The 57,241-nt window shown below is 58.1% G+C and carries 51 protein-coding genes and 1 tRNA gene (1 of these 52 running past the window's edge); 29 read left to right on the top strand and 23 right to left on the bottom strand.

Annotated features, from left to right (window positions below; translation table 11 throughout):
- Nucleotides 1–206: 206 nt before the first annotated feature.
- Complete coding sequence (locus CTR2_RS16595) at nt 207–470, bottom strand: hypothetical protein (protein ID WP_233506415.1); 264 nt, start codon at nt 468–470, stop codon at nt 207–209.
- A 165-nt stretch (nt 471–635) separates the two neighbouring features.
- On the opposite strand from CTR2_RS16595, the gene icd reads away from it, so the two are divergent.
- Together icd and CTR2_RS16585 are read left to right on the top strand one after the other, a co-directional pair.
- Complete coding sequence (gene icd / locus CTR2_RS16590) at nt 636–1,898, top strand: NADP-dependent isocitrate dehydrogenase (RefSeq protein ID WP_059440329.1); 1,263 nt, start codon at nt 636–638, stop codon at nt 1,896–1,898.
- Nucleotides 1,899–2,103: 205 nt separating this feature from the next.
- The gene (locus tag CTR2_RS16585) at nt 2,104–4,491 is read left to right on the top strand and encodes a membrane-bound PQQ-dependent dehydrogenase, glucose/quinate/shikimate family (RefSeq protein WP_087082555.1); all 2,388 of its coding nucleotides are present in this window, start codon (nt 2,104–2,106) and stop codon (nt 4,489–4,491) included.
- A 155-nt stretch (nt 4,492–4,646) separates the two neighbouring features.
- On the opposite strand, the gene CTR2_RS16580 is transcribed toward CTR2_RS16585, so the two are convergent.
- Complete coding sequence (locus CTR2_RS16580; protein ID WP_087082557.1) at nt 4,647–5,417, bottom strand: DsbA family protein; 771 nt, start codon at nt 5,415–5,417, stop codon at nt 4,647–4,649.
- Nucleotides 5,418–5,562: 145 nt separating this feature from the next.
- On the opposite strand from CTR2_RS16580, the gene CTR2_RS16575 reads away from it, so the two are divergent.
- The 3 genes from CTR2_RS16575 to mnmH all read left to right on the top strand — a co-directional run bounded on the left by CTR2_RS16575 (nt 5,563) and on the right by mnmH (nt 9,154).
- The gene (locus tag CTR2_RS16575; protein WP_087082559.1) at nt 5,563–6,105 is read left to right on the top strand and encodes a retropepsin-like aspartic protease family protein; all 543 of its coding nucleotides are present in this window, start codon (nt 5,563–5,565) and stop codon (nt 6,103–6,105) included.
- A gap of 253 nt (nt 6,106–6,358) precedes the next feature.
- Entirely contained in the window at nt 6,359–7,714 is a 1,356-nt protein-coding gene (locus CTR2_RS16570) for an alanine/glycine:cation symporter family protein (RefSeq protein WP_087082561.1), read from the top strand.
- A 384-nt stretch (nt 7,715–8,098) separates the two neighbouring features.
- Complete coding sequence (mnmH, locus tag CTR2_RS16565; RefSeq protein ID WP_087082563.1) at nt 8,099–9,154, top strand: tRNA 2-selenouridine(34) synthase MnmH; 1,056 nt, start codon at nt 8,099–8,101, stop codon at nt 9,152–9,154.
- A 52-nt stretch (nt 9,155–9,206) separates the two neighbouring features.
- Here mnmH and CTR2_RS16560 read toward each other — a convergent pair whose 3' ends face one another.
- Nucleotides 9,207–9,716, bottom strand: a complete 510-nt coding sequence (locus tag CTR2_RS16560; protein ID WP_087082565.1) for a GNAT family N-acetyltransferase — start codon at nt 9,714–9,716, stop codon at nt 9,207–9,209.
- Between the two features lie 9 nt (nt 9,717–9,725).
- Nucleotides 9,726–10,343, bottom strand: a complete 618-nt coding sequence (locus CTR2_RS16555; protein WP_087082567.1) for a LysE family translocator — start codon at nt 10,341–10,343, stop codon at nt 9,726–9,728.
- A 133-nt stretch (nt 10,344–10,476) separates the two neighbouring features.
- Here CTR2_RS16555 and CTR2_RS16550 point away from each other — a divergent pair, with 133 nt between their 5' ends.
- Together CTR2_RS16550 and CTR2_RS16545 are read left to right on the top strand one after the other, a co-directional pair.
- Nucleotides 10,477–11,964: an aminotransferase-like domain-containing protein gene (locus CTR2_RS16550; RefSeq protein WP_087082569.1), complete on the top strand. Its 1,488-nt coding sequence runs from the start codon at nt 10,477–10,479 to the stop codon at nt 11,962–11,964.
- 99 nt (nt 11,965–12,063) lie between these two features.
- A complete protein-coding gene (locus CTR2_RS16545; protein ID WP_087082571.1) occupies nt 12,064–12,855 on the top strand; it encodes a hypothetical protein in 792 nt (263 codons plus the stop codon).
- Between the two features lie 7 nt (nt 12,856–12,862).
- On the opposite strand, the gene CTR2_RS16540 is transcribed toward CTR2_RS16545, so the two are convergent.
- Together CTR2_RS16540 and CTR2_RS16535 are read right to left on the bottom strand one after the other, a co-directional pair.
- Entirely contained in the window at nt 12,863–13,198 is a 336-nt protein-coding gene (locus CTR2_RS16540) for a cupin domain-containing protein (protein WP_254913283.1), read from the bottom strand.
- A gap of 169 nt (nt 13,199–13,367) precedes the next feature.
- On the bottom strand, nt 13,368–13,961 hold the full coding sequence (locus CTR2_RS16535; RefSeq protein ID WP_254913284.1) for a hypothetical protein: 594 nt from the start codon (nt 13,959–13,961) through the stop codon (nt 13,368–13,370).
- A 262-nt stretch (nt 13,962–14,223) separates the two neighbouring features.
- Between CTR2_RS16535 and CTR2_RS16530 the strand changes: the two genes are divergently transcribed.
- The 5 genes from CTR2_RS16530 to CTR2_RS16510 all read left to right on the top strand — a co-directional run bounded on the left by CTR2_RS16530 (nt 14,224) and on the right by CTR2_RS16510 (nt 19,958).
- Entirely contained in the window at nt 14,224–15,210 is a 987-nt protein-coding gene (locus tag CTR2_RS16530) for a Bug family tripartite tricarboxylate transporter substrate binding protein (RefSeq protein WP_087082577.1), read from the top strand.
- Nucleotides 15,211–15,220: 10 nt separating this feature from the next.
- Complete coding sequence (locus tag CTR2_RS16525) at nt 15,221–16,522, top strand: CaiB/BaiF CoA transferase family protein (protein WP_409021397.1); 1,302 nt, start codon at nt 15,221–15,223, stop codon at nt 16,520–16,522.
- Nucleotides 16,507–16,899 carry a cupin domain-containing protein gene (locus CTR2_RS16520; RefSeq protein WP_087082582.1) on the top strand — a complete coding sequence of 131 codons (393 nt, stop codon included), beginning with the start codon at nt 16,507–16,509 and terminating at the stop codon, nt 16,897–16,899. The genes CTR2_RS16525 and CTR2_RS16520 overlap by 16 nt, the downstream gene beginning before the upstream one ends.
- 83 nt (nt 16,900–16,982) lie before the next feature.
- Entirely contained in the window at nt 16,983–18,146 is a 1,164-nt protein-coding gene (locus CTR2_RS16515; protein WP_087082584.1) for an acyl-CoA dehydrogenase family protein, read from the top strand.
- A gap of 894 nt (nt 18,147–19,040) precedes the next feature.
- Nucleotides 19,041–19,958 (top strand): LysR family transcriptional regulator, encoded by a 918-nt coding sequence (locus CTR2_RS16510; RefSeq protein ID WP_254913285.1) that lies wholly within the window; start codon nt 19,041–19,043, stop codon nt 19,956–19,958.
- A 56-nt stretch (nt 19,959–20,014) separates the two neighbouring features.
- On the opposite strand, the gene amaB is transcribed toward CTR2_RS16510, so the two are convergent.
- The 15 genes from amaB to CTR2_RS16435 all read right to left on the bottom strand — a co-directional run bounded on the left by amaB (nt 20,015) and on the right by CTR2_RS16435 (nt 34,007).
- Nucleotides 20,015–21,535 carry an L-piperidine-6-carboxylate dehydrogenase gene (gene amaB, locus CTR2_RS16505; protein ID WP_087082589.1) on the bottom strand — a complete coding sequence of 507 codons (1,521 nt, stop codon included), beginning with the start codon at nt 21,533–21,535 and terminating at the stop codon, nt 20,015–20,017.
- Nucleotides 21,536–21,569: 34 nt separating this feature from the next.
- Entirely contained in the window at nt 21,570–22,658 is a 1,089-nt protein-coding gene (locus tag CTR2_RS16500; RefSeq protein WP_087082590.1) for a saccharopine dehydrogenase family protein, read from the bottom strand.
- Between the two features lie 272 nt (nt 22,659–22,930).
- Entirely contained in the window at nt 22,931–23,263 is a 333-nt protein-coding gene (locus CTR2_RS16495) for a cupin domain-containing protein (RefSeq protein ID WP_087082592.1), read from the bottom strand.
- A 4-nt stretch (nt 23,264–23,267) separates the two neighbouring features.
- Nucleotides 23,268–24,164: a 3-hydroxyisobutyrate dehydrogenase gene (gene mmsB / locus CTR2_RS16490; RefSeq protein WP_003067480.1), complete on the bottom strand. Its 897-nt coding sequence runs from the start codon at nt 24,162–24,164 to the stop codon at nt 23,268–23,270.
- A gap of 72 nt (nt 24,165–24,236) precedes the next feature.
- Nucleotides 24,237–24,656 carry a DUF488 domain-containing protein gene (locus tag CTR2_RS16485; protein WP_012838776.1) on the bottom strand — a complete coding sequence of 140 codons (420 nt, stop codon included), beginning with the start codon at nt 24,654–24,656 and terminating at the stop codon, nt 24,237–24,239.
- An 18-nt stretch (nt 24,657–24,674) separates the two neighbouring features.
- Entirely contained in the window at nt 24,675–25,190 is a 516-nt protein-coding gene (locus CTR2_RS16480) for a TfoX/Sxy family protein (protein WP_087082594.1), read from the bottom strand.
- A gap of 31 nt (nt 25,191–25,221) precedes the next feature.
- On the bottom strand, nt 25,222–26,388 hold the full coding sequence (locus tag CTR2_RS16475; protein WP_046460209.1) for an acyl-CoA dehydrogenase family protein: 1,167 nt from the start codon (nt 26,386–26,388) through the stop codon (nt 25,222–25,224).
- A gap of 54 nt (nt 26,389–26,442) precedes the next feature.
- A complete protein-coding gene (locus tag CTR2_RS16470) occupies nt 26,443–26,910 on the bottom strand; it encodes a lysozyme inhibitor LprI family protein (RefSeq protein WP_409021396.1) in 468 nt (155 codons plus the stop codon).
- A 20-nt stretch (nt 26,911–26,930) separates the two neighbouring features.
- The gene (locus tag CTR2_RS16465; RefSeq protein ID WP_254913287.1) at nt 26,931–27,404 is read right to left on the bottom strand and encodes a lysozyme inhibitor LprI family protein; all 474 of its coding nucleotides are present in this window, start codon (nt 27,402–27,404) and stop codon (nt 26,931–26,933) included.
- A gap of 82 nt (nt 27,405–27,486) precedes the next feature.
- Entirely contained in the window at nt 27,487–29,010 is a 1,524-nt protein-coding gene (locus tag CTR2_RS16460; protein WP_012838771.1) for a CoA-acylating methylmalonate-semialdehyde dehydrogenase, read from the bottom strand.
- A 212-nt stretch (nt 29,011–29,222) separates the two neighbouring features.
- A complete protein-coding gene (locus CTR2_RS16455) occupies nt 29,223–29,891 on the bottom strand; it encodes a hypothetical protein (RefSeq protein ID WP_087082600.1) in 669 nt (222 codons plus the stop codon).
- 382 nt (nt 29,892–30,273) lie between these two features.
- Nucleotides 30,274–31,239 (bottom strand): Bug family tripartite tricarboxylate transporter substrate binding protein, encoded by a 966-nt coding sequence (locus tag CTR2_RS16450; protein ID WP_409021395.1) that lies wholly within the window; start codon nt 31,237–31,239, stop codon nt 30,274–30,276.
- A gap of 144 nt (nt 31,240–31,383) precedes the next feature.
- Complete coding sequence (gene maiA / locus CTR2_RS16445) at nt 31,384–32,028, bottom strand: maleylacetoacetate isomerase (RefSeq protein ID WP_087082602.1); 645 nt, start codon at nt 32,026–32,028, stop codon at nt 31,384–31,386.
- A 12-nt stretch (nt 32,029–32,040) separates the two neighbouring features.
- A complete protein-coding gene (locus CTR2_RS16440; protein WP_087084541.1) occupies nt 32,041–32,748 on the bottom strand; it encodes a fumarylacetoacetate hydrolase family protein in 708 nt (235 codons plus the stop codon).
- Nucleotides 32,749–32,879: 131 nt separating this feature from the next.
- On the bottom strand, nt 32,880–34,007 hold the full coding sequence (locus CTR2_RS16435) for a cupin domain-containing protein (RefSeq protein WP_087082604.1): 1,128 nt from the start codon (nt 34,005–34,007) through the stop codon (nt 32,880–32,882).
- Nucleotides 34,008–34,279: 272 nt separating this feature from the next.
- On the opposite strand from CTR2_RS16435, the gene CTR2_RS16430 reads away from it, so the two are divergent.
- From CTR2_RS16430 to CTR2_RS16410, 5 genes are all read left to right on the top strand, one after another.
- Nucleotides 34,280–34,828, top strand: coding sequence for a MarR family winged helix-turn-helix transcriptional regulator (locus CTR2_RS16430; RefSeq protein ID WP_087082607.1), 549 nt, complete (start codon nt 34,280–34,282; stop codon nt 34,826–34,828).
- A gap of 23 nt (nt 34,829–34,851) precedes the next feature.
- On the top strand, nt 34,852–35,754 hold the full coding sequence (locus CTR2_RS16425) for a LysR family transcriptional regulator (protein ID WP_087082609.1): 903 nt from the start codon (nt 34,852–34,854) through the stop codon (nt 35,752–35,754).
- Nucleotides 35,755–36,062: 308 nt separating this feature from the next.
- Nucleotides 36,063–36,383 carry a heavy metal-binding domain-containing protein gene (locus CTR2_RS16420; protein ID WP_003067510.1) on the top strand — a complete coding sequence of 107 codons (321 nt, stop codon included), beginning with the start codon at nt 36,063–36,065 and terminating at the stop codon, nt 36,381–36,383.
- 123 nt (nt 36,384–36,506) lie between these two features.
- Nucleotides 36,507–36,583, top strand: a tRNA-Gln gene (locus tag CTR2_RS16415).
- 769 nt (nt 36,584–37,352) lie between these two features.
- Entirely contained in the window at nt 37,353–37,820 is a 468-nt protein-coding gene (locus tag CTR2_RS16410) for an Lrp/AsnC family transcriptional regulator (RefSeq protein WP_003067511.1), read from the top strand.
- Between the two features lie 115 nt (nt 37,821–37,935).
- On the opposite strand, the gene selD is transcribed toward CTR2_RS16410, so the two are convergent.
- Complete coding sequence (gene selD, locus CTR2_RS16405; RefSeq protein ID WP_087084542.1) at nt 37,936–39,006, bottom strand: selenide, water dikinase SelD; 1,071 nt, start codon at nt 39,004–39,006, stop codon at nt 37,936–37,938.
- Between the two features lie 523 nt (nt 39,007–39,529).
- Here selD and CTR2_RS16400 point away from each other — a divergent pair.
- The 5 genes from CTR2_RS16400 to CTR2_RS16380 are packed head-to-tail and all read left to right on the top strand — an operon-like array spanning nt 39,530 to nt 46,170.
- The gene (locus tag CTR2_RS16400) at nt 39,530–40,369 is read left to right on the top strand and encodes an ABC transporter permease (RefSeq protein WP_238707842.1); all 840 of its coding nucleotides are present in this window, start codon (nt 39,530–39,532) and stop codon (nt 40,367–40,369) included.
- Nucleotides 40,366–41,037: an ABC transporter ATP-binding protein gene (locus tag CTR2_RS16395; RefSeq protein WP_087082611.1), complete on the top strand. Its 672-nt coding sequence runs from the start codon at nt 40,366–40,368 to the stop codon at nt 41,035–41,037. The genes CTR2_RS16400 and CTR2_RS16395 overlap by 4 nt, the downstream gene beginning before the upstream one ends.
- On the top strand, nt 41,034–42,164 hold the full coding sequence (locus CTR2_RS16390) for a KpsE/RkpR family capsule polysaccharide export protein (protein WP_087082613.1): 1,131 nt from the start codon (nt 41,034–41,036) through the stop codon (nt 42,162–42,164). The genes CTR2_RS16395 and CTR2_RS16390 overlap by 4 nt, the downstream gene beginning before the upstream one ends.
- A gap of 26 nt (nt 42,165–42,190) precedes the next feature.
- On the top strand, nt 42,191–43,966 hold the full coding sequence (locus CTR2_RS16385) for a polysaccharide biosynthesis/export family protein (protein ID WP_087082616.1): 1,776 nt from the start codon (nt 42,191–42,193) through the stop codon (nt 43,964–43,966).
- Nucleotides 43,967–43,989: 23 nt separating this feature from the next.
- Nucleotides 43,990–46,170: a coiled-coil domain-containing protein gene (locus tag CTR2_RS16380; protein WP_176391623.1), complete on the top strand. Its 2,181-nt coding sequence runs from the start codon at nt 43,990–43,992 to the stop codon at nt 46,168–46,170.
- Between the two features lie 66 nt (nt 46,171–46,236).
- Here the strand turns inward: CTR2_RS16380 and CTR2_RS16375 are convergent, their stop codons facing one another.
- A complete protein-coding gene (locus CTR2_RS16375; RefSeq protein WP_176391624.1) occupies nt 46,237–47,004 on the bottom strand; it encodes a hypothetical protein in 768 nt (255 codons plus the stop codon).
- Nucleotides 47,005–47,436: 432 nt separating this feature from the next.
- Between CTR2_RS16375 and CTR2_RS16370 the strand changes: the two genes are divergently transcribed.
- The 7 genes from CTR2_RS16370 to CTR2_RS16340 form a co-directional block, all read left to right on the top strand.
- Entirely contained in the window at nt 47,437–48,477 is a 1,041-nt protein-coding gene (locus CTR2_RS16370) for a coiled-coil domain-containing protein (protein ID WP_176391625.1), read from the top strand.
- Between the two features lie 32 nt (nt 48,478–48,509).
- Nucleotides 48,510–50,069 carry a glycosyltransferase family 4 protein gene (locus tag CTR2_RS16365; protein ID WP_087082620.1) on the top strand — a complete coding sequence of 520 codons (1,560 nt, stop codon included), beginning with the start codon at nt 48,510–48,512 and terminating at the stop codon, nt 50,067–50,069.
- Nucleotide 50,070: 1 nt separating this feature from the next.
- Complete coding sequence (gene wecB, locus CTR2_RS16360; RefSeq protein ID WP_087082622.1) at nt 50,071–51,189, top strand: non-hydrolyzing UDP-N-acetylglucosamine 2-epimerase; 1,119 nt, start codon at nt 50,071–50,073, stop codon at nt 51,187–51,189.
- A gap of 42 nt (nt 51,190–51,231) precedes the next feature.
- Nucleotides 51,232–52,494, top strand: a complete 1,263-nt coding sequence (gene wecC / locus CTR2_RS16355) for a UDP-N-acetyl-D-mannosamine dehydrogenase (RefSeq protein ID WP_087082624.1) — start codon at nt 51,232–51,234, stop codon at nt 52,492–52,494.
- A 178-nt stretch (nt 52,495–52,672) separates the two neighbouring features.
- The gene (locus CTR2_RS16350; RefSeq protein WP_087082626.1) at nt 52,673–54,616 is read left to right on the top strand and encodes a CgeB family protein; all 1,944 of its coding nucleotides are present in this window, start codon (nt 52,673–52,675) and stop codon (nt 54,614–54,616) included.
- Nucleotides 54,613–56,778, top strand: a complete 2,166-nt coding sequence (locus CTR2_RS16345) for a glycosyltransferase family protein (RefSeq protein WP_140401009.1) — start codon at nt 54,613–54,615, stop codon at nt 56,776–56,778. Before CTR2_RS16350 ends, CTR2_RS16345 begins: the two co-directional genes overlap by 4 nt.
- Nucleotides 56,779–56,788: 10 nt before the next feature.
- A protein-coding gene (locus CTR2_RS16340) for a heparinase II/III domain-containing protein (protein WP_087082632.1) crosses the window boundary here: on the top strand, nt 56,789–57,241 show its start. Its footprint extends 1,152 nt past the window's final position; only the first 453 of its 1,605 coding nucleotides appear in the window; its start codon is at nt 56,789–56,791; its stop codon lies off the right edge, out of view.

Genomic DNA, 57,241 nt, shown 5'->3' with positions numbered 1-57,241 from the left:
CATGCCAAACAGGAAGTCGGAAGTCACAAGCCTATAGCAATCCGCGTGGGTTGCGGTGCAAATCGCTGTCGCAAATAGGCGGCCGGAGCCGGTCTGCAAAATGCAAAGCCTGCAGAACTCTCCGTTCGGCAGGCTTTGGCGTGAGTCAGGTCCGGCGTACAGAGGCATGGAGTGCCGGTGTCGCCAGACTGGCTTTCAGCGCGCGATCAGGCTGGCTTGTGCATCTTTTTGCTGCTGTGCTGCATATGATGCTTTTTGGCAGGTTTTGCCTTCATATGCTTGACGGTGGGGGCCGCTGCTGCTGCGGCAGGGGTGGCAGGGGTGGCAGGCTGCGCCGGCGCGGCGGCTTGAGCAAAAGCGCCAGCAGCGAACGAACCAGCAATCAGGACAGCGAGTAGTTTTTTCATATATGCCAATTTCCTAAAGATGCGGCAATGCCAAGTTTCAGATTGAAGTGAGGAGCAGCCCATCTGTCCCCCACACCCTCTCAACGGCAGCTCTGTGCCGTCGTTGACAGGTTTTTATGCTGTATTTCTTAAAATTTGCTTAGAGCAAGGTGCCAAAATCGGGGGCAACAAAATAGCACCAAAAAGGTGCGCTGCCGCGCAATATTCAAGACTAGGAGATTTCACAACATGAGTACGTCCCAGCACATCCAGGTTCCGCCGCAGGGGGAGAAGATCAGCGTCAACGCGGACAAGACACTGAATGTTCCGAGCCAACCCATCATTCCCTTCATCGAGGGCGATGGTGTCGGTGTTGATGTGACGCCGGTGATGCGCAAGGTGGCAGACGCTGCCGTTGCCAAGGTCTATGGCGGGCAGCGCAAGATTGCCTGGATGGAGGTGTATGCGGGTGAGAAGGCCACGCGCGTCTACGGCCCCGATGTCTGGCTGCCCGAGGAGACCGTGGCCGCCGTGCGCGACTATGCCGTGTCCATCAAGGGTCCGCTGACCACGCCCGTGGGCGGCGGCATCCGCTCGCTGAACGTGGCACTGCGCCAGGAGCTGGACCTGTATGTCTGCCTGCGCCCCGTGCAGTACTTCAAGGGCGTGCCTTCGCCGCTCAAGGAGCCCGAGAAGACGAATATGGTGATCTTCCGCGAGAACTCGGAGGACATCTACGCGGGCATCGAATACGCGGCCGGCAGCGAGAAGGCGAAAAAGCTCATCGACTTCCTGGCCAAGGAAATGGGCGCCAACAAGATCCGCTTTCCCGAAACCTCGGGCATCGGCATCAAGCCCGTCTCGCGCGAGGGCACTGAGCGACTGGTGCGCAAGGCCATCCAGTACGCCATCGACAACAACAAGCCCAGCGTGACCCTGGTTCACAAGGGCAACATCATGAAGTACACGGAAGGCGCTTTCCGTGACTGGGGCTATGCGCTGGCGCAGCGCGAGTTCGGTGCCGAACTGATCGACGGTGGCCCCTGGTGCCGCATCAAGCACCCCAAGACGGGCAAGGACATCATCATCAAGGACTCGATCACCGACGCCTTCCTGCAGCAGATTCTGATGCGTCCGGCCGAATATTCGGTGGTGGCCACGCTCAACCTCAACGGCGACTACATCTCGGATGCGTTGGCCGCGCAGGTGGGCGGCATCGGCATTGCGCCCGGTGCCAACCTGTCGGAGAGCATTGCCTGCTTCGAAGCCACCCACGGCACGGCGCCGCGCTATGCGGGCAAGGATTATGTGAACCCCGGCTCCATGATTCTGTGCGCCGAGATGATGCTGCGCCACATGGGCTGGCGCGAGGCTGCGGATCTGATCGTCGAGTCGCTGGAGAAAGCCATCCAGAGCAAGCATGTGACCTATGACTTCGCCCGCCTGATGGACGGTGCGACCCAGGTGTCCTGCTCGGGCTTCGGGGATGTGGTGATCTCGATGATGGACTGAGCTGCGCTGCCTGCCCGGTGGCCTCACAGGCCTGCCGGCACTGCGATCTCAGCGGCCGCACCGTCTCCACGGTGCGGCTTTTTTCTGCGCCTGAGACTTGGCGCTTGTAGTCCTGAGGCTGGCGTGCAAACCCTCGAAAGTATGTCGATGTGTATCGGCGTTAAAGCGTGCAATACACAAATGGCAATTAATTTCAGGTGAGGCTATGGCTCCTTCATCCAATGACGGGCGCTGGTACTGGCTTGCAGTGGGGTTGCTGATGCTGCTGATGGGGCTGTACCTGACCATAGGCGGCGGCATTCTGCTGGGCAAGGGAGGCAGCTGGTACTTTGTGCTGATGGGGTTGGCGCTGCTGGTCTCGGCGGCACTGCTGCTGGCGCGGCGCAGGGCCGGCGCCCATCTCTATGCGCTGGCCTTTGTGCTGACCCTGGTCTGGGCCTGGTGGGATGCGGGCTGGGAGTTCTGGCCGCTGGTTTCGCGCCTGATGGTGTTTGCCGTGCTGGGCCTGCTGGTGGCCCTGGGCTATGGGCAGCTTGAGGCGGGCAAGCTGGTCATGAACGACTACGGACGCCTTGGAGCCGGGGTGTCGGTGGTGGTGCTGGGCCTGGGCATCGTCGCGACGGCCGTCAGTGCTTTCTCGCCCAAGGGCGTGATCGCCCCCGAGGTCACCGAAGTGCCTTCGGTAGGCTCCATGGAGATCAGGGCCTCGGACTGGACGGACTGGGGGCAGGGCCTCGCAGGACAGCGCTTTGCGGCTGTCGAGCAGATCAGTCGCAACAATGTCGACAAGCTGGCCGTGGCCTGGACGGCCCGCACCGGCGATGTGCCGCAGAGCACGGGCTCGGGTGCCGAAGACCAGAACACGCCGCAGCAGATCGGGGACCGCCTGTATGTCTGCACGGCCTACGGCAAGGTGCTGGCGCTGGATGTGGACACGGGCGAGGAGAAGTGGAAATTCGACCCCGAAGCCAGGTCGCCCAACTGGCAGCGCTGCAGAGGTCTGGGCTACTTCGATGGCAACGAGGCCGCGCTCAGGGCTTCGGGCGCCTCCGGCAAGGCCGGTGATGTCGCATCGGGCTGTCGACGCCGGCTGTTTCTGCCCACCATCGATGCGCGCCTGATCGCGCTCGATCCCGATTCGGGCAAGCCATGCACCGACTTCGGCAAGGACGGTGTGGTGGATCTGACCCAGGGCATGGACGAGGTCAAGGAGGGCTGGTATCAGCAGACCTCGGCACCGCTGGTGGCCGAGAACCTGGTGATCGTGGGTGGTCGCGTGGCCGACAATTTCTCGACCGACGAGCCCTCGGGCGTGGTGCGTGCCTTTGATGTGCTCAGCGGCAAGCTGGTCTGGGCCTGGGACCCGGGCAATGCCGACATCACCGGGCAGCCGCCGCAGGGTCAGACCTATACACGCAACTCGCCCAATGTCTGGGGCGGCATGTCCTACGACGCCAGACTGGGCCTGGCCTATCTGGGCACGGGCAATGCGACGCCGGACTTCTATGCGGCGCAGCGCACGCCGGAGATGGAGAAGAACAGCTCCGCCATCGTGGCCATGGACATCAGGACCGGCAAGCCGCGCTGGCTCTACCAGACCGTGCACCACGATCTGTGGGACTTCGACATTCCGTCCCAGCCGGCGCTGGTCGATGTGACCAATGCCCAGGGCGGGGTGGACCCTGCGCTGCTGCAGGTGACCAAGCAGGGCATGATCTTCATGCTCAACCGCGAGACCGGCGAGCCTCTGGCAGAGGTGCAGGAGCTGCCCGTGCCGCAAGGCCATGTACCCGGCGAGCGCTATGCGCCAACCCAGCCGCATTCCACGGGCATGCCCAATATCGGCAATCAGACCCTGAAGGAGTCCGATATGTGGGGCGCCACGCCGTTTGACCAGCTGCTGTGCCGGATCGCCTTCAAGGACATGCAACACCAAGGCGTGTTCACGCCACCCGGCATGGGACCGACGCTGCAGTTCCCCGGATCCTTGGGTGGCATGAACTGGGGCAGTGTCTCCATAGACCCGATCAGCCAGACCATGTTCGTCAACGATATGCGCCTGGGTCTGGCGAACTACATGATTGCGCGCGCCGATATGAAGCCTGGCGCCAGCGGCATCGAGATGGGGGCCGTGCCCCAGGAAGGCACGCCGTTTGGGGCCATGCGTCAGCGCTTTCTGTCGCCGCTGGGCATTCCCTGTCAGAAGCCGCCCTTCGGCACCATGACGGCGGTGGATCTGAAATCCCGGCAGATCAAATGGCAGGTGCCTGTGGGCACGGTGCGTGACACCGGTCCTCTGGGCATTCCCATGTGGTTGACCATTCCCATCGGCATGCCCACGCTGGGGCCTTCCATGGTCACAAAGTCGGGGCTGGTGTTCTTCGCGGGGACTCAGGACTTCTATCTGCGCGCCTTCGACAGCGCCAACGGCAAGGAGATCTGGCGCTCGCGCCTGCCCGTGGGCAGCCAGGGCGGGCCGATGAGCTATGTCTCGCCCAGAAGCGGCAGGCAGTATGTGGTGATCACCGCCGGTGGCGCACGCCAGTCGCCCAAGCGCGGTGACTATGTGATCGCCTATGCCCTGGCGCAATAGCGACAGGATGTGAAGCCGTCAGCAGAAGGATGCAGAAAGAATAGCTGCTTGCGCCAGAAGAATAAGGAACTCAGATTGAAAATTATCTGAGTTCCTTGAATATCAGGCGCTACAAGCTATGAATAAGAGAGTGCCTGCCGCGCAGGCTGCGCCGCTCAGCGCGGCGGCAGCTCGCAGCCGCCGGGGCCGCAACTGGGGTCGCCACCGGTGTCGGTGTCGCCGGACTGCTGCTGATTGAGTTCGGCAATCTGCTCGGCCCAGGCGGCCAGTTGCTGCTTCCAGCCGTCGACATCGCCCAGCCATTCGCCGATCTCGATGCGCTGCACGGCGCGCTGGCCGGCCTGCTCGGGGTGATCGAACTCCAGCGCCAGGGTGGGGAAGCCCTGTCCCTGCACCATGCCCAGCCATTGGCGGCTGTCGGCAATATGCTGCTCGGTGGCTGCGCCGCTTTGCTCGGCGTAGGCCGCATCATAGGCCGTGCTGTCCAGACCGATGCCGGCCGCCAGCTCGCACAGCACGGCGGGCTCGCTGATGCGGCGGCCTTCCACGTAATGGGCTTTTTGCTCCGCAGCCAGCATCTCCAGGCCCTTGCCGGCCAGCGCTTCGGCGGCTAGCAGGGCCGTGGTGGGGGGCTCGGAGTCCAGCGGCGCGCCAATGTCATTGAGCAGGCCGTTGAGATAGGCATCGCCAAAAGGCTGGCCCGTCATCTCGGCAATGCGTTGGTCGCTGGGCATGACTTTGTCACGCCAGTCCGCGGTGATGGTGCGCGTGTGGGCGCCGGTCAGCATGCCGCCGGCATGCCATTGCACGTCGATGCCGGGTACTTCGCGCGCGGCCTTGACCAGCGGGGCGGCGGCATAGCACCAGCCGCACAGAGGATCGAAAATATAGTGCAGCACCAGGGCGGGCAACTGGGATGTGTTCATGGTTGGGCGACCTGCAAGGCCGGTAGATTTTGCAAACAAGCTTCAATGTAAGCGCTGCTGGGGCCGCAGTGGCGCGATGCGGGGGATGACCTTGGCGCCGGTCTTGGCAAAATGGCTGCATTGTCCTCAGCTTCCTTGCCTGCCCATGCGCCTGAATGTCACGCCGCCACCCCAGTCCTCGCCAGAGTCCGAGCCTTCCCCGCAATCCGTGGCACGGCGCAGCACCATGCTGTTTCTGCTGTTCTGGCTGGTGGTCATGGCCGCGATGTATCTGGCCATGCAGCATTTTCTCAAGCCGGCCCAGGCCAAGGTCATGGCCGACGGCACGGTACGCATAGAGCGCGGCATGGACGGGCATTTTCGCGTCAAGGGCTATGTCAACGATCAGCCCGTCATCTTTATGGTCGATACCGGGGCCACCTCGGTCAGCGTGACCGATGCGCTGGCCGAGCGTGCCGGCCTGGAGGGGGGCGAGAAGGTACGTTTTCGCACGGCCAACGGCGAACGTGACGGCCGCATCGTCACCGCCGACGAGGTGCGCATTGCCAGTCTGCGCGTGCGTGACGTGCGAGTGGGCACGGGCTATACGGGCGACGATAGCGACGACGCCTTGCTGGGCCAGAACTTTCTGCGCTTCTTCGATGTGCAGATGAGCGGCGATGAAATGCTGCTGCGCCCGCGCAAGTGAGTGCCGTGAAGACACTGGCCGTGATTTTGTGCACTTGTGCGAGTCATAGGCCGCGGCAGCCCAAAAGCGATCGCAGACTGGATTAAAGTAGGGCGCTTTGCCAACCGGCAAACAGGAATAGTGCGCTGTGCGTGGGCCTCACACGGGCCTCTTGCGGTTGCCGCACTCGCCGCTCATGGGTGAAAGACATGTTCCGGGACTGTTGCCATTCAATGGACCGCAGGCGAAAGCTGGCTGCGGCAGACGACACTCAATGGACTGGTTAACCCAACTCTTCAAAGCCCTCAACGATATTGTCTGGGGCGTTCCCATGATCGTGCTGATTCTCGGCACGGGTTTTTATCTGCAGGTCCGCCTGGGCTTCATGCCGCTGCGCAACATCGTGCGCGGCTTCCGCATGATCTGGCGCAGCCGCCGTCCCGGCGACAAGGCCGATGGCGACATCACTCCCTATGCAGCGCTGATGACGGCACTGTCCGCCACCGTGGGCACGGGCAATATTGCCGGCGTGGCCACGGCCATTGCCGTGGGCGGCCCGGGCGCCCTGTTCTGGATGTGGATGACCGCGCTGCTGGGCATGGCCACCAAGTATGGCGAGGTGGTGCTGGCGGTGAAGTACCGTGAGAAAAACGACCATGGCCAGTGGGTGGGCGGCCCGATGTATGCCATCAAGAACGGCCTGGGCAGCAAGTGGAAATGGCTGGGTACGCTGTTTGCCATCTTTGGCGGTCTGGCCGGTTTCGGTATCGGCTCCATGGTGCAGTCCAACGGTATTGCATCGGCCATGCACACGGCTTTCGGCCTGGAGAGCTGGATCACAGGCCTGGGCCTAGCCGTGCTTACCGGTGCCGTGGTGTTGGGAGGCATCACCCGCATCGGCGCGGTGGCTGAAAAGCTGGTGCCTGCCATGTGCGTGGCCTATGTGATCTGCGTACTCTATGTGCTGGGCGTGTACTTCGACCGCATTCCGGCTGCGTTTGCACTGATCTTCGAGCAGGCCTTCAGCCCCACGGCGGCCACGGGCGGCTTTCTGGGATCGACGGTGCTGATGGCCATCCGCATGGGTGTGGCGCGCGGCATTTTCTCCAACGAAGCGGGCCTGGGAACGGCCGGCATCGCCCAGGCGGCCGGTGCCACGCGCGACCCCGTTTTCTCGGGGCTGGTAGGCATGATGGGAACCTTCATCGACACCATCATCGTCTGCACCATGACCGGGCTGGCCATCGTGGTCAGCGGCGTCTGGAATTCCGGCGCTACCGGGGCCGTGCTGTCCACCCAGAGCTTCGAGGCCGCCATGCCCGGCGTGGGCAAATATGTGCTGGCCGTTTCGCTGTCGGTGTTTGCCTTCACCACGATTCTGGGCTGGGCCTATTACGGTGAAAAATGCTGGACCTATCTGGTTGGCACCATCTGTGAAAAGCCCTTCCGCATCCTCTGGACCATCAGCACCTTTGTGGGTGCCGTGGCCACGCTGGACTTTGCCTGGCTGGTCGCCGATACGCTGAATGCGCTGATGGCGATTCCCAATCTGATCTCGCTGCTGCTGCTCTCACCCGTGATCGTGCAGCTCACGCGCGAATACTTTGCGCGCCAGGAGAACCAAGCCTGATCATTTTGATAGCTTTAGGTACTTGACGCATAAGTGCTGGAGCTTGAATTGACCTCACACAGGGCGCAGTTGTGCAAGCAGCTGCGCCCTGTGCAGTTTTGGGGCCGTGGCTGAAGCAGCCCCGCATATCTGCGAAAATACGCCCTACACAGGGAATGACTGTTGCGCAAAACCTTGCCGCAGCCGTTGTGCGTATCGAGGCTCGATCCACACCCTTGCTTCGTGGCCTGCCGGGCTTCATCTTGAGATGAGGCGGCAGGTTTTTCATGTTGCCGAGCCTCAAGTCGAATCGCTGCCCCATCGCGATTCCCGCTTCACGCCCGAGCACACGCCATTTGCCCAGCGGCCATGCAGGCCGTCAGGCGCAGCCATGGATAGTCTGCCGTGTCCCACCGCCAGCCCGTTCGCGTTCCTGAACGCCACCAGTTCGATGCCCTGATCGATGCCCGCTCGCCCGCCGAGTTCGAGCTCGACCATATTCCGGGCTCCATCAACTGCCCCGTGCTGAGCAATGCCGAGCGCGCCGAGATCGGCACCATCTACAAGCAGGTCAGCCCCTTCGAGGCCAAGCGTCTGGGCGCTGCCTATGTGTCGGCCAATCTGGCGCGCCATCTGCGCGAAACCTTTGCCGACAAGCCCGCCAACTGGAAGCCCCTGGTCTATTGCTGGCGCGGCGGCCTGCGCAGCGGCTCCATGGTGACCTGGCTGCGTCTGGTCGGCTGGGATGCCCAGCAGCTGGCCGGCGGCTACAAGGCGTTTCGCGGCCATGTGATTGCGCAGCTTGAAAGCCTGGTGCCTAAGCTGCAGATGCGCGTGCTCTGCGGTGCCACCGGCTCGGCCAAGACCCGCGTGCTGCATGCGCTGGCCCAGAGCGGCGAGCAGGTGCTGGACCTGGAGGGCTATGCCAGTCACAAGGGCTCCTTGCTGGGCGGCCTGCCCGGTATAGAGCAGCCCAGCCAGAAGCGTTTCGAGACCCTGATTGCCGAGCAGCTGGAGAGATTCGATCTCTCGCGTCCCGTCTATCTGGAAGGCGAGAGCGCCAAGATCGGTCGCGTCGGCCTGCCGCTGGTGCTGGTGCAGCATCTGCACAAGGCTCCGGTCATCGAGGTGCGTGCGACGACCGCCGCACGCCTGTCCTATCTGCTGCGTGACTATGCCTACCTGGGGGACGATCCCGAAGTGCTGGCCACCAAACTGGGCTGGCTCAAGGAGCTGCAGGGCAAGGAGACGGTGGGCCGCTGGCAGCAATGGGCGCGGGCAGGGGAGCTGCCTGCGCTGTTCGAAGAGCTGATGCTGCGCCACTACGACCCGCACTACGAGCGCTCTCAGTCGAATCACTTCGAGCAATGGCCCCGGCGCCAGGTTCTGGAGACAGACCAGCTTTCGGATGAGGCCATCGCTGGTCTGGCACAGCAGATCATTGCGATGCAGGCGCGCTGAGCCAGGCGGCTTGTTCAAACCTGCCAGCTGAAATGTGCCGATGCGGTGCAGACTAGTCCAGCTTCATCACCATCAGCACCTCGTCGAAATACTTGCCGTCAACATACAGGGCCGCAGGCTCCCGCCCGTATTCGCTAAAACCTGCCTGCCCATACAAGCGTAGTGCGTTGCCGTTGCCGGCATTGCAGCCCAGCATCAGCTGTCGCAAATTCAGCGCTCTGCCGTGCTCAACGGCCGTCTCCAGCAGGCGACGGGCCAGGCCCTGGCCTCGGGCCTGTGCTGCCACATACATGGCAAAGAGATTGCCCTTGTGCGCAGTCTTTTCTCCCTGCTCGCGATACATGCCCAGCGTGGCGCAGAGTCTGCGGTCTGCGTCAAAGCCTCCCCACATGGCTTGACCTGGCGTGCTGCCGAAACGACTCAGTATCTGCGCATCGCCGAGTGCCCGTTCGCTGGCAGGTGTGGCACCGAAGGCGGTCGGGCATTCTGTCAGGGCTTGCAGGCGCAGGGCGCGATAACTGCAAAGGTCGGACTCAGTCAGCTGGCGTATGTCATATTGCATGGACCGAGTTTAGACATGCTCGGCAAAAATGGGCACCAGCGACAGCAGCAGCAGACCGGCCATCACGCCATTGAACCTGCGCAGTGCCTGTGGAGTGCGCAGTGCGCGCCCCACGGTGCTGCCGAACAGGGTCCAGACGCTGATGCTGGGATAGTTGACCAGGCCCAGCACCAGGGCCGACAGCATCAGGTTGACAAAAAAACCTTCGCGCGGTGTGTAAGTCGCGACCACGCCCACAGCCATGATCCAGGCCTTGGGGTTGACCCACTGGAAAGCGGCGGCCTGCCAGAAGCTGAACGGGCGGCTGCCAGACTGGCCCTGGTCCACGCCCCCGGCACGGGCGATTTTCCATGCCAGCCAGATCAGATAGGCCGCGCCCACATATTTGAGCAGGGTGTAGATGCGTGGCTCGGCCTCGAACAGCTTGCCCAGGCCCGCGCCGATCAGCAGCACCATGAGGACCACGCCCAGGCAGATGCCCAGCATATGCGGCACGCTGCGGCGGTAGCCGAAAGTGGCCCCCGAGGCCGTCAGCATCACATTGTTGGGGCCGGGCGTCACGGAGCTGACAAAGGCAAACATGGCCAGAGGCAGGATGAAGGCAGAGGATTCAGGCAGGAATGACATGGTGAACCTTGGGGCGACAAAAGCGTTGTGCCTCTATACTAAGTTCTGCAACCAGTACACTATCAGTACACTTTTGCAGGCCAGTTGATGAGCTGGCCTGCTCTAATTGACCTGACACTTTGAGGAGCGCTTGATGCTCGATGCACAGAACGACGGCGGGGCAGCGACCCCGGCAGCCTCGCCCTTGGCCGCAACGGCATCGATGGGCTGGCAGCCCATGCGCTCCAGTGCGGTGGGGCTGGTGGATCAGCTGGTCGAGCATTTCGGCGGCCTGATCCGCAACCACGGCCTGCGTGTTGGCGTGCGCCTGCCTTCGGTGCGGGCGCTGGCGGAAAACGCCGGTGTCAGCCGCGACACCGTGGTCCAGGCCTACGACAAGCTGGCTGCCCAGGGCTTGGTGCAATCGCGGCGCGGCAGCGGTTTTTATGTGGCGGCCCAGCGCCGCGTGATGGAACCCGCCGCCGTGGCTGCCGCCTCGGCGCAGCCGGCGGACTTCGACACTGCCTATCTGCTGCGCGGCATTTTTCGCGATGACAGCGCGGGCACAGGGGGCGCAGGCTGCCTGCCTTCGAGCTGGATGGATCAAGGTCTGATCACGGGTGCCATGCGCGCCATCACCCGTAACAATGCGCGGGCCGAGCAGAGCTTTCTCAGCTATGGCCATCCACAGGGCTTTCTGCCATTGCGCCAGCAGATCGCCTCGAATCTGCAGGCCCATGAGGTGCCGGCCCATCCCGAGGCCAATCTCATGACGGTGGGCGGGGTGACCCATGGTCTGGATCTGGTCGTGCGCTGTTTTCTCAAGCCCGGTGATACCGTGCTGGTCGAAGATCCGGCCTGGTTTCTGATCTTCGGGCGGCTCAAATACATGGGCGTGAATGTGGTCGGCGTGCCGCGCCTGCCCGGAGGCCCCGATGTGGCGGCCCTGGCATCGCTGGCCCAGAGCCACAAGCCCAAGCTCTTCATCCTCAACACGGCGGTGCACAATCCCACGGGGCTAAGTCTGTCTGCCGGTGTGGCCCATGAGGTGCTGCGCATTGCCGAGCGCCATGATTTCCTGCTGGTCGAGGACGACACCTATGCCGAGTTCCTGGGCGCCATGCCGCTGCGGCTGGCAGCCATGGACAGATTGCAGCGCGTGATTCTGGTGGGGGGCTATTCCAAGACTCTGTCGGGTGGTCTGCGCGTGGGCTATATCGCGACCAAACCCGAGTATGTGCACCGCCTGACCGACATGAAGCTGCTGGCGGGCCTGACCTCTTCGCTGCCGGCGGAGCAGATCGTGCACCATATCCTGGCCGACGGTTCCTTTCGCAAGCATGTGGACCGGCTGCGCGAGCGGGTGGACCGGGCGCGCGGCCGCTGTCTGCGCAAGCTCGAAGCGCTGGGCTGCCATGCGGAGTACGAACCTGTGGCCGGCACTTTTGCCTGGGTCGATTGCGGCGTGGACACCGAGGTGCTGGCGCGTCAGGCGGCGCTGAGCAATCTGCTGCTGGCTCCGGGCCTGCTGTTTTCGCCGCAGCAGGCAACCAGCAGCAAGCTGCGCGTGCCCGTGGCGATGGCCGACCAGACCGAGCCATGGAAGGTGCTGGAGCAGATCCTCAGGCAGCTGCGCAAATAGCGCCGAAACCGGTGCCTGGGAAGGCGTCGTTCACGATTGATAACAATCGCGCGCCTCAGGCGGGATTGAGCGCGCTGCATCTGCTGTTATGTTTGTAGCATGACAGCAGCACGAGCTTTGCCCCATGCCGCCGCAGGCCATTGCACGCGCGATTTCCTGCGTGGTCGCCCGCTCATGGGGCGGTGGCTGCTGTCAGGGCTTGTGCTGTGCGGTCTGGCCGCTTGTTCCAGCGCCCCCACGAATCACGGAGAAGTAAAGGGCGAGAACTTTCACTCGCGCGAGCTGCTGCAGTCCGACAGCAATCGCATGGCAACGCTGGCCATGAAGGAGAATCTGGAGAGCCTGTTTCTCATCATGGACAAGCTCTACCGCCGCAACCCCGCCGAATGGAAAAAGACCGCCTCCAGCCGGGAAGCGGCCATGACCTATGTGCGTATTGCCGTCATGGAGCGCCAGCCCTGGCATGAGCTGCAGGACAAGCGTGATGTGGCGGCGCTGTCCCTGGCCTTGCAGCCCGAGTTTGCCGGGGACCGGGTTGCGGCCTTCGTACATGCTGCCGCCGATATGCTGATCACCGCGCATGGCGGGCGAACCAGCTTCACGCTGATCGACGGGCTGGACCCGCAGCATGTCTTCAATGCGGCGCGCAATCTGGAGATCGCCAACTGGATTCTCAACTCGCGCAAGGCACCCGGTGGAAAGCCCTTGCTGCTATCGAATCAGATAGCGGAAGAGGGGCGCAATCTGAGCTTCGAGCGCGAGATGGGAAAGATCATCGGCCGTCTGGATCTGGTTGCGGATTACACCACCGAGCGCTACCGGCGCTCGGTCATCGGTTATGCGCAGGGACTGCTTGCCGGCCCGTTCATGCAGTTTTTGCCTGTTCGATAGAAGTTCTTCAAACCTCACAGAGCACGATGGTAGCAATCGCGGACGAGTCTTCCATGGCACGCACGGCATGGGGCATATTGGCTGGCAGATGCATGAGTTGTTTGGGGCCTAGTTCATGCACGGTCTGGCCGATGAGAACTTCGAGCCGACCTTCCAAGCATTGCAGGCTGACGCTGCCAGGTACGCGATGCGGTGGCAGCGACTGACCCGAGCGCAGCACGACGCGAATGACTTCCAGATCTTCCGCCTTGAAGAGCACGCTCGAGTGAGCGGCAGAAAGCCTGGCTCCGTAAGGAGCGATATCCAGAGCTTGGTGGGTGGGCGTGGAGTGGATATGGTCCATGACAGCACCTGAGCGAAAGCGGTAATAAGGCATTCTCCCCCGAGTGAGGCCTAAGTTCAATCACCGTTTTGTGACAGTGCTGTAGGGCATCAGGCCTTATCGCCTCGTTTCGTTGCTCGTCAGTGCTGGTCAGTGCGTATCACTGAGGTCCGGGTGCGACTGGCAGCTGTCATGCCAGGTGCCGTAGATTCTCGGCAGGCGTGGGGCTGAAGCCCGCTGCCGCGAATTCTGCAGCCCAGCGTTTCAGCAGGATCGAATAAGCGTTCAGGAAGAACTGTCGAGGGGCCTGAATCTGCCAGGCTGAGGGCAGGTAGAAGCAGTCGTCGTGGCTGTCTTCCAGTGGGGCTGCAAAGTCGTATTGCCGGCTTTGCAAGGCGGCTTGCAATGACCGGGTCAGCATCACTTTGTGCGTAGTGCTCCATGAAGCTTGCGCACAGCAGGGAAAGAAATAGTGATCGAACAGCAGCAGCAACTGCTGGGGATCATTGGGGTCATAGGCAGCGAGTTCCTGGCCCAGATACTCTTCCCGATCATAGATATCGAAGGGCGCCAGCAAAAGAGACGGGTCGGCATGGAACTCGATGTCGCTGCCGGGGTGCTTGAGAGGCTCGGCCATGGTCAGAGGAATACAGAAGAAACAAGGCGACAGTCTGCCATCGAGCGGTGCTTCGAACGCCGTATCTGCTCCAGCGATTCGCTCAAACTGAATGCCAGCGCCAGCAGTAGCTCGCGTGAATGGTTGATGGCGTTGCTCGTGGGGCATATGTATTGCTTGCAGGTGTCGGAGCCGCTGCCGCCACCTCAAGGGCCTAAGGGCTGAGGGCGCAGGTACAAATCCGGCTCATTTCTCCGTGCAGAGGGGAAGGCGAGGCGTCGTACGCAGCGGCTGGAATGTCTAGCTGGATGAATGATTCGTAAATCGAATCATTTATGCGGTTTAAACAATTGGACTTGAATGCTTGAACGCCTCAGCATGCACAGCAGGCACCGGATACAGGTGCCGCAGCCTGAACAAGGAGACAAGCATGAACAAGCGATTCTTACTGCGCGCCTGTGCGAGCGCAGGCCTGGCAGCCACCATGAGCATGGGCTTTGGCGGGGCGGTGCTGGCTCAGGAGAGCTATCCCGCAGCCCCCATCACGCTGGTGGTGCCGTTTGCCGCGGGCAGCGGCACCGATGCGGTGGCGCGCGTGGTGGCCAACAAGCTGGGCGAGCGACTCAAGCAGCCCGTGGTGGTGGACAACCGGGCCGGGGCCAATGCCCAGATTGCGGCCGCGCATGTGGTCAAGGCCAAGCCGGACGGCTATACGCTGTTCATGACCACCAACACCTCGCATTCGGCCAATCCCTGGCTGGTCAAGGGGCTCAAGTACGACCCCATCAAGGACTTCACGCCCGTGGCTCGCGTGGGCGAGCTGCCGTTTGCGCTGGTGGTCCATCCCTCGGTGCCGGCCAAGACCGTGGCCGAGCTGATTGCCTACGCCAGGTCGCATCCGGACAAGCTCTCCTACGGCACGCCCAACAGCACCTCGCTGGTGGCTTCGGAAACCTTCAAATACATCACGGGTACGCAGATCACTGGCGTGCCCTACAAATCCAGCCCGCAGGCATTGACCGATGTGATGGGCAACCAGATCCAGATGTATGTGGCCGACCTGGGCTCTGCCTGGGGCACGCTCAAGACCGAGCGCGTGCGCACGCTGGGTGTGACGGCCGCCAAGGGATCGCAGCTGCTGCCCAATGTGCCCGCCATCGGCAAGACACTGCCGGGCTTCGACATCACCTCGTGGAACGGCATCTTCGGCCCGGCCGGCATGCCCAAGGCCATTGCCGAGCGCATCAACAGCGAGCTGCAGCTCATCCTCAAGGACAAGGCCGTGCAGGAGCAACTGGCCCAGGTCGGTTTCGAAGTCTGGCCCACGGCCACGCCCGACGAGTTCGCGCTCTATGTGAAGGAGCAGCTCGCCAAATGGGGGCAGCTGGTCAAGCAGGCCGGCATCGAGGCGCAGTGAGATGACGAGCATGCACAGCGATAGCAGTCAGGCTGCAGGCCGCACAGCGGGCCCCTCAGCGGGTACTTCGGCCGGTCCATTGGCCGGCGTCAGGATCGTGGACATGACCTCGGTGATCATGGGGCCGTTTGCCACGCAGATTCTGGCCGCCCTGGGCGCCGATGTGATCAAGGTGGAGTCGCCCGAAGGCGACAACATGCGCCATGTAGGCCCCATGCGCAACCCCGGCATGGGCCCCATTTTTCTGCAGGCCAACCAGGGCAAGCGCTCCGTGGTGCTGGATCTCAAGCAGACCGCAGCGCGCCAGGCGCTGCTGCAACTGCTGGACGATGCCGATGTCTTTATCAGCAATGTGCGGCCCCAGGCCATGGCCCGGTTGGGGCTGGACTGGCAGACGCTGGAGCAGAGCCATCCGCGCCTGATTCATGTGAGCTGCTGCGGCTTCGATCAGGCCGGCCCCTATGCGGCCAGGCCGGCCTACGACGATCTGATCCAGGGGGCGACCGGCGTGCCCTGGCTGGCTCAGCAGTACGGCGGAGGCGAGCCGTCCTATGCGCCCATGACGCTGGGCGACCGGGTCACGGGCCTGCATGCGGTCTATGCGGTCACGGCTGCGCTTTATGCGCGCGAGAAGAGCGGCCAGGGGCAGGCGGTGGTCGTGCCCATGTTCGAGGCCATGACGCAGTTCATCCTGGGCGATCACATGGCCGGGCTGAGCTTCGAGCCGCCGCTGGGCGATGCCGGCTATGCGCGGCTGCTGACGCGCCATCGCAAGCCTTACCGCACCAGCGACGGTCATCTCTGCGTGCTGATCTACAACGACAAGCATTGGCACAGCTTCTTCAACGCCATAGGCCAGGGCGAGCGCATGCGCGAGCCCATGTTCGCCACCCACGGCCAGCGCGCGGCGAATATCGATGCGGTCTATGCCGAGGTGGCGAGCCTGATGCGCGAGCGCAGCACGGCCGAGTGGCGTGCGCTGCTCGATGCGGCCGACGTGCCGAATATGCCCATGGCCTCTCCCGAGGACTTGCTGGCCGATCCGCACCATGCAGCCACGGGCTTTGTGCGCGAGATCGAGCACCCCAGCGAGGGTCGGTTGCGCACCACGGCCAATCCCACGCAGTGGAGCGCCACCCCCCCGGACCGCGAGGCCAGCGCGGCACCGCAACTGGGCCAGCACACGCTGCAGGTGCTGCGCGAAGCGGGCCTGGGCGAGGCGCAGATCGCCGCACTGCAGGTCAGCGGTGGCTGCATGCAGGCTTCGTCATCCAAGGACCAAAGAGAGACAGACATATGCCCCGCTATCTGATCCGCGAGCAGGATGTACAGGGGTACAGCCCCGCCAACCACCACGGCACGGTGAACCGGCGCCTGGTCAGCCAGGCCAATGTCGGCGCCCAGCATATGGAAGTGGTGCTCGGAACGCTGGAAAAAGGCGGCGGTGCGCTGCCGCATGCCCACCCAGGCATGGAGCAGGCCTGTTATCTGCTGGACGGCACGGCCGAGGTGGAGGTGCAAAGCCAGGGTCAGACCGAGCGCTTTGCCATGCAGCCGGGCGACACCTGCTTCTTCCCGGAGGACTGCATGCATGTGTTTCGCGTCACCAGCGACCAGCCCGTGCGTCTGCTGGTCATCTACAGCCCGCCCTATGGCGAAAACCCCGCGCGCGTGCGCCGACCTGAGTGATTAAAAACAATAGCTGATAGCGCTTGTCAGACAGGCGTTTGAGGCGGATTTCATTGAAATTCAACTGATTGAGAGAAGTCGCCATGGATTTTTTATGGAGCGCCGAGCAGGAACAGATCCGGGAAGCCGTGCAGCGTGTCTGCACGCCTTTCGACGATGACTACTGGCTGAAGAAGGACAGGGATGGCGGCTTTCCGCACGACTTCCATCAGGCCCTGGCCGAAGCCGGCTGGCTGGGCATTGCCATGCCCGAGGAGTTCGGCGGCGCGGGACTGGGAATCACCGAAGCGGCGCTGATGATGCACACCATCTCGGCCACGGGGGCCGGCCTGTCGGGGGCCTCGGCCGTGCACATGAACATCTTCGGCCTGCATCCGGCCGTGGTCTTCGGCACGGACGAGCAAAGACAGCGCTGGCTGCCGCCGCTGATCGCGGGCCGGGACAAGGCCTGCTTCGGCGTGACCGAACCCAATGCCGGACTCAACACCCTCAAGCTGCAGACCCGTGCCGTGCGCGACGGCGATGTCTATGTGGTGCACGGGCAGAAGGTCTTCATCTCCACGGCCCAGGTGGCCAACAAGATATTGCTGCTGGCTCGCACCAGGCCCGTGGAGGAGTGCAAGGGTACCGAGGGCCTGTCGCTGTTCTACACCGACCTGGACCGCAGCCGCATCGCCGTGACCGAGATCGAGAAGATGGGCCGAAAATGCGTGGACACCAACCAGCTCTTCATCGACGGGCTGCGCATCCCGGTGCAGGACCGCATCGGCGAGGAGGGCAAGGGCTTTTCGTACATCCTGCACGGCCTCAATCCCGAGCGTATCCTGATCGCGGCCGAAGCTGTGGGCCTGGGCCGTGCGGCCCTGGCGCGCGCCACCCAGTACGCGAACGAACGCGTGGTCTTCGACCGGCCCATAGGCCAGAACCAGGGCGTGCAGCACCCGCTGGCCCAGGCCTGGATGGGGCTGGAGGCCGCACACCTGATGGTGCAGAAGGCCGCCTTCCTCTATGACAAGGGCCTGCCCTGCGGCGCTGAGGCCAATGCCGCCAAGTACCTGGCCGCCGAAGCCTGCGCCAAGGCCTGCGAGACCGCCATCTTCACGCATGGCGGCATGGGCTATGCCAAGGAGTTCCATGTGGAGCGCTATATGCGCGAGTCGTGGATTCCGCGCCTGGCGCCCGTGAGCCCGCAGCTCATCATGTGCTTTATTGCCGAGAAGGTTCTGGGCTTGCCCAAGTCCTATTGATCGGCCGAGCGGCAGGGGGGAGGTCAAGCAAACGAAGCGCTGCTGTTTTTGATAGCTACTTGCGCTTTCTGTGACTGGCCTAGAGGCTGATTTTTCTTGAAATCTGCGTTGCGGCTGCTTAGCAGCACGAGATGGTGAGCGAAGCTAATGACTTGCTTGGTTTGCTTGCAGAGAGCGGGTCTCGGCCCGCCAGCCGCCTCACTTTCTTGCTTGTGACGGAAGGCCGCCCCCAAGAAAGTAAGCAAAGAACACAGCCCCGCTGCCCCCGTCCCTGCGGCTGCGCCTGCGGGCGTGGGCACAAGAGGGCGAATCAAGATAGCTTCTTTGTTTCTTGATATCGGCTATCGCTTTTGAATAAGCGTTTGAGGTTGATCTCGTCACAACTCTTGCAGGCCGCCCGCATTCACCCGTGTGTCTGCGCCTGCGGCACGCGGTTCGGGCTGCGGGCAACGCTGCCGCAGGACAGCGTTGCATCGTGAACTGGCTTGCCGCCGCCTGTCTGAGCGAAGCGGCGTGCCGCGCAGCGAGCTGGGCGGCAGCGCAGATCGAATGGCATGACGCAGGTTTTCCCGGAGCGCAGCGCAGGGACGCAGATGGTCGGGTTGCGCTCTTGGCTTACTTTCTGGCAACAGAAAGTGAGTCGCCCGCCGGGGCGAAATCCCGGCGTGGCCGGCAAGGCCTCTGTCGTAAGCAACAAAGCAATGCTGTTTTGATAGCTACTTGCACTTTCTGTGATGGGGTTAGAGGCTGATCTGACTTGAAATTTTTACTGCGTCGGCCTGACAGCAGAAGTTGGTGACTGAAGCAAATGAACGGCCGGGTTTGCCACCAGCCGGGCGCGAAACCTCGGCTTCTGGTGGCATGGGGTATGGTCTTGGCCAAACTTTGCGAAACATGATGAAAACCCATTTGCTGCGTTACTTTGTGGTCCTGGCCGAAGAGCTGCACTTCGGCCGGGCCGCACAGCGCCTGTGCATCACCCAGCCGCCGCTGAGCATGGCGCTCAAGGCGCTGGAGCAGGATCTGGGCACGGTGCTCATGGAGCGCGATGCCAAGAACGTGAAACTCACGCCCGCAGGCGAGGCTTTCTTGCACGAGGCGCGCAAGGTGCTGGCCCAGCTCCAGCATGCGGCCGAGGTGGTGCGCGGCGTGGCCCAGGGCTTGCAAGGGCGGCTGGACATCGGCATCACGGGGTCCATGGTTTACCGGCAGGTGCCGGGGTTTTGCCGGGCCTTTCGCGCCGAGCGCCCGCTGGTCGAGCTATGCCTGCACGAGATGTCGACGCGCGACCAACTGCAGGCCATTGCCAGCGGGCAGATCGACTGTGGCTTTCTCAACATCGGCACGCCGCAGGACGATATACGCACGCTGTCCATAGGCGAGGAGCCTTTTGTCTGCTGCCTGCCCAGCGACCATGCGCTGGCCCAGCGCGGCGAAATCGATCTACGCGAACTGGCCCAGGACACTTTTGTGATGTTTGCGCGCGAGGTGGCTCCGGCCAACTACGACAACGTCATCGCCTGTCTGCAGCAGGCCGGCATCCATCCCCATACACGGCATGCCGCGCGCCAGTGGCTGACCGTCATGGCCCTGGTCTCGGCCGGGCAGGGAGTGGCCCTGGTGCCTGTCTGCATGCAGACCGTGGGCATGAACGGCGTGCGCTTTGCGGCGCTGCGCGGCAGCCGGGTGACCACGCCGGCCGTGCTGGCCTGGCGGCCACAGGGCATGCCGGCCGTGCTCGAGGCCTTTGTGGCCAGCGTGCAGAACCTGGTGGAAGCCGGACAGTCAGGACTCTCGAATGGAGTTCGCTAACCCCGGAGTCCGCGTTGCATGGTTTCCCTGGCAGTCACGGGCTGCGGTCCTGTGCCTCACCCGAACTGAATGCCCTGGGCCAGCGGCAGCTCGCGGGAATAGTTGATGGTGTTGGTCGTGCGGCGCATGTATTGCTTCCAGGCGTCGGAGCCGCTTTCGCGATCGCCACCAGTCTCTTTTTCGCCGCCAAAGGCGCCGCCGATTTCGGCACCGCTGGGCCCGATATTGACATTGGCCATGCCGCAATCCGAGCCAGCCGCGCTCAGGAACAGCTCCACCTCGCGCAGATCGTTGGAGAAGATGCAGGAGGACAGGCCCTGAGGCACATCGTTGTTGAGCGCAATGGCCTGCTCCAGCTCGTCGTAGCTCAGCACATAGAGCAGGGGGGCGAAGGTCTCGTGCCGCACGATGCCGGTCTGGGCCGGCATGTCCACAATGGCCGGAGCCACATAGAAGCCCTGGGGAAACTGCTGCTCCAGCTGGCGCTGGCCGCCCGTGAGCAAATGGCCGCCGTCTTTCAGCGCCTGACTCAGCGAGTGCTGCAGGGCTTCGAACGATGCCTGGTTGATCAGGGGGCCGACCAGGGTATCCGGCTGCAGCGGGTTGCCGATACGCAGACTGCGGTAGGCCGGCAGCAACCTGTCCAGCAGCGGCTGTTTGACATCGCGGTGCACGATCAGGCGGCGCAGCGAGGTGCAGCGCTGGCCGGCCGTGCCCACGGCGCTGAAGACAATGGCGCGCACGGCCAGATCCAGGTCGGCTGCCGGCGTGACCACCATGGCATTGTTGCCGCCCAGCTCCAGAATGCGCTTGCCAAAGCGCGCTGCCACCTTGGGTCCCACGGCGCGGCCCATGCGGCTCGATCCCGTGGCTGATATCAGCGCAATCCGGGGGCTGTCCACCAGGGCCTCGGCGACTGCCGCGCCGCCCAGCACGATCTGCGCCAGACCTGCTGGTGCGCGGTCGCCAAACCGGGCAATGGCGCGCTCCAGTGCCTTGAAGGTGGCGAGGCCCGATAGCGGCGCCTTGTCGGATGGCTTGAAGATCACCGGGTTGCCGCAGACCAGGGCAATCGCCGCGTTCCACGCAAACACGGCACTCGGAAAGTTGAAGGCCGTGATGACGGCCACCGGCCCCAGCGGGTGGTATTGCTCCATGATGCGGTGGCCGGGACGCTCGGAAACAATGGTCTTGCCGTGCAGCTGGCGCGACAGGCCCAGCGCAAATTCGCAGATGTCCACGCCTTCCTGCACCTCGCCCAGGCCCTCCTGAGCTATCTTGCCGACCTCGCAGGAAATCACATGGCCTATATCGGCCTTGGCGCTGCGCAACTCCTCGCCCCAGAGCCGCACCAGCTCGCCGCGCACCGGGGCGGGCACCAGACGCCATTGCTTGAAAGCCTGCACTGCGTGGTCTATGACCGGCGGGATCTGGGCACCGGGCAGGGCGGCCAGGCTGGCCAGTTCCGTGCCGTCGATGGGCGAGTGCACGCTGATGTCCTTGCCTGCAAGGGCCTGCAGCGCTATGCCGCAGCGGCTCAGCACGGTCTGGAAGTCGGTCGCGGAGATGGCAGTCATGGCATTCCCTCCTGATGGGTGTGAGATACAGGCCTCAGCCGAGCAGGCCGTCGAAGTAGGGGGCCACGCGGGTGCTTGAGAGTGCGGCCAGCGTGCATTGCTCCTGGCGCACAAAGCCTTGCTGGGGCAACTGGCCCGTGGCGAACAGCTCCACGGCGGCCAGCATGCCGGCCGAGGTCGTCAGCTCTATGGCCGTGCGCTGTCTGCCGCGCAGCGCCGCACCGAAGATGCGGGCACCGCGCGTCAGCTGCTCCAGCCGGCCAGCGCGCTTGCCGCTGGCCATGGCGGCTACCACCACCATGTCTTCGCGGCTGTGGGGCACCGCGCCTTCGAGCACCTGGCGCAGCAGATCGCGTCGCTCGATCAGGCGCAGGCCGTGCAACAGCAAATGCATGGCGTCGCGGTGGCCAGGGTGGCGTATGGTCTTGTAGTTGAGGTTGCGCACGCGGCCCTGCAGCGTCTCGCACAGCGTGCCCAGGCCGCCCGAGGTGTTGAAGGCCTCGAAGTTCTCGCCGTCCAGGATCAGCGGCTCGACCCCCTCCAGCGGCGGCACCAGCATGGGCTGTCCGTTGACGATGGTGTTGCAGGGCTTGCAGTATTCGTTGATGACGCCGTCCACGCTCCAGGTGAAGTGGTAGCGCAGCGCATTCGTCGCATGGCGCGTGAGCGCGCCCACGCGCAGCTGCAGATCGAACAGCTCGTCGAACTGCTGGGCCAGATGGCCGCCCAGCATGCCGATCAGACCCGGTGCCAGTCCGCATTGCGGCATCAGTACCGAGCGCGCCTGCGTCGCCATGTCCTGTATGGCACGCATGGCCGCCACATCCTCGGTCAGATCGAAGTAATGCACGCCCTGCCGCGCCGCAGCCCGGGCCACGCGCTCGGCACAGAAGAAAGGCAGGGCATTGATGACCAGCGAGTGCTGCTGCAGCGCGCGGCTCAGTGCCGCATCGTCGTCGATGTCCAGCTGCAGGGGGCGGATCTGCGGGTCGTTGCCGGGCGGGGGCTGCATATCGGCCAGCGTGACGGTGGCTTCATGCAGCTCGGCAGCCATGTCGGCGATCGTTGAGCCGATCTTGCCGGCGCCGAGGATGAGAATGTTCTGTCCAGTCAGCTTCATCATGGAGAACTCCTTGAGAGCAACGCAGCGATCACTTCCTCTGGGGCCATCTTAAACACAGGGCAGCGATTTGCACCACCGTGGCAAGCGTCAGCAGGAGTCGATTTGCGTGGGCAGACAAGGAGTCTTCAGCAGGAGCCGTCCGCTTCGGAAAGAATGGCTGTCAGCGCTTGCTGGATCGGTGCTGACAGCTTGACAGGCTTCAAGCCCGGAGGCCAGCTGTGATATCCGCTGCAGCATAGCGGGGTCAGCTGGCCGGTGACCGGGTCTGGTGGTTAGTGGTTGTGCAGCACGATGGTGATCAGGGCCGAGGAGTCGAGCTCGCCCTCGACCTCATGCATGGCTTGGGCGGGCAAAAACAGCAACTGCCCCGCGCTCAGTGTCTGGCGGCTTGCGCCCTGGATGACGGCGAGCCGTCCCTCCAGACATTGAATCGTCAGTTCGCCCTGCAACTGATGCGCAGGCAGGCGCTTGCCTGCCATCAACACCAGACGGATCACTTCCAGGGTGTCGGACTTGAACAGTGCAGCGGTCTTCTGGTTTCCCAGCGAAGTGCCGTAGGGCTGCACTTCGACCGGAACCCCGGGTTGGGCGTGGGGCAGGGCCATGGTCTCAGGCCTTTTTCTGCAGCATCTTGATGATGCTGGAAAAGTCTTCGCCGCCATGGCCGGACAGGCTGTGCGCTGCATAGATGGAGCGCGCCATGCCGCCCAGCGGCGTGCTGGCGCGGTTGGCCGTGGCGTTGTCCTGCGCCAGGCCCAGATCCTTGAGCATCAGGTCCGTGCCGAAGCCGCCTGCATAGCCCTTGCTGGCCGGTGCGTTCTCGTGTACGCCGGGGAAGGGGTTGTATTTTTCCAGGGCCCAGTTGCCGCCCGAGCTGCGGCGCATGATTTCGGACAGCACCTTGGGGTCCAGACCGTTGGCCACGCCCAGGGCGATTGCTTCGCTGGTGCCCACCATCAGAATGCCCAGCAGCATGTTGTTGCAGATCTTGGCCGTCTGGCCCGCGCCGACACCGCCAGCGTGGAAGATATTGGCGCCCATTTTTTCCAGCAATGGCTGGGCGCGTGCCAGTTGCGCGTCGCTGCCGCCCACCATGAAGGTCAGCGTGCCGGCAATTGCACCGCCGGTGCCACCCGAGACCGGGGCGTCGATGAAGTCTATGCCCGCTGCTTGGGCCGCCTTGGCCACCTTCTGGCTGGTGGCCGCGGCGATGGTGGAGCTGTCGATGACCAGCGTGCCCTTGGCGATGTGCGCGAGCAGACCGGCCGCGCCGTCGCGGCCCAGGAACAGGCTCTCTACATGCTGGCTGGCGGGCAGCATGGTGATGACGGCTTCGGCGCCTTGCACGGCTTCCTGGGCACTGGAGGCCGCCTGTGCTCCGGCGGCCACGACCTTGGCGATGGCCTCCTGGCTCAGGTCGAAGGCTTTGACACTGTGGCCGGCCTTGGCCAGATTGACGGCCATGGGGGCACCCATATTGCCCAGACCGATGAAAGCGATTTGCATGTCTGTCTCCTTGCTGTTATTGAATTAATAGCGTCTAGCGCTTTATCCATAAGCGATTGATTGGTTTTTCGCTTAATTCTTGAGAATGGCACCCTTGTCGGCGAGCAGGCTGCGCAAGATGCTGCGATGACAATGCGCCTCGTCGTCGCAGTAGCAGCCCAGGGAAAAGGCGGAGCTGTGCGACAAGGCTGCGAGCAGGCCCAGGGTGCGATCGGCGGCGGGCTCGGCCAGCTGCTTGCGAAACTGCTTTTCAAACTGCTTCCAGAGCTTGTCGGCCTGTGCCTCCTGACCGGCCGTGCGCAGCTTGATGGCCTCCAGGGCCTGCTGCATCAGCTCCACCTCGGGCGAGAGCTCGGGATACCAGCAGTCGTAGTAGTTGCGGCTTGCGAACTCGGCCTTGGGCACGCCGCGCGGCGGTCTGCGCACCGTACCTATGCGCAGGCCCTCGTCGGGGGCGCGTTCGCTGCCTAGCTGGACTATGCGTATGGCCATGAGGTCAGTCCTTTGTGCTTATTCGCTGTCGAAAATAGGATGTTTTCTGGGGGCGTCGGCATCAACCGGTTTCGGGGCAGCCCTGGTACGCTTGCGCCCGCTGCTGGTGCCCTGACCGGCAGGGCTTTTTCCATCGCCCGGCTTCTTGCTATCGGTCTCGCTGCTGGCCTTGCTGCCGGTCTTGCGTTTTGGCGTGGCCTTTGCCAGCGGGTTGAAGGCCAGGGCCTCACCTATCCAGTACAGCCATTGATCGCGCCTGGCATAGGCCGTGGGGCCGACGAGAAAGTAGCCGTCCATCAGTCCGCGCGAGGACAGCGGGCGCACTCCAGGCATCTCCGCAATCTGCGCATGACTGGCGGGGGGCAGGCGCACCAGCAACTCGTCGTTTTCCACGCCCAGGCACATCTTGCCGTCGACCATGAACACATGGCAGCCGAACATGGTTTTCTCTTCCACGGCTGTGCAATCCTGCAGCGCATCGCGCACGGCATCTATGAGCTGCAGGGTTTCAGGGGCGATGGGCTTGGCGGGCATGACGATCCTTGCGTTGCGTGATGGCAGCAGCTTAGCGAATGACCTCCGGAGCATCGCCCTCAAGCATGCGCCTGGCAATGATGACGCGCATGATTTCGTTCGTGCCTTCCAGAATCTGGTGCACGCGGGCATCGCGCATCAGGCGCTCCAGCGGGTATTCGCGGATATAGCCATAACCGCCATGCAGCTGCAGGGCCTCGTTGCAGACCATGAAGCCGGCATCGGTGGCAAAGCGCTTGGCCATGGCGCAGTAGGTCGAGGCATCGCGCGCACCGGCATCCAGCTTGGAGGCCGCCAGACGCACCATCTGCCGCGCCGCGACCAGCTCGGTCGCCATGTCGGCGAGCTTGAACTGCAAGGCCTGAAAGCTGGCAATGGCCTTGCCGAACTGCTTGCGCTCCTGCATGTAGCTTTGTGCCTGGGTCAGTGCCCCCTGGGCCGCGCCCACCGAGCAGGTGGCGATATTGATGCGCCCGCCGTCCAGTCCCTTCATGGCGATCTTGAAGCCTTCGCCCTCGCGGCCCAGCAGGTTGTGCGCGGGAATGCGCACATTGTCGAAGCTGATGACGCGCGTGGGCTGGCTGTTCCAGCCCATCTTCTCTTCCTTTTTGCCATAGCTCACGCCGGCCGCATCGGCAGGCACGGCAAAGGCCGAGATGCCCGAAGCCCCGGAGCCGGCGTCGCCGGTTCTTGCCATCAGCACCAGCACATCGGTGCTGCCCGCGCCGCTGATGAAGGCTTTGCTGCCGTTGACGATGTACTCGTTGCCGACCAGTTCGGCCCGGGTCTTGAGCGAGGCCGCATCCGAGCCTGCGCCGGGCTCGGTCAGGCAGTAGCTGGCCAGCTTGCTGCCGCTGGTGAGCTGCTCGCCCCATTCGGCGCGCACGGCATCGGTAGCCCAGGTGCCCAGCATCCAGGTCGCCATATTGTGGATGGTGATGAAGGCCGTGGTCGATGGATCGACGGCCGCCATTTCTTCGAATACCAGCGTTGCATCAAGTCGTGGCAGGGCCAGGCCGCCAATGCTTTCCGGAGCATAGAGGCCGCAGAAGCCCAGCTCGCCGGCCTTGGCAATCGCCTCGCGCGGAAAGATGTGCTCGCGGTCCCACTCGGCCGCATGCGGAGCCAGCTCGGCTTGCGCAAAAGCACGGGCGGTATCGGCAAAAGCGCGTTGATCTTCGCTGAGTTCAAAGTCCATTTCATGTCTCCTTTTTTGTTCTATTCGTCTTCTGGCCCCTGACGGCTTTGCCGATCAGTCCGGCGGCCCCTGGTGCAGCCAGCGCTTGAGCACCGCATCGCGGGCCGTGATCTGCTGCACCAGACAGCGGTGGTAGCGGCTGGGCCAGTCGGGCTGCGCTTCAAAGGCCTTGGTGGCCTGCTTGCACTGGGTAATGCGCTGGCGGCTCCATTCGCCTTGCTCCTTGCGCAGGGCGGGGCGCTCATGGGCCGATAGCGCGCGCATCACATCGCCGTAGAGAATCTGGTGGTCGGTGTCGGCTTGTTGGAAATCCTTGATGGCGCAGGCATTGGTCTGGGCCGTGGTGCCGCCAGGCACGCAGTCGGCTCCGGCCTGGGCCAGTGCGTGCTGGCTCAAGCTTGCTGCAATAAAAAGAGCAGCAAGCGATTTGGTGTCAATGGTCGCAGGCCGCAGTTGCCTGAATTTCTGAATGCGGATCGTCATGCCCGCATCATCGCAGCCCGGGCTGGTCTGCTGGCGCAAGTGATATGGGTTTGCCCGGTTCATGGCTGCTTTTCACCCTGTGCGTTCTTTGCCAGCGGATACCACTGGTTCTTGAAGGCCTTGACCCGGCCCAGGGCCATGCCGATGCGGCAAGCAGCCATGTCTTCTGCCTCATGGACATAGCCATTGGGCTGGCAGCGCCGGTCGCGCTCCTGGGTCCAGTCGTCCTGTTCGGTTTGCAGGGCCTGGGCGTTGGCCTGCGGCAGCTGGCGCTGCAGGTATAGGTAAAGTACCTGCATGCCCCGTTCCAGGACCTGGGCCTGTTGCTCAAGGCAGGCAAGAGACAGTGGCTGATCTGAAGGGCAGTGCAATGGGGCCGGCTCGCTGTCCTGGGCCGATGCCGCAGGCAGATGGGCAATCAGCAGGCTGCCGGCAGCCAGGGCGCACAGACGGGCCAGCCGCCGTGCTGGGCGGTGAGACGTGTTTGCGGCTCGGCGCAGTGGTGAGGAGCGTGACAATTCTTGAGCGTACATGCCTGCCATCATCGGCAAAGCCGCACAGCGCAGCCCGGGCCTGGCAAGAGGCAGGGCTGCACTGTCGGGTTTCATGGCCGGCTTACTTCAGGCTGATGGTGGTGTTCACGCCGTGGCTGGTCGTGCTGTCGTCGAACCAGCGCGCCGTGATGGTCTTGGTCTGGGTGTAGAACATGACCACCTGCTTGCCGTAGGGGCCCAGGTCGCCCAGCTTGGAGGCACGGCTGCCCGTGAACGAGAACAGCGGCACGGGCACGGGGATGGGCACATTGATGCCGACCTGGCCCACATCGATCTCTTCCTGGAACTTGCGCGCGGCCGCACCCGATTGGGTGAAGATGGCCGTGCCGTTGCCATTGGGGTTGGCGTTGATGAACTCGATGGCCTGATCGATGTCCTCGGCAGCGACCAGACACAGCACGGGGCCGAAGATTTCCTGCTCGTAGATGCTCATGCCGGGCTTGACGCCGCTGAAGATGGTGGGGCCGACAAAATTGCCCTTGGCATAGGCGGCCACCTCGGGTTTGCGACCATCCAGCTCCAGCGTGGCGCCATCGGCCAGGCCCCGTTCGATCAGGCCTTCGACACGCGACAGGGCCGCACAGCTCACCAGGGGGCCGACATCGGTGCCGGGCTCGGTGCCGCCATTGACCTTGAGGGTCTTGGACTTGGCCACCAGATCTGGAATCCAGTTGCGGGCTTCTCCCACCAGAACGGCCACGGAAACCGCCATGCAACGCTGGCCGGCCGCACCGAAGGCGGCGCCCAGCAGGGCATTGAGCGACTGCTCCTTGTTGGCGTCGGGCATGACGATGGCGTGATTCTTGGCGCCCATCATGCATTGCACGCGCTTGCCGTTGAGGCTGGCCCGGTTGTAGACATGGGTGCCGACCTTGGTCGAGCCCACGAAGCTGATGGCCTTGATGTCGGGGTGGTCGCAGATGGCGTTGACCACGTCCTCGCCGCCGTGGATGACGTTGAGCACGCCAGGGGGCACGCCAGCTTCCAGTGCCAGCTCGGCCAGACGCATGGTGACGATGGGGTCCTGCTCGGAGGGCTTGAGGATGAAGGTATTGCCCGTGGCGATCGCCATGGGGAACATCCACAGCGGAATCATGGCTGGGAAGTTGAAGGGCGTGATGCCTGCACACACGCCCAGCGGCTGGTTCAGCGTATAGGTATCGACACCGTTGGCCACATTGTTGGCCAGCTCGCCCAGCTGCAGATTGCCGATGCTGGCCGCGTGCTCCACGACTTCCAGGCCGCGGAAGACATCGCCCTCGGCGTCGGGCAGGGTCTTGCCCTGTTCGGCCGTCAGCAGGGCGGCCAGCTCCTTCATGTTTTCGCGGATCAGCTGCTGCAGCTTCAGAAAGATGCGGGCGCGTGCGCCGATGGGGGTCTTCTTCCAGGTCTTGAACGCCTGCTTGGCATTGGCCACGGCGGCGTTGACCTCGTCGGGCGTGGCGAACGGTACGCGCGCCAGCACTTCCTGCGTCGCGGGGTTGACCACATCGCGCCATTGGGTGGTTTTGGATTCGACCATCTGCCCGTTGATGAGCAGCTTGACCGTGGGCGCCAGAACCTTGGCGGAAGTCGGTGCGTTCATGAGGTGTCTCCGTTGGTGAATTCGTTCCTCATGGTATGTGTGCGGATTTGCTGTAGCAATAGCAAACACTGCACATAGGGTGTGCAAATGTGCACAAGTGGATGCTATGTCTGCCGGCGCTTTGGAGCTTGTCGTGCAGGCATGGCTGCAGTACCTGCGGCGGCAAAATGCAAAAGGGCCCACTGGGGCCCTTTTGCCGTTCTCAGGTGCTCTTAGAGCTCGCTGAACATCTCGTCAAAGGCTTCGCTCGCGAAGTCGTTGCGCCAGGCCTTGTCCTTGTCCTTGGGCACCATGCCCAGGGAGAGTACGCCCTCGTAGGTGTAGCTGGCGGGGGCTGAGTATGCAGCTTGCAGCTTCTTGAGTTCGCCCTGCACCTGATCCAGGCTGAGCTTGTTGCGCACCATGCGTTGAATGCCCTCGGCCCAGGTCTCGGGGGTCTTGACCAGTTGGCAGCTGAACTTCACCTCGGTATTGAGCACGCCATGCTTGTCGAGCTTGGGCTTGGTGGCCGAGACGGTCTTGCACTGCGATTGCTGGCGCGCCTTTTGCACCGTGCTCATCAGGCTTTCCACGGGCGCACGCAGGGCGTTGCGCTGCGCCTCGGGGAACAGGGGCAGGGCCACGTCGGTGACTTCACGCGGGAAGTCCTTGTCGGCTTGCTTGAGTTCGGCGGCGTTGGCGTAGTCCGCGCTGCGGCCCGATCGCAGGCGGTCCGGGCGCAGATAGTCATTGAGCTGGCTGATAGCCTGCTCGTCGTGATTGACCAGGGTGCGGATGTACAGCTCGGCAGCAGCAATGGGCGAAGGCGGCTCGGCCGCCTGCGAAGCTGCGGCCAGGGGCAGCAGCAAAAAAGCGATGGCAGTCTTGATGGAATTGTTCATCTTTTTATAACGATTTAAAGGGGCTGAATCACGTGGAGTCACGTGAAAACAGCATGGAGGCCCTGGCAGGCAGGCGGCGCTGCGGCTTGGGCGGGAAGCTGCCGAACAGCCCTGACGCTTGTCAGCGGGGGCTCATGGCATACGGGCGCTCTAGAGATGGGATGGAAGTCCGGAGAAACGCCTCGCAATAAGTGTAACCCCGGGTTGAGGTCGTTTTCTGCACGCCTTTGGAGCTCTGCTGTCTAGGTGCGGCCTTCTTGATCTGGAGCGAGGCGGGTCGTCGCGTCAATGAAAAAAGCCCCGTGCAGGCTGTGCTGACGGGGCTTTGCCGACTGTGGGCGTATGTCTGTGCCGTGATCTATTTGATGGCCTCAGGCGGCTCTCAATCCAAGCTGATCTGGGCTTTCTCAATCAGCAGCTTGTATTGCTCGGACTTCTTCTTGGCAAATTGCTGCATCTCGGGCACGGTGAAGCTCATGGACTGGAAGGCGAAGGTGGAGAACTTCTCTTTGACCTGCGGGTCCTGGAGCACGGCCACCACATCGCTGCGGATCTTGTCGCGCAAGGCGGCATCCACGCCCTTGGGGCTGAGCAGGGAGACAAAGGAGTTCACATCCAGCTCGGCGGGGCCGCCGGCTTCGGCGACCGTGGGCACGTCGGGCATTTGCGCAATGCGCTTGGGTGCGGCCACAGCCAGATAGCGGATCTTGCCGCTTTTGTAGATGCCCTGGCTGGAGGGCAGGCTGGCAAAGCTCCAGGTCGGGTCGCCGTTGGCGACCGAGGTGAACAGTTGGCTGACCTCGCGGTATGGCACATGGGTCATCTTGCTGCCCGTCAGATAGTCCAGCCATTCGCCGCCCAGATGGCCGGGGCTGCCCACGCCCCAGGAGCCATAGCTGATCTTGCCGGGCTCGGCCTTGGCGGACTTGATCAGATCGCCCATGTTCTTCCACGGTGAATTCGTGGGCACGGCCACAAAGAACGGAGTCAGGAACAGCGGGGCCACGGGGTCGAAGTGGCTCAGCGTGTTGAAGTTCTTGTTCTTGTAGAGATAGGGCAGGGCCGAGATATGTTCGCTGTCCAGTTGCAGCAGGGTATAGCCATCGGGCTTGGCGCGGCGCGCGTACTCGATGGCGACAAAGCCGCCGCCACCGGGGCGGTTGTCCACGGTCACGCCCTGTTTCCAGCGCTGGGCCAGCTTTTCGCCCACGATGCGCAGCACGGCATCGGGGCCGCTGCCCACGGCAAAGGCCGTGACCACGGTCACGGGGCGGTTGGGATAGCTGGAGGCATCACCCTGGGCCAGCGCCTGGCCGGCTGCGACCAGCAGCGCCGCTGCGGAAATTATTGTTTTGATAGCTGTTTGCGTAGGTGTGGATTGGGTTTTGTGCTGATGTTGCTCGTATTTCACAGTTTGTCTCCGGTGGGTGTTTTTAGGGACTGCAGAGCGTTGCTGGGCAGCCGCGTTTGGGCGCGGCTGCACGGGAAGGGTCTATTGCGGGGCGTCGGGCTGGGCCAGAGGCGCTGCCTGGGCAAAGGCGGGCAGGGCGCTGCAAGCCGCATCGACGGCACTGATCAGCGGCCAGCGGGCCAGATCCACGCCAAAGCGGCGTGCGCTCTCGACCTGCGGAATCAGATAGACGTCGGCCAGGCCGGGGGCCTTGCCGAAGCAGAAGCTGCCGCGTGTGTCGTCCTGTGCCAGCAAGGCTTCGATGGCGTCAAAGCCGGCCGTGATCCAGGTGGCGCACCAGGCGTTGATGGCGGCCTCGTCGGCACCGAGCTGCTGGCGCAGGGTCTGCAGGATGCGGCGGTTGTTGATGGGGTGCACATCACAGCCCACGATGGCCGCCAGGGCGCGCACATGGGCGCGTGCCTCGGGACCGGCAGGCAGCAGCGCGGGCTCGGGGTAGCGCTCTTCCAGCCATTCGATGATGGCCGGCGACTGGATCAGCGTCTCGCCGCTGTCCAGCGTCAGCGCGGGCACCAGACCTTGCGGGTTGATGCGCTTGAACGGTGCTTCGGCCTGTTCGTCCACACGCAGATCGACAGGGAGGTAGTCGGGCGTGAGGCCCTTGAGATTGAGGGCGATGCGCAGGCGGTGCGAGGTGCCACTGCGAAAAAAGCTGTAGAGCTTCATGGTCTGCGCGCCTTACTCGGGCTGGCCCACGTTCAGGGCAATCTCACCCACGCCTTCCACGCGGCCTGTGATCCGGTCGCCGGGCAGCACGGCACCCACGCCTTCGGGCGTACCGGTGTAGATCAGATCGCCGGCTTGCAGGTGATAGAACAGCGACAGGTCGGCAATGATTTCGCGGATATTCCAGATCAGCTTGTTCACATCGGACTGCTGTTTGACCTGACCGTTGACGCTCAGCTCGATCAGTCCGGACTCGATCACCTTGCCGGCCATGGGCACGACTTCGCTGGCCACGGAGGACTGCTCCACATCCTTGCCCAGATCCCAGGGACGTCCCTTGTCGCGTGCCACCAGTTGCAGATCGCGGCGCGTCATGTCGAGGCCGCAGGCATAGCCATAGATGTACTCATGGGCTTGGTCGGCAGGAATGCGAAATCCCGGCTTGCCGATGACCACGACCAGCTCCATCTCGAAGTGGTAGTTGCTGGTCTCGGGGGGATAGGTCACGGTGGCGCCCGATTCGGTCAGGGTCTGCGGGGCCTTGGTGAAATAGAAGGGGCGCTCGACGCTTTTGTCCACGGGACGGCCCATCTCCACCGCGTGGGCATGGTAGTTGCGGCCCACAAAGAACAGGCGGTTGACGGGCAGGCGCTGCTCGCTGCCGCGCACGGGCAGGGATTGCACGGGGGATGGTGCCCAGAGATAGTTGGCTTGGGTCATGTGTGATTCCTGATGGGTATCGGTGACTAGGTGCTTGAAAAAGACGCGTTCCATGTGTGAGACAGCCGGCAAGGGCCTGGGCGGCCCCGCAGCAAAGGCTGTCTCCCCTTGAGGGGAAGACGCGAAGCGGCTCAGGGGGTATCCACCCGGTACGCGTGGACGGCCTCGAAAATCGGCGTATCGGCAAAACGGAACAGATCCAGCTGCGCCTGGTCGGCATCGCATTGCGCGCTGAACAGCTGCCAGGAGGGCACGACAAACATGTCGCCGCGCCGCACCTGCCATTGGCGCTCGCCCACGGTCACCGTTCCCTGGCCGTCAAAGACCTGGAAGACGGCAGAGCCCACTTCGCGCTTTGGCCGGGTGCTGGCGCCGCAAGCCACGCGGTGCATTTCGCAGCGTATGGTGGGCAGCACGTCGCGGCCATTGCTGGGGTTGGTGTAGCGCACGGCGGCATGGCCGGGGCTGACGGTGGCGGCATGGCCTTCGGCTTCAAGCGCCAGTTGCTCGCTCAGCGCGCGGTCGGTATCCACCCAGCGGTAGGCCAGCAAAGGCGTGCTCGGACTGCTCTGCAGATGCGCCACAGGGCTCAGTCCAGGGTGGCCCCAGAGGCGCTCGGAGCGCGAGAACTCGGGCGTGGCACGCTCCTCGGGGTCCAGATGCAGGCGGCCATGCTCGAAGAACTGGGACTCGGTGTAGTAGGCAAACGGAATATCCAGCCCGTCTATCCAGGCCATGGGCTGGGTGGCCGCATTGTGGTGGGCGTGCCAGTTCCAGCCGCCCTGGGGCAGAAAGTCGCCGCGCGACATGCGGATCGAGTCGCCGTTGACCACGGTCCACACGCCTTCGCCTTCGACCACAAAGCGGAAGGCATGCTGAGTGTGGCGGTGCTCGGGCGCATCTTCGCCGGGCATCAGGTACTGGATGGCGGCCCACAGCGTGGGCGTGGCAAACGGGCGGCCGCCCAGCGCCGGATTGGCCAGGGCAATCGCGCGGCGCTCGCCGCCCCGGCCAACGGGGACGATGCGACCGGCTTCGTCCGCCAGCTTGAGCAGATTGTCCCAGCGCCACAGATGGGCGGCGGCCTGGCTTTTTGGGTGAGCAGGCATCAGGCCGCCAATTTCCGTCCACAGCGGCACCAGCATTTCCTGCTCGAAACCTCGGTACAGCTGCGCAAGCGCTGCTGTTGGCTCGGGTTGGCCGGGGGCGTCGCGGGCCGTGAGCTTGACCGGTGAGGGCTGGGCTTGCGCAAGGCTCATGGTTTGTCTCTTTCTTTGGGATCTGCTTGGCAGTGCGTTGCAGCCTGGTCTGGCGGCTTGCGGCCTGGAATGGGGTCAAAGAGAGGCTGTGAATCAAATAAACAGCACACTGATGATTAGCATAATGTTGATCTGCGTCAGCGATGATTGGGTTAAACCCGGTAGCAGGCTTGGCTCGAATCGGGGCGGCAGTCGTGCGAATATCGGGGTCTTTCAGTCATGGCCCTTCAACTGCCGTACGGCAGGGCGGCCCGGCTTCGGCCACCCAAGACATGCAATACCAACCCGCAGAACTAGAAAACTATCCCGGCTATCACATCCGCAGGCTGCAGCAGATCGCAGTAGCCGTGTTCATGGAAGAGACCGAGGAATTCGGCGTGACGCCCGTGCAATACGCGGCCCTGTCGGCCGTGCTGCGTCAGCCGGGCATCGACCAGCGCACACTGGCACGCAATATCGGCTTCGACACATCCACCATAGGCAGCGTGATCGACCGCCTGGAAGCACGCGGCCTGATGGCGCGCAACGCCAGCCCTGCGGACCGACGCGTGCGTTTGCTGAGTCTGACCGAAGAGGGGCGCAGCTTGCTGGTGGCCGCCGAGCCTTCGGTGCTGCGCGCTCAGCGCCGCATGCTGGAGCCTCTTCCTGACGACAAACGGGCGCAGTTCATGGAAATGCTGTCGCTGCTGATTCACGAGAACGACGAGTTCGCGCGCGCGCCGAGCGCGGTGGCCCAGCGTAGTGCCGAACGCAAGCGCAGTGCTGCCGTCAAGGCGGTCAAGGGCCTCACGGGCAAGGTGCAGGGCAGCGTGAACGACTGAACCACGGATCGCAAGGAAAGACATTGGACTGGGACCATCTGCGTTTTTTTGGCGAACTGGCGCGCAGCGGCAGCATGGCGGCGGCTGCGCGGCGCATGGGAGTCGAGCACACCACGGTGTCGCGGCGCATTCAAGCGCTGGAAAAGCAGCTCGGTGCCGTACTGTTTGCGCGTGAAGGCGGCCAGTGGCGGCTGACCGAAGCCGGGCGGCAGTTGCAGGAAGTGACCAACACCATGCAAAGCGCGGTCGACGGGCTGGAGCGGGGCCCTCTGGCGCATGCAGCAACCGCCGAAGGGCTGGCCGGTCTGGTGCGGGTGGGGGCCACCGAAGGCTTTGGCACGCAGATGCTGGCCTCCGAGCTCGCCAGGCTCACGTTGCGCTATCCGCTGCTCAGCGTGGACCTGCTGGCGCTGCCGCGCATGCTGCATTTGTCCAGCCGCGAGGCCGATATCGTCATCTCGTTGGAGCGGCCCAAGCGCGGCTCTGTCGTCGTCACCAAGCTGACCGACTACCGGCTCTATCTGTACGGCCAGCGTGAATATCTGGCGCGCAAGCCATTGGTGGCCAGAACCGAGGATCTGCGCCACCACAGCTTTGTGCACTATGTGGACGATCTGCTGTTCACGCGCGAGCTGCAACTGCTGGATACCTTGCACCGGCCCGAACGTTTTGCGCTGCGCAGTACCAGCATCACCGCGCAATATGAGGCCGTGCGCGCCGGCGCCGGTCTTGCCGTGCTGCCCGCATTTGTGGCCGACAGGGACCCGATACTGAGCCGTGTATTGCCTGAGCAGGCCTGTTTTACCCGCACCTTCTGGATGAGCATGCCTGTGGAGTCGCGACAGATTCCGCGCATAGCCACGACCTGGAGCTTTCTGCGCGATGCCGTGCAAGGCATGCAGAAGCTGCTGTTGCCGGATGCATGATTTTTGATGGCGTCTTGCTCTTCATGGGGGGCGATCTGACTTCTGCTTTGGCCCTGCATCTTGCGCAGCATGGAGGCTGATCCGCCCTGCCAGACCAGTTGGGAGCTAGTCATGAAAAGCTCTGAGCGCCAATGGATGCCGCCGCCATCGCCTTGATAACAGCGCAGATTGCACGCATATACTGGTCCGACCGGATGACTCGGAGCCTGCGGCAAGGTTTGGCCTATATCTGCCTCTGCCGCGCGTAGTGCTATGACCAGAGCGTATGGCTGCCAGTCTCCTTGCGCTGATTTTCAAGAAAGCAAAGCATGATCGTCACAACCACTCCCTCCATCGAAGGCAAACGCATCACCCGTTATTGCGGCGTGGTGGCGGGCGAGGCCATTCTGGGCGCCAATGTGTTCAAGGACTTCTTTGCCGGAATTCGCGACATCGTGGGTGGACGTTCTGGAACCTACGAACGCGAGCTGCAAAAAGCGCGTGAAATTGCCCTCAAGGAACTGGAGCAACGCGCTGCCGAGGCGGGAGCCAATGCGGTGGTCGGCGTGGACCTTGATTTCGAGGTGCTGGGGCAGGGCAATGGCATGCTCATGGTGTCGGCCAGCGGCACGGCTGTCGTTGTGGAATAGGCAGCCAACGACTGAGCTGGCTTGACGCCAGGAAGGCTGCTGACCTATTCCATGTGCAATTGCACATTTTTAGACTACTTCGAAATTTATAGCGAAAAGTCGTTGTAGAATTCGTTTCATCGTAGGGGAGTCGCCAAGCTGGTTAAGGCACTGGATTTTGATTCCAGCATGCGAAGGTTCGAATCCTTCCTCCCCTGCCAAAAAATCAAAACCCTGCTCATTGCAATGAGCAGGGTTTTTTGTTTGTGTGCTTGGAAGGCATGCAAGCGAGCCCAAAGCTTTCAGTCATGCGCGCTTGAGGCACTCAGGTTACGTTATCGCGCAGCCAGCCTTGCTGGGCAGCGACAAGGTCGCAGCCTTCGATAATTGGAGGCAGCTTGCAGTCTGATGGGCTCAGGCTTTGCCGAAAGCGACGCACCAGGCCAAAGAATGCATAAGGGTAAGTACTTGCATTTCGCAGATATTTGCGGCAAACCAGCCAAACTTACCGAGTGTTTTCGCCGTATCGTCGGTGGCATCGATGAGCGCGGGAAAACAACCATTAGACTCTTCGCTCTTTTGTGTCGCTGTTACTCGGTGAGCGCACTTGGGTCCTTGTAACGAGTTTGACCACTCGCCCACAACAGAGATCTGGTTTTGGCCAGAGTCACTCTGACGTACCGCAGTGCGCCCTTGCCATGGTCACAAGCGCAGGCAAGTGCAGATATGTTGATATATCTTGCCTGATTGAAACAAATGTATACAGATTTGCCATCTGAAAAGACAAGCTCACTACCAGGCTGGGTTAGCTGACACAATGATTGGTTGTTGGGTGTCGCTGAGGTTCGCTCCACGCGTTTGACTGAGGTCGAACAGCAACAGAAGTCGCTCGGCACAAGGCATGGCTGCAGGTGGTGGCAGAGAGTTCTTGGGGTTTGTGTTTAACGCAGCGTTTGCGTAAGTGCACGGCAAGATTTGGATAGACAAGGTATGGAATATCGACTGGATGAAACGGACCGCCAGCTGCTGCGCCTGCTGCAGACCAATGCGCGTGCCTCGACCGCGCATTTGGCTCGGCAGATGAATCTGGCTCGGACCACGGTGGTCGCTCGCATCGCCAAGCTGGAGCAGGAGGGCGTGATCGCCGGCTATGGCGTTCGCCTTGGCTCGCGCATGGAGCAGTCTGCTGTACGCGCCTATTGCGGTATCCGTGTTCAGCCCAAGACAGCAACTTCGGTGATGCAGGCGCTCAACCGCTTCACCGAGGTGGAAGAGGTGTCGGCCGTCAGCGGACAGTACGACTACATGGTGTTTGTGCGCTGCGAGAGCAATGAGAAACTGGATGCGCTGCTCGACCGTATCGGCCTGATCGACGGCATTCAGCAGACCTATACCTCGGTGGTGCTGAGCCGCAAGATCGACCGTCGCACCACGGCCGAGGTTGTGGGCGAGGCTTAGAAGCCCAGAGTCACAATCCGCGCTCATATGCAAAACGCCCGGTTTGAGCCGGGCGTTTTGCATTCTGTGGTGGAAGGAGAGCAAGGCGGCACTCCTTCTCGACTGTCCGGCGTGCTCAGTCCACAAAGACCTTGGGCGCGCCAGCCTCCATGCGGCCAATCACTGCCGCATCGCCAAAACCGCTGTCGGCAAAGACCTTGAGCACCTGCTGGACAGCATCTGCTGCACAGGAAACAAGCAGGCCGCCAGAGGTCTGAGGGTCGGTCAGCAGCGCTTTCTGGGCGTCTGTCACGGTCGATGCCAACTGGATGTGCTCACCATAGGATGCCCAGTTGCGCCCCGATGCGCCCGTGAAAATGCCTTGCTCTGCAAGAGCCTGAACACCGGGCAGCACGGGCAGCTTGGCGCTTTCAATACGTGCGCTGAGTTGGGCGCCACGGGCCAGTTCCAGGCCATGGCCCAGCAGGCCAAAACCGGTCACGTCGGTCAGTGCGTGCACGCCCTCGAGCTTGGCAAGCTCGGCGCCGGGGCGGTTGAGCTTGGTGGTTGCATCCACCATGGCACGGTAGCCTGCATCATCCAGCAGATTCTTCTTGAGCGCCGCCGAGAGAATGCCCACGCCCAGGGGTTTGCCCAGAATCAGCACATCGCCGTCCTTGGCATCGGCATTGCGCTTCATCTGCTTGGGGTTGACGATGCCGATGCCAACCAGGCCGTAGATGGGCTCCACCGAATCAATTGAGTGGCCGCCCGCCAGAGGAATGCCTGCATCGCGGCAGACCGATTCGCCGCCTTCCAGAATCTTGGCAATCACATCGTGTGGCAGCACATTGATGGGCATGCCCACAATGGCCAGCGCCATCAGCGGCGTGCCGCCCATGGCGTAGATATCGGACAGCGCGTTGGTGGCGGCAATGCGGCCAAAGTCATAGGGGTCGTCGACGATGGGCATGAAAAAGTCCGTCGTCGCCACGATGGCCTGCTCGTCATTGATCTTGTAGACGGCCGCGTCGTCTGCGGTCTCTGTGCCTACCAGCAGGTCGGGAAAAAACTGCTTGGGCAGATTGCTTTTGGCCAGCAACTCCGACAGCACGCCGGGCGCAATCTTGCAGCCGCAGCCGCCACCGTGGGAGAGGGAAGTCAGGCGCAGGGTCGCGGGGGAGGCGGTTTCTTGAGTGGTGTTCATGTCAATCCAGACGGCAAGCAGCACTTATGTTGCTGCGGTAGTGATAGAGATGCTTGTGCTCTGCCGGAAGTTCATCCCGAATGCACAGTAGGTTCTCATTATTGACTGTCTGAGGGGGTCTGCAGACTATTGTCGATTCTCTGGGGGATGTACTTGGAGAGGCACCAAGATGGCTCAGCGGTGTACCTGGCGTTGTGGAATATTATTTTTTGAATATTCGATAACTAGATTTGCTAATGGATAAATACCAAAAAAATAGGTTTTTTATTCTTGACTGATATTTATCGGAAATCGTCGCGAGAGATGAATGGCATATTCATGCGCTAACGTAATCTTCAGATTGAAAAAATTTAAGTTAACTGCCTTTAACATTGAAATAATAAAATAGCTAAAATAAATTGACATGTTCAAATCAATAGATTATTTATAATGTAATTGAATGTGAAACGGGTGTGATGACTGGTTGTAATAAGGTTTTGCTTATGTTTTGATTTACAATCAGTCGATTGGATTTCAGTGCGTCTTGAGTCCAAAGGAACGAGGATTTATTTTGGACTCAGCCCCGTCTTCTGGTGAGATCTCTGCACCACGTAGTTCACTTTCCGTTACTTTTGCGGTATGGAATGCACTTTTCCTGCGCGAAGCCGTTGCGCGCTTGAGTGCTACTCGCGGCGCCTGGGTACTCATTGTGCTGGAACCAGTGTTGCATGTTTGCTTCATGCTGCTTCTGTACACCGTTCTGCGTGCACGCTCCGTGGCAGGCGCAGACGTGGCTGTGTGGCTGGTCCTAGGCTTGACTGGCTACTTCACGGTGCAGAACGTTTTCCAGCGTGCCATGGGCGCGGTCGATGCCAACAAGGCCTTGTTTGCCTATCGTCAGGTACGGCCCATTGATACCGTGATCGTTCGAGCGAGCCTTGAAGCAGTGTTGGGTTTTCTGATATTGGTTGTGCTCCTCAGTATTTTGGCTTTGTTGGGGCATTCTGTTATTCCGGATTCGCCGATGGAGGCCATCCTTTCCTTTATTGGATTAATGCTCGGTGCTCTAGGGGTTGGGCTTATCCTCTCAGTTCTGAGTGATCTGGTTCCCGAGGCTGGGAATTTGATGATGTTTCTGTTTCGGCCTTTGTATTTTCTATCGGGTGCTATATTTCCATTGTCGGCAATACCAGTTAAATACAGAGAGTGGGCTTTCTATAATCCTTTCGCGCATGGTCTTGAATTGCTGAGGTCCAGCTTTTTTCCTGTCTATCATGCGGCGCCGGAAGCTAATTTTAAATACCTCTTTTGGTTTGCGGCAGTTTCTATTTTCTTCGGCCTGGCTTTGCAGGTTCGTTTTGCCAGAAAATTGAGAGCGCAATGATTATTGTCGATAATGTGCACAAGCGCTACCAGACTCCGCATGGTGCGGGGCGATGGATTCTCAAAGGGGTAAATCTATCTATCCCAGCCAAGGTCAGTGTTGGGTTGGTCGGCCGTAATGGCGCCGGCAAATCAACCTTGCTCAATCTGATTGGCGGGGTGGATACCCCTACACGTGGGACGGTAGAGCGGCGTAGCCGGGTATCCTGGCCCATGGGGTATGGCGGAGGCCTGCAAGGCTCCTTGACTGGTCGTCAGAATGCCAAGTTTGTTTCGCGCTTGCATGGATTTGATTCGTTACATGCCATGGCCGAAAAGATTGCATTTATCCAAGATTTTGCCGAATTGGGCTCATCCTTTGATGAGCCCGTTCGCACTTATTCCTCGGGTATGAAGTCGCGCCTGCAATTCGGACTTTCCCTTGCATTTGATTTTGATGTGTATATCTCGGATGAAGCGACTTCCGCTGGAGATGCTTCATTTCGGAAGAAAGCTTCCGCTGCGTTCAAGCGTATTGCGGATCGCTCTGGACTTATTATGGTTTCACACAGTGACGGTACGTTGCGCGAGTTCTGCCAGGCCGGTATTTGGTTGCATGAGGGCAAGGCCCATTGGTTCGATAATATCGAAGATGCTTTAAAGAATTACAAAGACAGTATTGCCACATGACTGATTTCTTAAAAAAAGAATACTTCAAGAATTATTGCAAAGCCGTCTGGCGCTTGAAGGCCCTCGCCATTGCATTATGTGTATCTATATTGGCTATTATCTATTGGGGGGTTATCGCTTCTGATCGCTATGTTTCCGAAGCCCGTGTGCTGATTCAGCGTACCGATATGGCGGCTTTACAAGCGCTCGACTTTGGATCGCTGTTGGCCGGGGGGGACGGAATCTCACGTGCAGATCAGATGTTGCTGCGCGACCGATTGCTGTCCGTCGATATGTTGCTGCAGTTGGATAAGGATCTGAATCTACGCGAACATTACAGCAGCCACGATCATGACGTGCTTTCGCGCATGTTCTTCCATGATGCATCGCTGGAATTTTTTCACCGGCATTTTCTCTCGCGCATCAGCGTGGAATATGACGAGTATGCCGGTGTGCTGGTCATTCAGGCTCAGGCCTATGACGCTGAAATGGCTAGGAAGATCACCAGCGCATTGGTGCATGAAGGCGAGCGTTACATGAATACGCTGGGTCATCAATTGGCACAGGAGCAGGTGAATTTTCTTGAGAAGCAGGTCAAGGAGCGTGGCGAGCATGCACTGAACGCGCGTCAGCGCGTGCTGTCCTTCCAGAATGCCAAGGGTCTGATCTCGCCTCAGTCCGCGGCCGAAAATCTGGCCGGCGTGGTCAACAAGCTGGATGAGCAGCTAACCGAACTCAGTGCGCGCAAGACTGCGTTGCTGGGCTATCTTGCTCCCACGGCTCCCGCTGTAGTGGAGGTTGATCTGCAGATACAGGCCGTGGAAAAGCAGATCAAGACGGAAAAGGCCCGCTTGACCAGCGCCAAGGGGCAATCGCTGAACAAGACGGTAGAAGAGTACCAGCGCCTGGAACTGGAGGCGCAGTTTCAACAGGACGCTTACAAGAGCGCCTTGGTCGCACTGGAAAAGGGCCGGGTAGAGGCAACGCGAACCTTGAAGAAGGTGCTGGTGCTGCAAAGCCCATCGATGCCTGAATACCCTCTGCGCCCCCGCCGCCTCTATAACATTGCCACCTTTATTCTGGGTGCCTTGCTGCTGGCCGGGCTGGTGCAATTGCTGGCATCCATCGTGCGCGACCACCGCGACTGATTGTTTTGAATTTTTCGAGTTTCATCATGCAACGTTTTATCGCGCATACCTGTATCAGCTCGGCAGTCGCGGTGCTGCTGACTGGTTTGGTACCGGCTCAGGCACAAGTCTCTCAAGCTGGTTCACGTCAGGACACATCGGCGTCCAGTGTTGATCCTTTCCAGATCAATCAGGCGCTGGGCTTGTTGCCTTCTGGCGGGACTTCCAGCGATGCTTCGGCAAGCCGTTCTGGCGCTGCTGTCCCAATGCAAGCACCTGTGTTGCCACAAGCACCCCAGACTGCGGATTACACGGCCAACCTCAATAGCGATGTATTTGGTGCGAATCTGTTTACCGGCAACTTTGCTCGTGCCGGGGCAACCCAGTTCAACCCCGATTATTTGGTGACGGTGGGTGACCGTATCCATTTGCGGCTTTGGGGTGGTTTTACCTTTGACAGCGTGGCTGCGGTCGATCCGCAAGGCAATATCTTTTTACCTCAGGTCGGGCCGATCAAGGTACTGGGCATTGCCAACAAAAATCTTCAGCAGCAGGTAGAGGCAGCAGTACGCCGCGTGTTTCGCGCCAATGTCTACAGCTATGCCAGCCTGGCTGCTGCGCAGCCGGTGCGCATCTTTGTGGGTGGCAATGTCATGCGTCCGGGTCTGTACAACGGCACCAGCATGGACAGCCTGCTCAACTACCTGGACCAGGCGGGCGGCATAGACCCGGAGCGAGGCAGCTTTTTGACCGTTCAGGTCAAGCGCGGCAGCTCCGTGCGTGCAACTTTCAATCTCTATGACTTTCTGCTCAAAGGCCATCTGCCGCTGCTGCAACTCAATGATGGAGATGTGATTTTTGTCCCCCCCATTGCCAACCGGGTGCGCGTATCGGGTCTTGTGAACAATGCCAAGCGTTTTGAGTTTGCCCAGGGCTCTGAAACCGTTGCCCAGTTGATGCAGTTGGCCAAGCCACAGGCGCAGGCCACTCATGTGCGCATTGCTCGCAATACCGGCACAGTCAAAAACACGGAGTACTACCCGCTGCAGGAGGCCAATGCCTTGGTGCTGCAAAACGGCGATGAGCTGGAATTTACCGCTGACAAGAAGCCCGGCACCATTACGGTGCGCGTCGAAGGCGAGCACATGAACTCTCAGGAGTATGTGTTGCCTTATGGCACCCGCCTGGGCTCTCTGATGCAGAACATTCAGACCTCGACAGACGCCGAGCCTGAAAGCATTCAACTCTTCCGCCAGAGCGTGAAGGATCGCCAGAAGGAGATGCTGGCTACCAGCTTGCGCAGCCTGGAAACGGCACTGCTTACGGCCCGCAGCGGCAGCAGCGAAGAGGCTCGACTGCGCAAGGAAGAAGCCGATCTGACATTGCAATGGGTGGAGCGCGCCAAGAAGGTGGAGCCCACTGGCCAGGTTCAGATTGCGCAGGCTGCACAGCGTGACAATATGTTGCTGGAAAACGGCGACGTCATTCGCATACCGCGCAAGGATGGCCTCGTTCTGGTCAGCGGGGAGGTGCTCTTTCCCAATGCAGTGGCTTTCGACGGCTCTCTGAGCCTCAAGGACTATATCGATCGAGCTGGCGGTTTCACCCAGACAGCGGATGCTGCCCGTGTGGTTGTCGCGCACAGGGATGGCGCGTTCGAGCAGGTCGATACCGGCAAGCTTTTTGAAAATACCCGCCTCAAGGCCGGCGATCAAGTGCTGGTATTGCCGAAGGTAGACGAGAAAAAACGCCAGTTCTGGAAGGACATCACCCAGATCATGTACCAGATCGCTATTGGTGCAAAGGTTGTGTTTGGTCTTTGATTTTTTTGAATCGTTGAAGAGCTATGAACAAAATTATTGTGGTGGGGCACCCTCAGTCGGGCTTTGAGAGTGTGGAGGAGTTGCTGCTGGACTGTGGCATGGCCGAGGCCAAGCCATCCAGGCGCGAAGGCTTTGTGCCAGCACAGATCAGTGAAACGCTGGTCAAAGTGCATGGCGCTGTTCCGGTGCAGCATGTGTGTGTTGCCGATCAGCTTGCACAGATCGAGGTGGCGCCGGTCTGGCAGGGTCTGGCACTGGACTTGATGCTGGCCAATATGGAGCAGTCTTTGTGGGGCTGGGCTGATGCACAGGCGGTCTATCTGCTGGATTACTGGAAGTCACAAGATCCTCAGACGGTGTTCGTTCTGGTGTTTGATGAGCCGCAAAGCATGTTTACACGCCAGGCCATGGAGCATGCTGACGCAAGTCCGCAAGAGCAGGAGGCCAGAATCAACGGCTGGCTTGCCTATAACTCCGCGCTGCTGCATTTTCATTTGCGCAATCCTGAACGCAGCCTGCTTGTTCACGCAGCGCAGGTAAAGGCATCGGCGCAAAGCTATTTGCAGCAACTCAGCTTGCATGTCGATGCCCAACTTCGATTGCCCACCGAAGAGGCTCAATCGTTAGCTGATCACGATAGCCAGGACCTGGGCAATGACCTTATGCAGGTCAGCGCTGGCCCGGTGGGCAAGCAAAAGCAAGCTCTTGATTGCAATCCTCTGGCTCAATGGCTTGCTCAGCAACTGTTGGAAGAATATCCGCAAGCGACTGAGCTTTATGAGCAGTTGCAGGCTGCTGCGTCGCTGCCGCAGCGCAGCCAGACGCAGACAGGAAGACAGTTGGTCGCATCAAGCGCGCAGGCCAATCGCAAATATCAGGCCTGGTCGGCTTTTGTCGCGCAGCAGGCTGCCATGCAGGCGCATGCCCAGCGCCTGCTGCAATTGGGTAAAGAACTGGACGAACAAGCCCTGCAAGTGCAGCAGCGTGAGTGGCAGATTGAGCAGTTGAATCAGGCTGGTGCGAAAGCGCAGCAGAGTGCACGGGAGCAGGAGCGCCTGCTGGCCGCCAAAGTCACTGAATTGCAGTCCAGTGGACAGGAAAATCAACTGCTGCTGAAGCAATTGCACAAAGTGCAGGAAGAGCTTGAAAGCCGCTATCTGCAAGCCACCCAGCAGGAAAAAGCTTTGGCGGAGCTGAACAAAATCAAGGCTGATTTGAAAACTGCGCAGGAAAAGAACACCGCCTTGCAAGCTGTTGGGCGGGAAAAGCAGACCTTACTTGTCAAAGCACAGCAGAGTGCACAGGAGCAGGAGCGCCTGCTGGCCATCAAGGTCACTGAACTGCATTCAAGTGGAGAGGAAAGCCAGTTGTTGCTGAAGCAACTGCACAAAGTACAGGAAGAGCTTGAACGCCGCTATCAGCAAGCCATCCAGCAGGAAAAGGCTTTGACGGAGCTGAACAAAGTCAAGGCTGATCTGAGAGCTGCGCAGGAGAAGAACACGGCCTTGCAAGCCATTGGGCGGGAAAAACAGACGCTGCAGGAGCAGCTGCAGAAAGTTCAGCAGGAGCTGGCAAACCGCAAGGCCCAGGCTCAGCAGGAGGAAAAGACTCAGGCCGAGCTGCCAAGAGTCAAGGCAGAGCTGAAAGCTGCGCAGGACAAAACCGTGCAACTGCAGCGAAGCGAAGAGCAGCTGAAAAGACAATTACAGGCTCAAGGTGCGAAGGCTTCTGCCGCTATTGACCTGGAAAAAGAAAACGAGCTGCTGCTAACCCAATTGCACAAGGTGCAGGAAGAGTTAGAGCGCTATTACCTGGAAAACAGCAAGCTCAAAGCCACGCAGAAACCGCAGCCGCAGGCCTATTACGGTGCTGCGGATCGCGTGAAGCAACAGCTTTCTTATCGCCTGGGTGCCACCATGATCAGGCAATCGCGCAGCATCGGCGGTTGGTTGAATATGCCTTTTGCATTGCGCGCCGAGGCAAAACGTTACACGCGGGATCAGGCTGCAAACAAAAGCCTCCAACTACCGCCCATCACGCAATATCGTGATGCGCACGAGGCAGAGCTGATCAAACAACATCTCTCATATCGTTTAGGTGCTTGCTTGGTGGCAAATACCAAAACACTGGGCGGCCGTATTTCCCTGCCTTGGAGCCTGTACGCGGAGGTGAAGGCATTCAGAAAAGAGCGCCAGTCGTACTGAAGCTTTGCATGCACTAATTGCCGCCACACTGATCGTGGCTGAAATGGCAGAATTTTTATGAGTAGCTCAATGAATACCATCATCCCCTGGTTGGAGCATTTGAACGTACTGATGCCTCCCAGAAATATCGCCCTGGTGGGGGCTGGTAACGGCAAGGGCATTTGGGCGCAATGGCTGGCGCATCAAGCCAGCAAGTCCCGAGTGACGTTTATAGAGGCGGAGCCTCTGCAATATTCGACCTTGCAGCGCACATTGGACTTGTTGGGCGAACGTGCTCAACATTGCGAAATACGCAATACCGTGGTTGCGGCTCAACAGGGCACGGCTTCCTTTTTCGTGGCCAACAGTCAGCAGGAAAGTGGCCTGCTGGAGCCTCGATCGCTTTTGAGTCTTTGGCCCAATCTGCAAACGGAAGAGGTCAAAGAGCTGAGAGCCATTACCTTGGACGCCTTGTTCAGTGATCTGAGCGAAGACGCCGAGCAGCCAATGGGTGAAGGACATTGGTTGGTCATTGACTGCCTGCCTGCAGGGGCTCTGTTGCGAGCCTCCAGCAAGCTGAATTTGGTGGATGTAGTCATTGCAAGAGTCCTGCTGGGCGAAATGCACGCAATGCCAGACGGCACGAGTCTTGAAGAGGTGGCAGAGTTTCTTCAACAAAAAGGCATGGTGCAGATTGCAGTCGAAGCCACTCGCCATCCTGGCATTGGGTATGCCTTGTTTGTGCGAGATGCAAGGGCGGCCTTGCATGTACATCACAGCGAGTGTCAAAAGCTGCGTCTCAATGGCGAAGAACAGGCGAAGTTGTTGCAGGAGTTTCAGGCTCAGGTCGGGCAATTGACCCAGACTAAAGCTGCTGCCGAAAAGCGCTCGCAGGAGCTAGCCCTGCAACTGGAGCAACTGGGCCAAGCGCTTGAGAAGCAGAGCAGGCTGGCACAGGAACGTCTGAGCCAGACGGAGCAACTGGCTCAGGCCAAGCTGATTGTGGAGACGCAATCGCAGGAGCGAGTTCAGCAGTTGGAGCAGCTCGGCAAGGCGCGTGACGAGCAAGCTAAGCTGGCGCAGGAGCGTCTGGCGCAGACCGAGCAACTGACTCAGGCCAAGGCCGCTTCAGACAAGCAGTCGCAGGAAAGAGCGCAACAACTGGAGCAGCTCACCAAGGCGCGTGACGAGCAAGCCAAGCTGGCGCAGGAGCGTCATGCTCAGATCGAACAACTGACCCAGGCCAAGGCCGCTTCAGACAAGCAGTCGCAGGAAAGAGCGCAACAAGTGGAGCAGCTCACCAAGGCACGCGACGAGCAAGCCAAGCTGGCACAGGAGCGTCTGGCGCAGACCGAGCAACTGACCCAGGCCAAGGCCGCAGCTGAAAAGCAGTCGCAGGAGCGAGGGCAACAACTGGAGCAGCTCACCAAGGCACGTGACGAGCAAGCCAAGCTGGCGCAGGAGCGTCATGCTCAGATCGAACAACTGACCCAGGCCAAGGCCGCTTCAGACAAGCAGTCGCAGGAAAGAGCGCAACAACTGGAGCAGCTCACCAAGGCGCGTGACGAGCAAGCCAAGCTGGCGCAGGAGCGTCTGGCGCAGACTGAGCAACTGACCCAGGCCAAGGCCGCAGCTGAAAAGCAGTCGCAGGAGCGAGGGCAACAACTGGAGCAGCTCACCAAGGCACGTGACGAGCAAGCCAAGCTGGCGCAGGAGCGTCATGCTCAGATCGAACAACTGACCCAGGCCAAGGCCGCTTCAGACAAGCAGTCGCAGGAAAGAGCGCAACAACTGGAGCAGCTCACCAAGGCGCGTGACGAGCAAGCCCAGCTGGCACAGGAGCATCAGGCCCAGATTGAGCAACTGACGAAGGCCACAGTCGCTGCTGAAAAGCAGTCGCAGGAACAAGACCAAAAACTGGAGCAGGTCAGCAAGGAACGTGACGAGCAAGCAAAGCTGGCGCGGGAGCGTTTGGTACAGGTCGAGCAACTGACTCGCGCTAAGGCAGTAGCTGAAAAGCAGGCTCAAGAGGGGGCGCAACAAGTTGCGCAACTGAGCCGAACTCAGGATGAGCAGGCTAAATTGATCCAGGCTCATGACGAGCAAAGCCAAAAGCTCATTCAGGCCAAGAATAGCGCTGATGAGCAATTGAAGGTAGCGAAAGAAAAATTATTGATTAAGCAACAAGAGCTTATAGAAATTCAAGTCGTCTTGCAGGAAGCAAGAATTGAAAAAATCAATAAAGAAAAAATTCAGCTTGAATTAGATCAAGCAGAATCTCAGATTAATTTGGTTCAGAAAGTTTTATATCGCTGGCGCGAGGATTAATTGTGCGGAAAAATAATCCAATAGTAAGACCAATGAATATAAGAGAAGAGTCCATCAACGCACAAGGTGAAGTTCTTTCAGAGTTACTGGACATTAGTCGTTATCAGTGGCAATGTGGTGATTGGAATAGTCTCGCTCAATTAAGAGAGGGTTCGATAAGGAATAGTTCCAATCGAGCTGAAATTGCTATTTTGGTTGCAATCGCCCTGTTTCAAGTTGGAGATATTGCTAAAGCAAAAAAGTATATCGATATCTCGATAAAATGGGGTGGGAGTAAGGAGCTGATTGGGAGATTGTTGATATCTGCTAGCTACATTAACCTTAGTCGTGCCGCCAATTTTTCTGGGGACAGTAAGAGGTCATTGCTTTTTCTTGAGAAATCTGTCAATGCTAGAGGGGGATATTTAAAAAATAATAAAGAAATCCTCTTTTCGAAAAATCAAGAAGGAAAAAGGAATCTTATTTCTTCAGGCGAAAAGTATAACTTCAGAGGTAAAAATGAACTACTTCTGGGAAAAAGAATATTAATAGTTCTTTGGTTCAGAAGTCTTTCTGGTGGTGGTCTTCACGAAAATGTGAGGGATACCGCCAACGCAATCTTGGAAGCGTGTGGAGAACCTGTTGTTATTTGTCCCAAATCAAGTTTTGCTGAAGAGCTGATAGCCTCCGGGATTCGTGTGATTCAGGTTGATTTTGAAATTTTCGGATTTGAAAAGACTATTCATGATTGCTTAGTGAACTACGATTTAGTTCATTGCCATCCAGGGCCAAGCAGAAAAGTAGGCTTAAAACTAGCAGGTATGGCCAATTGTCCCCTTATGATGACGATACATGGAGCATGGGATGACGGAATTTCTGGATATGTAGAGAAGATTGACGCGATTGTAGCTGTATCGCAGTTTATAAGAGATAGTTTGCTCGAAAAAATTCCACAGGCAAAATCTAAAATACTATTAATTCCTAATGGGGTGGATGTATCAGAGTTTAAATTTGATGCTGAATTTAATAGTGGAAATTTCTGTGCAGCTTTTGTTGGTCGAATAGATACTGATAAAAAAGACGGTATAGACTTGCTTAAAAAGTTATGGGAGAAGCAGGCTGTTAATGAGATTCCTTTATTTAAGTGGAGAGTGGCAGGTGACGGTCCTCTTTTAAATGACCTGAGGGCGTTTAGTAAGAAAATATTTGAAAATGACGAGCATATAGAATATCTGGGATGGTTAGATAGAAAATCCCTTGCAAATTTGCTTTCTGAAACAAATTTTGCGATTGCTGCAGGTAGAAGCGGGAGTGAAGCCTTGGCAAGCGGTTGTTCTACAGTGCTTTCTGGAAGAGAAGGCCATATGCTCGTGAAAAATTGGAAAAATTTCACCGACGCTGTGTATAGCAATTTTGGTGGTTTTGGATCTCAATATTCAAAAGTTTCCTTTGAAGAGGTTGTTGATTTTGTAAATGAATGTTATTCCGAATTTAAAGAAAATTCCATTTTGAAAAAAGATATTATTCGAAAATATATAAAAAAATATCATAATAGAAATTGTATTGGAGAAATGATAGTTCATCAATACGCAGGTTTAATAATGGGGAAATAAGATGAAAGTGCTTACTGTTTTTGGAACGAGACCCGAGGCTATAAAAATGGCCCCAGTGGTCAGAGCCCTGGCCGCCAACCCGGTACTAGATGCCAAAGTCTGCGTGACGGCGCAGCATCGTCAGATGCTGGATCAAGTGTTGGAGATTTTTGATATTCGCCCAGACTTTGATCTTAATCTGATGAAGCCCGGCCAAGATCTGTCTGACATCACTAGCAATGTCTTGCTGGGCATGCGTGAGGTATATAAGCAATGGCAGCCTGACATTATCTTGGTGCATGGTGATACCACTACCACCATGGCAGCCAGCCTGTCGGCGTATTACGCCAAGATCAAGGTGGGGCATGTGGAGGCAGGTCTGCGTACCCACAACAAATATGCGCCCTGGCCAGAAGAGATGAACCGTTGTCTGACAGGGGCGATTGCAGACATCCACTTTGCTCCCACTCCTAAGGCACAAGCCAATTTACTGGCTGAAGGTGTGGCGCCTCATGCTATTCATGTCACAGGTAATACCGTGATTGATGCTTTGCTTGATGTCGTGCAGCGTGTACGGACCGACACTGCTTTGCAGCAGCGTTTTGCCGAGCAATTTGGCTTTATCGACCCTAGCAAGCGCCTGATTCTGGTGACTGGTCACCGCCGTGAAAACTTTGGTCAGGGCTTTGAAAATATTTGCCATGCGCTGGCTCAGCTTGCGCAGCGTAGCGACGTGCAGATTGTGTACCCAGTGCACTTGAATCCCCAGGTTCAGGAACCAGTGCGCCGTATTCTGGGCAATGTCCCCAATGTGGTACTGATAGAGCCGCAAGACTATCTGCCCTTCGTGTATCTCATGGATCGCTGCACTTTGTTGATTACCGATTCTGGCGGTGTACAGGAAGAGGCCCCATCTTTGGGTAAGCCTGTACTGGTCATGCGTGACACCACGGAGCGCCCTGAAGCCGTGGATGCTGGCACAGTCAAGTTGGTTGGCACCAATACTGAAGCTATCGTTCAGCACGCGACTGAACTGCTGGATAGTTCTGTTGCATACCAAGCAATGGCTCGCGCCCACAACCCTTATGGCGACGGCCAAGCCTCAGCACGCATTGCCCAGCTGCTGCAAGCTACTGTTTAATAATTTTCTCCCTCTCCATTTTTGTATTTGGAAACTATTAGTATGTTTGAAAAAATCTCCATGATCGGCTTGGGTTATATTGGCCTGCCTACCGCAACTTTGTTTGCATCGCGCAAGAAAAAAGTCGTTGGGGTGGATGTCAGCCAGCACGCGGTGGATACTATTAATCAAGGCAAGATCCATATTGTTGAGCCCGAACTGGATATTCTGGTGCATGCGGCTGTGTCTGAAGGTTGGCTGCGCGCGACCACAAAGCCGGAAGCTGCCGACGCTTTTTTGATTGCGGTTCCCACCCCCTTCAAAGAAGACCACCAGCCTGATTTGAGTTATATCGAAGCTGCAGCAAAGTCGATCGCTCGAGTTCTGCAGAAAGGTAATCTGGTGGTGTTGGAGTCAACGTCGCCCGTTGGTGCAACCGAGCAGATGGCAGCTTGGCTAGCGGAAGCACGTCCTGATCTCACCTTTCCACAACAGGCTGGTGAAGATGCCGACGTGCAGGTGGCTCATTGTCCTGAGCGTGTTTTGCCTGGTCACGTGGTGCGAGAACTGGTTACGAATGATCGTGTAATCGGTGGGATGACCAAAAAGGCTAGTGAAATGGCTGTCGCCCTATATAAGACGTTTGTGGAAGGTGATTGCATTGTTACCAATGCCCGAACGGCAGAGATGTGCAAGCTGACGGAAAATAGCTTTCGCGATGTCAATATTGCCTTCGCCAATGAGCTGTCGATGATTTGCGACGAGCAAGGCATTAATGTTTGGGAATTGATCGCTTTGGCTAACCGCCACCCCCGCGTCAATATTCTTCAGCCTGGTGCAGGTGTCGGTGGGCACTGCATTGCCGTTGATCCTTGGTTTATCGTTGCTAGCAACCCCGATCAGGCAAAAATTATTCGTGCGGCGCGTGAGGTGAATGACCACAAGCCGGAATGGGTGCTGGAAAAGGTCAAAAGTGCCATTGTGGACGCCATGACGAAAAATCCTGGTAGTACTATGGCTGATATCAAAGTAGCTTGTTTGGGTCTGGCCTTCAAGCCCAATATTGATGACCTGCGTGAAAGTCCTGCAATGGAAATAACGCACAAGGTGGCGGCGTTGGGTTGCCAAGTATTGACGGTTGAACCAAATATTCATGAACTACCTCAAAAGTTGGTCCGTAGCAATTTGAAGCTTTCTCCTCTGGAAGATGCATTAAGCAGTGCAGATGTAGTTTGTGTACTTGTGAAGCACAGCGCCTTTATCAATAAGGTTGGTGTTATCCGGGGTCACGCTAAATCAATTGATGCAGTCGGCCTTTTTGAATAAAAATATTTAACAAGGCACCGTTCATTTTCAAGATGCGGTGTCTTGATTTTTCTTCAGTGCACTGCATTGCATTGCATATAGTGTGGATACCCTCTAAAGATAATTTACTAGAATGATGAGATCTGTTAGATCTATATCATTTGGAAATTATAGATACTGAATCTTCAAAGTAATTAATATGTCTCAGGTAAAAATAGCTGCATCCGAGTACGCTAAAGGTAATTATTCTGCTGCTTTGGATATATATTTATCACTTGGAAAGACATTAGGTGAGGAGATTTTTCGTGTCAATGTTTTTTTATGTGAGCAAAGGTTAAAAAAAGCTGATCAGCTTCCGGTAGGAAATCGAGAAATGATGCATCCAGAAATGCATGTTCTTCGAGGATCAATGAAAAAAGATATTGCGTGTTTGCAGGTTCGAGGGCCAGGAGCTAGATTGGATATTTCTGCTGCTGTAGCTTACGCTATTAATGATGATAAAGAATCTAGAAAGTCAGTTCTGCTTTTCCGATTTTTAGATAAATTTGGAAATATCATTAATGATGTTCCTGGTGTCGGAATGTCAGCCTCTTTTAAACAACATTTTAAGTATTTAAATTCTAATTCAAAGTCAGTGGAAGAGGACTTAAAAGAGGTTTTTAAAATATCATTGCCCGTTAATGTGTCAAGAGTGGAAATATCCTTGGCAAGTTTCGGGATCTCTGAAAATGAAAACATAGCCGTTCGAATACAAGGGAAATGTACTTCCGACGTTATTGAGGAGGAAAATAGGTTAAAAGATATAACGGCACAGGTATTGCCAAACCCAATTACTCATGATAAAAAAATAAAACGCTATACCTCTGACTTGGTTGTTGCTTGCATTCTTGATGAGTTCACATCGGAGTGCCTGTCTCATGAAGTTAATTTAATCAAGTTGACGCAAGAGAGCTGGAAAGATGAGTTGGAAAATATTAATCCTGATTTTCTGCTGGTTGAGAGTTGCTGGCGTGGGAACGATGGGAATTGGGGCACCTTGAGTAAAGGGAGCGGTGGTGGAAAAAAATTAAGTGGACTTCTTGGGTATTGTAAACAGCGAGGAATACCTACTGTATTTTGGAATAAAGAAGATCCTCCCCACTATGATAAATTCGGCGCTATTGCTGCACTGTTTGACTTAGCTCTTACCACCGATGTAAATATGGTGCCGCGCTACAAGTCTGACTTTGGTATAGATGTTTATCCCTTGTCGTTTGGTGCTCAGCCAAAGATTCATAATCCCATAAGAGTTATTGATCGCCAAGAAAAAGCTGTATTCGCTGGCTCTTACTACGGCGATAAACCTAAACGCTGTGAAGATTTCAATGAGGTAATGAGCCAGCTTCAGGCAGCAGGTATTCAATATGATATTTATGATAGGAATTATCAAAAATCCATAGAGAAATTCTCATTTCCGGAGAAATATCAAAAATGTATTATTGGTAATTTACCACCGGAAGAGGTCTGGAAGGCTCACAAAGGCTATAAGTACCAGGTGAATATGAATTCCGTGCAGGACTCCGCAACTATGTTTGCTCGCCGTGTTTATGAGTCTTTGGCATCTGGTACGCCAGTGATCAGTAATGAATCAGTAGGTGTTCGAGAATTGTTTGGCGATATAGTAATAATGCCTGGTGAATATAGTATCAGTGAACAATTGAGAAATCTAGAAGCCTCGCCCAGTCGGTATACCGAGCTTGCCCGTCGAGGTGTGCGCAAAGTGATGCGTGAGCACACCTATGGTCATCGGATCCAAAGCCTGTGCCGTCTTCTTGGGATCGATGTCGATCTCAAACAACCATCGGCCACAATGGCTTTTACTGTCAGAAGCGAGGCCGAGGTTGTAAGAGCTAAAGAAATTTTTGAGCTGCAAACACTACCGAATAAACACCTATTTATAGAGCTGGAAAACTTTGATAATTCATATAAATTTCTTAATTATTCAAATGATACAGTGACGTATGCTATGAGCTTTGCTCATCAATTTTATTCAGATGATGCGAGTTTTTATAGCGGCCAAAATATAATTAAATGCAATATTAATCAGCTATTGTCATCTGAGGCACTTGAAGATTCTGTTTATTGGGGAGATTTTACATCATGAGCTATTTCGTAAATAAAAAAGTTTTGATTGTTTCATGGCATTTTCCCCCATATAAAACTTCTTCTGCTTTTAATCTTTTTAAGCGACTTAAAGATACTGGATATGAATACGATGTTCTGCAGATAAAGCGTGCAGAAAAACCTGATAATGAAATGATGTTTAGCTATTCGGCGAGTCGTTTCAATAGCTATGAAATTCAAGTACCTTCGGAGAACTCCAGAGACATTGGAGCAAGAAAGTTTTTCGTAGAGAAAGTTCTTGATTTTTTTCATAAACTTAATGAAGAAAATCATTACTCAGTAATGATCTCACATTCACATGAGATCGCTTCGCACATGGCAGCGATGGCAATTAAAGATGCATATCCTGACTTGCGCTGGGTTGCTTCATTTGGTGATCCTATAGCGGCTAATCCGTTCAATGAGTCTTACAAATTTCCTCTTTTAGAGGAAGATAGCATTACAGAAGCTAAGGTTCTTCAGAAGGCCGATCGTATCATCGTTACAAACCCCTATCAGCAGGGACTAGTGACTTCCACGCAGATGCAGCCTGTGGATGAGAGTAAGTTCTTCGTGCTTCCACATTGCTTTGACGAGCGTATGTATCCAAGTCAAATGGAAAAGCCAAGTTTTTCCCTTGAACGTGGCGATGTATTCCGTTTCAAGCATGTGGGGATGCTCTACAAATATAAGCGAACATCTGAGCCATTTATGCTAGGTGCTCAGCGACTCCTGAAAAATCATCCGGAACTAAAAGGTCGCTTTGTCTTAGAGTTTTATGGTGCGAATGACCGCTATATTCAATCTGCTGCTGACTATGGGTTAGATGGGATTGCGAGCTTCAAGGGTAATGTCAGCTATCTAGAAAGCCTTGAGGTAATGACTACCGCGGATTGCTTGTTGTTGAGAGATGCTGATTTCAGCGATCAGGGGTTAAAAGCCACGCCATTTTATCCTGGAAAGCTTGCTGACTATCTTGGCGCAAAAAAGCCAGTTTTAGCTGTAACGATGTCTGAAGGCTGCGTTCCCGATATGCTGAGTAAGCTTGGCGGCGCCTCCTTAACCGAAAGTGATATTGATGGTATCGCGAACGCTATGTTTGATGCTATTCAGGGGAAGTTGAGTATTGATGTACATGAGGCTGATAAATATTCTTATACTAAGATTGCAGAATTAGCAAAAAAGGCTTTAACGTTTTCTAAAGATAAAAAGAAAATACTTATTGCAGGTCATGACCTAAAGTTTGCAAAATTTCTCATTGAAAAAATTGAAAGTAGCAGTGAATTTGAATTGCTAATTGATCAATGGCAGGGTCATAATAAACATGATGAAGAAAAAAGCAAAAAACTACTGAGTCAGGCGGATGTGGTATTTTGTGAGTGGGGGCTTGGTAATATAGTATGGTATTCTAATAATATTAAGAATGGTCAAAAGCTCATTGTTAGAATACATGCACAAGAGTTAAAAACTCGTCATTTAGATGCATGTAATCATAATAATATTCATAGATATATATTTGTCTCGCCTTATTTTTATGAGTTGATGATATCTGAATTTTCCCTTGAGCGCAAAAAATGCCAGATGTTTTTCAATATGGTCGATACACGCTCTTTACGGAGAGCTAAGAAATCTGGGTCTGAATTTAATATTGGAATGATAGGCTATGTCCCATATTCTAAACGTATTGATAAAGCGCTTGATATCTTCGAATCTTTATATAAAAAAGATACCAGATACAAATTATATCTAAAAGGTAATAGGCCGGAGGATTTTCCGTGGATGCGTTCCAAAGGAAAATCTGATGAGATGAATTTTTACAAAGAGCAATTCGAAAGAATTAATAATAGTGTGTGGGGCGCTAATGTTTTTTTTGATGGGTTCGGTCCAATTGATGAATGGCTTGAAAAAATAGGCTATGTAGTTTCTGTTAGTGATAATGAGAGTTTTCACTTGGCCGTCGCTGAAGGAATGGCTAGTGGTGCCGTTCCGATAATATTGGAGTGGCCTGGGGCAAGTTCTATATACCCACAGGAATATATTATAAGCAATATCTCGCAAGTTGATAGTTCAATCCTTAAGGAGGTTGTGGCAGGCGATTTATCAAAATTCACAGAGAAATTTGATAAGGATATTGTTTGTAACAGTATTATTTCTGGTTTTTAAGGATTGTAGAATGTATAATAATCAATATTATTTCCATGAATATTATGAAAGAGTATTTTTTGGTATCTCCTTAAAAAAAGGAGGAGGGGCTTCTAAATGGGTTAATGGGACTGTATGTATTCTAAAACAACCCCCATATTCCATGAGTTTGCCTGTTAATTGGCTTGATGATCCTTATACACATCGTAGTTGGCGCTGGATACTAAATGGATTCCAATGGATGGATGGGTTGTTGGCTGATTATAAATTTCAGAAAAATATTAAATCTATCGAGTTATGTGTTGAATATTTTTTAGATTGGATAAATTTTTATATTACACAAAAGAACTCAGGAGAGTTTTTGTGGAAAGATGATGCTGTTTCTTTTAGAACATTCAGAATTTCAATTCTTGCAAAATATGTTTTTCTTGAAGAGAATAATTATTCTGAAATTCAAAGAAGAAATGTTATGGAGGTGTTGAGA

Origin of the sequence: Comamonas thiooxydans (assembly GCF_002157685.2) — a bacterium.
GTDB classification, from domain to species: Bacteria; Pseudomonadota; Gammaproteobacteria; order Burkholderiales; family Burkholderiaceae_C; genus Comamonas; species Comamonas testosteroni_H.
The sequence above is the reverse complement of the archived record's forward strand: the minus strand, read 5'-3'. Positions and strand labels throughout refer to the sequence as shown.

Excerpts from the sequence above, each read along its gene's own strand:
- CTR2_RS16595 (WP_233506415.1), bottom strand. The coding sequence starts at position 470 with ATGGGCTGCTCCTCACTTCAATCTGAAACTTGGCATTGCCGCATCTTT.
- CTR2_RS16430 (WP_087082607.1), top strand. The coding sequence starts at position 34,280 with ATGCAATACCAACCCGCAGAACTAGAAAACTATCCCGGCTATCACATC.
- CTR2_RS16390 (WP_087082613.1), top strand. The coding sequence starts at position 41,034 with ATGACTGATTTCTTAAAAAAAGAATACTTCAAGAATTATTGCAAAGCC.
- mmsB (WP_003067480.1), bottom strand. The coding sequence starts at position 24,164 with ATGCAAATCGCTTTCATCGGTCTGGGCAATATGGGTGCCCCCATGGCC.
- CTR2_RS16395 (WP_087082611.1), top strand. The coding sequence starts at position 40,366 with ATGATTATTGTCGATAATGTGCACAAGCGCTACCAGACTCCGCATGGT.
- CTR2_RS16580 (WP_087082557.1), bottom strand. The coding sequence starts at position 5,417 with ATGAACACATCCCAGTTGCCCGCCCTGGTGCTGCACTATATTTTCGAT.
- CTR2_RS16575 (WP_087082559.1), top strand. The coding sequence starts at position 5,563 with ATGCGCCTGAATGTCACGCCGCCACCCCAGTCCTCGCCAGAGTCCGAG.
- wecC (WP_087082624.1), top strand. The coding sequence starts at position 51,232 with ATGTTTGAAAAAATCTCCATGATCGGCTTGGGTTATATTGGCCTGCCT.
- CTR2_RS16570 (WP_087082561.1), top strand. The coding sequence starts at position 6,359 with ATGGACTGGTTAACCCAACTCTTCAAAGCCCTCAACGATATTGTCTGG.
- CTR2_RS16420 (WP_003067510.1), top strand. The coding sequence starts at position 36,063 with ATGATCGTCACAACCACTCCCTCCATCGAAGGCAAACGCATCACCCGT.
- CTR2_RS16480 (WP_087082594.1), bottom strand. The coding sequence starts at position 25,190 with ATGCCCGCCAAGCCCATCGCCCCTGAAACCCTGCAGCTCATAGATGCC.
- amaB (WP_087082589.1), bottom strand. The coding sequence starts at position 21,535 with ATGACTGCCATCTCCGCGACCGACTTCCAGACCGTGCTGAGCCGCTGC.
- wecB (WP_087082622.1), top strand. The coding sequence starts at position 50,071 with ATGAAAGTGCTTACTGTTTTTGGAACGAGACCCGAGGCTATAAAAATG.
- CTR2_RS16475 (WP_046460209.1), bottom strand. The coding sequence starts at position 26,388 with ATGGACTTTGAACTCAGCGAAGATCAACGCGCTTTTGCCGATACCGCC.
- CTR2_RS16385 (WP_087082616.1), top strand. The coding sequence starts at position 42,191 with ATGCAACGTTTTATCGCGCATACCTGTATCAGCTCGGCAGTCGCGGTG.
- CTR2_RS16465 (WP_254913287.1), bottom strand. The coding sequence starts at position 27,404 with ATGTACGCTCAAGAATTGTCACGCTCCTCACCACTGCGCCGAGCCGCA.
- CTR2_RS16510 (WP_254913285.1), top strand. The coding sequence starts at position 19,041 with ATGATGAAAACCCATTTGCTGCGTTACTTTGTGGTCCTGGCCGAAGAG.
- maiA (WP_087082602.1), bottom strand. The coding sequence starts at position 32,028 with ATGAAGCTCTACAGCTTTTTTCGCAGTGGCACCTCGCACCGCCTGCGC.
- selD (WP_087084542.1), bottom strand. The coding sequence starts at position 39,006 with ATGAACACCACTCAAGAAACCGCCTCCCCCGCGACCCTGCGCCTGACT.
- CTR2_RS16535 (WP_254913284.1), bottom strand. The coding sequence starts at position 13,961 with ATGCCCCACGAGCAACGCCATCAACCATTCACGCGAGCTACTGCTGGC.
- icd (WP_059440329.1), top strand. The coding sequence starts at position 636 with ATGAGTACGTCCCAGCACATCCAGGTTCCGCCGCAGGGGGAGAAGATC.
- CTR2_RS16585 (WP_087082555.1), top strand. The coding sequence starts at position 2,104 with ATGGCTCCTTCATCCAATGACGGGCGCTGGTACTGGCTTGCAGTGGGG.
- CTR2_RS16440 (WP_087084541.1), bottom strand. The coding sequence starts at position 32,748 with ATGACCCAAGCCAACTATCTCTGGGCACCATCCCCCGTGCAATCCCTG.
- CTR2_RS16550 (WP_087082569.1), top strand. The coding sequence starts at position 10,477 with ATGCTCGATGCACAGAACGACGGCGGGGCAGCGACCCCGGCAGCCTCG.
- CTR2_RS16485 (WP_012838776.1), bottom strand. The coding sequence starts at position 24,656 with ATGGCCATACGCATAGTCCAGCTAGGCAGCGAACGCGCCCCCGACGAG.
- CTR2_RS16460 (WP_012838771.1), bottom strand. The coding sequence starts at position 29,010 with ATGAACGCACCGACTTCCGCCAAGGTTCTGGCGCCCACGGTCAAGCTG.
- CTR2_RS16350 (WP_087082626.1), top strand. The coding sequence starts at position 52,673 with ATGTCTCAGGTAAAAATAGCTGCATCCGAGTACGCTAAAGGTAATTAT.
- CTR2_RS16365 (WP_087082620.1), top strand. The coding sequence starts at position 48,510 with ATGAATATAAGAGAAGAGTCCATCAACGCACAAGGTGAAGTTCTTTCA.
- CTR2_RS16515 (WP_087082584.1), top strand. The coding sequence starts at position 16,983 with ATGGATTTTTTATGGAGCGCCGAGCAGGAACAGATCCGGGAAGCCGTG.
- CTR2_RS16520 (WP_087082582.1), top strand. The coding sequence starts at position 16,507 with ATGCCCCGCTATCTGATCCGCGAGCAGGATGTACAGGGGTACAGCCCC.
- CTR2_RS16540 (WP_254913283.1), bottom strand. The coding sequence starts at position 13,198 with ATGGACCATATCCACTCCACGCCCACCCACCAAGCTCTGGATATCGCT.
- CTR2_RS16500 (WP_087082590.1), bottom strand. The coding sequence starts at position 22,658 with ATGATGAAGCTGACTGGACAGAACATTCTCATCCTCGGCGCCGGCAAG.
- CTR2_RS16560 (WP_087082565.1), bottom strand. The coding sequence starts at position 9,716 with ATGCAATATGACATACGCCAGCTGACTGAGTCCGACCTTTGCAGTTAT.
- CTR2_RS16345 (WP_140401009.1), top strand. The coding sequence starts at position 54,613 with ATGAGCTATTTCGTAAATAAAAAAGTTTTGATTGTTTCATGGCATTTT.
- CTR2_RS16435 (WP_087082604.1), bottom strand. The coding sequence starts at position 34,007 with ATGAGCCTTGCGCAAGCCCAGCCCTCACCGGTCAAGCTCACGGCCCGC.
- CTR2_RS16545 (WP_087082571.1), top strand. The coding sequence starts at position 12,064 with ATGACAGCAGCACGAGCTTTGCCCCATGCCGCCGCAGGCCATTGCACG.
- CTR2_RS16525 (WP_409021397.1), top strand. The coding sequence starts at position 15,221 with ATGCACAGCGATAGCAGTCAGGCTGCAGGCCGCACAGCGGGCCCCTCA.
- CTR2_RS16530 (WP_087082577.1), top strand. The coding sequence starts at position 14,224 with ATGAACAAGCGATTCTTACTGCGCGCCTGTGCGAGCGCAGGCCTGGCA.
- CTR2_RS16380 (WP_176391623.1), top strand. The coding sequence starts at position 43,990 with ATGAACAAAATTATTGTGGTGGGGCACCCTCAGTCGGGCTTTGAGAGT.
- CTR2_RS16555 (WP_087082567.1), bottom strand. The coding sequence starts at position 10,343 with ATGTCATTCCTGCCTGAATCCTCTGCCTTCATCCTGCCTCTGGCCATG.
- CTR2_RS16410 (WP_003067511.1), top strand. The coding sequence starts at position 37,353 with ATGGAATATCGACTGGATGAAACGGACCGCCAGCTGCTGCGCCTGCTG.
- CTR2_RS16455 (WP_087082600.1), bottom strand. The coding sequence starts at position 29,891 with ATGAACAATTCCATCAAGACTGCCATCGCTTTTTTGCTGCTGCCCCTG.
- CTR2_RS16495 (WP_087082592.1), bottom strand. The coding sequence starts at position 23,263 with ATGGCCCTGCCCCACGCCCAACCCGGGGTTCCGGTCGAAGTGCAGCCC.